This is a genomic window from Streptomyces sp. AgN23, from assembly GCF_001598115.1.
In the GTDB taxonomy this organism is placed as follows: domain Bacteria; phylum Actinomycetota; class Actinomycetes; order Streptomycetales; family Streptomycetaceae; genus Streptomyces; species Streptomyces antimycoticus.
The window spans coordinates 9,345,004-9,401,138 of record NZ_CP007153.1; the positions used below are offsets into that span (position 1 = coordinate 9,345,004).

The window sequence follows — 56,135 nt, forward strand, 5'->3', positions numbered from 1 at the left end:
CGGGCATGCATAACCTCCCAGGCGGTTCGACGGTGAGCCGTCAGCCGCGCCGCCCGCCGCGCCCGCCGGAGCGCGAACGCGGACGGAGTGCGGCGGCCGCGAGGACCGCGGGCGCGGTGAGCAGCAGGGTGAAGGTGACCAGGGAGGTGCCGCTGTCGGGCTTCTCGCGCGGGGGCTTCTGATACGCGTGCACCTCGACGGCACGGGTCCTGGTCGGTGTGGGAACCGGCGTGGGGGGTGAGGCCGGAGGCTTGGTACGCGGGGGCGGGGGCGGCAGCGGAAGCGCGGGCTCGGGTGTGGGCCCCGGCGTGGGAAGCCGCGGAGAGGGCGTGGGGGAGGGGACTCGCGGCGTCCGGGTGGGCGTGGGAGTCGGACTCGGGGTCCGCGTGGGCGTGGGCGTAGGGGTCGGCGTGGCGGACGGGCTGGGGGTGGGCGTCGGGGTCGGTGTCGGCGTCGGGGTGGGCGTGGGAGTCGGCGTGGGCGTCGGGGTCGGCGTAGGTGTGGGGGTCGGCGTGGGCTTCGGCTTGTGGCACCAGCCGTAGTGGGCGAAGAAGCCGACCGGGCCCGCCGAGGCGGCGACGCAGACGCACAGGCCCGGACCGATCCGGATCTTCACCCAGACGTGCGGTCCGTGGTCCGGGCCCCTGGTCCCGGACTCGGGCCGGGCGCCGGCCGTCGGCCGTGGGGAGGCGGACGCGGTCGCCGGGCCGTCACCGTCCTGGTCGGCCAGGGCTGTCGCCCCCGCCGAAGCGAGGACGAGGGCAGTGGTCAGGACCCCCGCACGCCATACGCGCTGCCATCGCTTCACGAGGAGATGTTCCGCCGAACGGACGCCCGCCAGCCGTGTGAACACCGGGATTCCCCCGAATAGGGGAATAGACCCGGACATCGGCGCGTGGAGGTTTACCGGAGGACATTCACCTCATGGCGTTCAGCTCTGCCCGCGGCGGCCCCCCGCCCCTGGTCACAGCTCGCCGAAGCTCCCGTGCCGACCCGCGCCCGCCGCGAACCGCGCCGCGCCGTCCAGCCCCTCGGCCAGCGTGGCCTGACCGTGGCGCAGCTCCCGCGCCATGGCCTCGTCCTCCGGCAGCCCCTCCTGTCCCAGGAGCGAGGCCCGGTCCGAGCGCAGACACCTCTGCGGGAAGCCGGCGATCCGGGACGCCAGCCGCTCCGCCTCCGCGCGCGCCCGTCCCGGCGGTACGAGGCGGTTGGCGAGCCCGATGGCGTACGCCTCGTCGGCCGGCACCGGCCGCCCCGTCAGCACCAGGTCCATCGCCCGGCTCGCGCCGATCAGCCGTGGCAGCCGTACCGTTCCGCCGTCGATCAGCGGGACGCCCCAGCGGCGGCAGAACACCCCGAAGACCGCGTCCTCCTCGGCGACGCGCAGATCGCACCAGAGCGCCAACTCCAGCCCGCCCGCCACGGCGTGGCCGCTGATCGCCGCGATCACCGGCTTGGACAGCCGCAGCCGGGTGGGTCCCATCGGGCCGTCGCCGTCCTCGGCCACCCGATTGCCGCGCGCTGTGCCGACCGCCTTCAGGTCGGCGCCGGAGCAGAAGGTGCCGCCCTCGCCCCACAGCACCGCGACCCGCGCCTCCGGGTCGGCGTCGAAGGCGCGGAAGGCGTCGGCCAGCGCCGTGGCGGTCGTGCCGTCGACGGCGTTGCGTACCTCGGGGCGGGAGAGCACGACCGTGGTGACCGGCCCTTCCCGCTCTGTGCGAACCGTAAGGGCCGCACCGGCCGCGTCCACGGCGTTCCCCGCGTCCTCCGTGGGCGTCACCGCGTGTCCTTCGGGCGGGCGCGCTCCAGGATCGGGCCGGTGTCCGTACCGGGCGGCAGGGTGCCGAAGGCATGCCCCCAGTCCCCGTCGAGCCGCGAGGCGCAGAACGCGTCGGCGACCGCCGGGTGGCTGTACCGCACCAGCAGACTGCCCTGCAGCACCAGCGTCATCTGCTCGGCCAGCCGGCGCGCCAGCAACTGTGCCCGCTCGGGGTCGGCGAGCTGCGGCAGCAGCCCGCGCAGCCGGTCCACGGCCGCGTCCAGCCGCGCGTCGGCCCCGGCCGCGGTGCCGACCTCGGCCAGGAACGCCTCCAGCGCACCTGACTCCCGGCTCAGCGCGCGCAGCACATCGAGCGCCGCGACATTCCCCGAGCCCTCCCAGATCGACAGCAGGGGCGCCTCGCGATAGAGGCGCGGCATGCCGGACTCCTCCACATAGCCGTTGCCGCCCAGGCACTCCAGGGCCTCGGCGGCGTGGGTGGAGCCGCGCTTGCACACCCAGTACTTGCTCACCGCGAGCCCCAGCCTGCGCAGCGCCGCCTCGCCCTCGTCCCCGGCCTCCGCACGGTCCAGGGCGGTCGCGAGCCGCATCGCGAGCGTCGTGGCCGCCTCCGACTCCACCGCCAGATCGGCGAGCACATTGCGCATCAGCGGCTGGTCGACCAGCTCGGTGCCGAACGCCCGGCGGTGCTCGGCGTGGTGCAGCGCCTGCCGCAGCCCGGCCCGCATGCCCGCCGCCGAGCCGATGACACAGTCCAGCCGGGTGACGTTGACCATCTCCACGATGGTCCGCACCCCGCGGCCCGGTTCGCCGACCCGCCAGGCCATGGCGGACTCGTACTCGATCTCGGCCGACGCGTTCGAGCGGTTGCCCAGCTTGTTCTTGAGCCGCATCAGCCGCAGCGGGTTGCGGCTGCCGTCCGGCAGCACCCGGGGCACCAGGAAGCAGGTGAGCCCCTCCTCCGTCTGGGCCAGCGTCAGGAAGACATCGCTCATCGGCGCGGAGGTGAACCACTTGTGGCCGGTGAGGACGTAGTTACCGGCACCGTCCGGTACGGCCCGGGTGGTGTTGGCGCGGACGTCCGAGCCGCCTTGCTTCTCCGTCATCGACATGCCCGCGATCAGGCCCCGCTTGGCGAGCGGCGGCCGCAGTCCGAAGTCGTAGGTGCGGGCGGCCAGCAGCGGTTCGTACCCGGCGGCGAGTTCCGGTTCCGCGCGCAGCGCCGGGACCGCGGCGTACGTCATGGAGATCGGGCAGCCATGGCCGGGCTCGGCCTGCGCGAAGGCGTAGAACTTGGCCGCGCGCACCAGATGGGCGCCGGGGCGGCTCTCGCTCCACGCCGCCGCGTGCTGGCCGCTCTGCACGGCGACGTCCATCAGCCGGTGGTAGGCGGGGTGGTACTCGACCTCGTCGATGCGATGGCCGTAGCGGTCATGGGTGTGCAGCACCGGGGAGTGCTCCTCGGCCATCCGCGCCCAGTCCTGGACCTCCGCGGAACCGGCCCGCGCGCCCAGGTCCCGCACCTCCGACTCGCCCCAGCCGCCGCCGTCCCGCCGCAGGGCCTCCAGCAGGGCTGGGTCGTCCGCCGTGCTGAAGCCGACGAGCGGCGGGGCCTGGTTGAGGACCTCGTGCGTAGCGCTCATGGCAGACATCTCCTCGTTCGCGGCGGTCTCCCGGGGCCGGGGGCCGATGGGGCGGCGACCTTACACTTCCATCATGCGCGATTAATAACTGTAATGGATAGGGTTTCGCGTAACCATGGACGACACCGGCACCGGCACCGACACCGGAACGCTCACCCTGCGGCCGCTGACCGCGCGCTCGATCGTGCTCAGCACCCTGCTGGGCCATCACCCGCCCCAGCTGCCCGCCCGCGCGCTGGTACGCGTCGGCGCGCTCTTCGGCACCGCCGAGGGCACCATCCGGGTCGCGCTCACCCGTATGGTCGCGGCCGGTGACCTGGAGCAGAGCGACGGCGCCTACCGGCTCACCGACCGCCTGCTGGCCCGCCAGGCGCGGCAGGACGAGAGCCGCGCCCCCCGCACCCGGCGCTGGGACGGCGGCTGGGAGATCGCGATCGTCACCTCCGACCGGCGCGAGGCGGCCGAGCGTGCCGCCCTCCGCCAGGCCATGGCCGCCCTGCGCCTGGCCGAACTGCGCGAGGGCACCTGGCTGCGCCCCGCCAATCTCGTCCACCCGCGCCCGGACGTCGCCGCCGAGCAGTGCGGCTGGTTCACAGGCGCGCCGGAGGGCGATCCGGCCGAACTCGCCGCGCGCCTATGGGACCTGGACGGCTGGGCCCGCCAGGCCAGGCTGCTCGGCGCGGCGCTGGACGAGGCGGAGGAACCGGCCGAGCGGTTCACCGTCGCCGCCGCGGCCCTCCGGCACCTCCTCGCCGACCCTGTCCTCCCCGCGCGGCTGCTGCCGGAGGACTGGCCGGGTGCCGAGCTACGGCGTCGCTATGACGGATTCGAACGGGACTTTCGGGCGTGGCTGCCGCGGTATGCGGGTGGCGGCTGACCGGGGCGGTGGGTCCGTCGGGGGTGTACGGGGTGGGTCCGTCGGGGTGTACGGGGCGGGGGCGGTTCGGGCTGTGCGGCTCGGTCGGGTGCCGGTTTCGTTTCGCGCCTTCGGCGCAATTGAGCAGCGGCGGCGGGAGTGGGGGCGCGGCGCCGTCGCCGGGTGGCGGGTCCATGGGTGTTGGGCGCCGGTGGCGGCTCCCCTGGCCAGGAGCTGGAGTCGGTGCCGGACAGCCGGGGGGTTGGGGTACCCCTCTCAAAAACGTTTGACAAATTAGTTGCTTCAGATCAAGCGTTTTTTCGAGGGGTACCCCAACCCCCTGCCAGCTCGGCGGATGGCGACCGGAGGATCCGCTCCCGGCAGCCCGGCAGCCCGGCAGCCCGGCGGTCCCGCAGTCCGGCAACGGCCTCAGCCCCGGGCGCAGGCGCCGCCACCGGCGCTCGCCCCCACCGACGCGGCGCCCGGCGGCGGCGCCCCGCCCCCCATCCCCTGCCCCGCTGCTCAATTGCGCCGAAGGCGCGAGACGAAACCCGCACTCAACAGAGCCGAGTAGCCCACGGCGGGTACGGTCCGGATGGGTTCCGGGGGCGGTGCAGTCCGTAGGGCGCCCCCGTCGCGCCCTCCATATCGCCCCTCGGCTATGCCGACTCGCGAATCACCAACTCCGTGGGCAACACCAGCGCCGGTTCGATCGTCTCCCCGGCCGTCAGGCGCAGCAGCTGACGGGCCAGCCGGCGGCCGATGCCGCCGATCGGCTGGCGCACGGTGGTCAGCGGGGGTTCGGTGTAGCGCGCGGGCTCGATGTCGTCGAAGCCGACCACCGCCACGTCGTCGGGCACCCGTCGGCCGGACTGGCGCAGTGCGCGCAGCACCCCGATCGCCATCAGGTCGGAGGCCACGAACACCGCGTTCAGCCGCGGCTCCCGGTCCAGCAGCTCCCGTATCGCGACCGCCCCGGACTCCTGGGTGAAGTCACCGAACGCAACGTACGCCTCCCGCCGCGCCGCGGACAGCGCCGTCCGGTAGCCGGAGAGCCGGTCGATCCCGGCGACCATGTCCTGGGGGCCCGCGACCGTGGCGATACGGGTGCGCCCGGAGCGGACCAGGTGCTCCACGGCCAGCGCCGCGCCCGCCGCGTTGTCCACCCCCACGTACGGCGGCGAGGCCGGGCTCAGTACCCGCTCGTTGCAGACCACGGGGATGCCCATGCGGGCCAGTGCGGCCGGGAGCGGATCGGCGCCGTGCATCGAGGCGACCATGACCCCGTCGACGTGGCGGGCCAGGGCGAAGCGCTCGATGCGGTCACGGCTGGCGGGGGAGCGGGCCATCATCAGCACCAACTGCTTGTCCGCGGACTCCAGCTCCTGGCTCACCCCGCGCACCACGCCCGGGAAGAACCGGTCGTCGGAGAAGACCCGGCCCGGCTCCTCGGGGAGCACCAGTGCGAAGGAGTCGGTGCGCTGGGTGACCAGGCTGCGGGCCGCCTGGTTGGGGATGTAGCCCAGCTCCTGGATGGCGTCCAGCACCGCCTCTCGGCTCTCCTCGGCAACCTTGGTGGAGCCGTTGACGACACGGGAGACCGTGGCGCGCGAGACTCCCGCGCGCCGCGCCACGCTCTCCAGGGTGGGCCGGGCTCGGTGCATCCGCGCATACCTCGCTGTGTGCTCACTGATGGTCGGTACAGCATGGATCAAGACCGGTCAGGGCGCGAGAACGCGGGCACGGCACATCGACGGAGAACCCCCGGTCGGAGCGCAGGGCGCGTGCCTTACGGATCCCCGGCGACGCCCATGGGCGCCGGCTCGAGGAGACGGTGGCCGCGCTCACCGAGCGCGAGGCGTTCGGCCGGTCGCCGAGCCCTGGGAGGTGGCCACCGTCATCGTCTTCCTGGCCAGCGGCTGCTCGTCGTACATGACCGGCGAGAAGGTGTCCGTGAGCGGTCAGCACGCATGAGGCGAGAATGAGAACGTGCCGAATTCCACCAGGACCCGCGCTTCCACCGGAAACAGTGCGAAGAAGAGCGAGAAGAAGACGACCGTGAGCCCGTCCGCCGAGCGACGGCGCGAACTGCTCTCGACCGCGGCGGAGGTCTTCGCCGCCCAGGGGTACAACGCGACCACCGTCCGCCGGATCGCGGACGAGGCGGGGATGCTCGCCGGCAGCCTCTACTACCACTTCGACTCCAAGGAGTCGATGGTCGACGAGATCCTCTCCACCTTCCTGGACGAGCTCTGGGCCGGATACGAGGCGGTGCTCGGCGCCGGACTCGGCCCCCGGGAGACCGTCGAGGCACTCGTCACCGAGTCCTTCCGGGAGATCGACCGGCACCGCGCCGCCGTCGCGATCTACCAGAAGGAGTCCAAGCACCTGGCCGCCCAGCCGCGCTTCGGCTATCTCACCGAGTCGCAGCTGAGGTTTGAGCGGGCGTGGCTGGGCGCGCTGGAGCGCGGAGTGGCCGAGGGGGTCTTCCGCGCCGACCTCGACATCCGGCTGGCGTACCGCTTTCTGCGCGACACCGTATGGGTCGCCGCCTCGTGGTACCGGCCGGGCGGACAGCACAGCCCCGAGGAGATCGCCCGCCAGTACCTGTCGATGGTGCTGGACGGCATCACTCCCCGAGAACGGCAAGAGCAACAAGAACGGCGAGAACGACCGTAAGGCCGTCATGGCCTGAGGGGTTTCAACGAGCTGACATGCCCGAGGCATACATCGTCGAAGCGGTGAGGACGCCGGTGGGGCGGCGGAAGGGCGGGCTCTCCTCCGTCCCCCCCCCCGCTGACCTCGGCGCGCACGTCCTGCGCACGCTGATGGAGCGCTCGGGCGCCGATCCGGCCGCCGTCGAGGACGTCGTCTTCGGCTGGCCGACGTCACGATGGTCGAGCGGCTGTAAGGGACCCGACCGCTGACGAGGACTCCCGACCGGACGCCCTCCCGTGGCGGCCGTGTCCGGCCCCACGGATGATGGTGCTGCTCCGAGGGCCCGACCGAAGCCGGGAGGACAGCGGCATGGCGTGCGGATCGACCAAGCTCTGGAACGGCGAGGCCACCTGGTTCTGTTGTGGCAACGCCTGGGGTCCGTGCGCCTCGGCAGGCGGCGGCGCGTGCGGCACCTGTCGCTCCAGCGCCCTGCAGGCGGCCTGGCCCAACGCCTCCAAGGCGTGCTGGGACATCACCCGGCCGGACCTGTGCGGCGAGGACATACCCCGGCGCGGCTGCGGCTCCGTGATGAAGGTGCGCCATGACTGCTCGGGCGCGAGCGTCTGCGTCACCGTCAGCGACTGCGGCCCGCGCACCCGTAGCTTCTGCTCCGAGTCCACCTGCTGCGACGGGGTCTGCCGCACCAATCGCGTCATCGACCTCACCCCCGCCGCCTTCTCCGCCATCGGCAGCCTGAGCTCCGGCACTCTGCCGGTCTCCATCTTCGAATGAGGCGGGCCCGGCCATGAGCGCGTACCGAACCGGCGACCCCCTCGACCGCCGTCGCTTCCTCACCGCCGCCGCCCTCCGCGGCGCAACCGTCATCGGCACGGGAGCCCTGACCACGGGAGCCCTGAGCACGGGAGTCCTCGGCACCGGAGTCATCGGGGCGACCGCCCTGGGCGCCGTGGACGCCGACGCCGCCTTCGCCGCGCCCATCCGCCCCCTGGACCCCGCGGTCGCCGAGAGCGCCTTCGCCGAGGGGCGGATCACCGCGATCAACCAGGACGTCCTGGAGGTCGCGGGCTCCTACGGCGACCACTCCCGGGTGCGGGTCACGAACGCCACCAGTGTCTGGAAGGCCCGGGCCACCACCGCGGCCGACATCGAGACCGGCGACGGGCTCTACGCCCGCGGCCTCCCCCTGCCCGACGGCACCCTCGCCGCCGACGCGGTGTGGGTCAACATCGTGAACCTCCACGCCACCATCCGCGGTATCGAGAAGACCCGGCTGCATCTCGCCCACGGGCAGCACGAGATCGTCGGCAACCTCATGGCGCAGACCACCAGCGCCTCGTACGGCGACGCCTCGCCCACCGCCGATCTGTCCCGGCTCACCATCGGGCAGAGCGCTCAGGTCCTGGGCGCGTGGCGGCCGTCCGACGGTTCCGTGGACCTCGTCCGGGTCGCGGTCGCGCCCGGCGCGGGGAGGCGGCGGTGAGCGCCCTGGTCTGCGCCCTGGTCCCGCTGGTGCTCGCCGGGGTGCTCGGACCGGCCGGGGCGGGCAAGCTGTTCGGCCGGGGCACCGCCCGGCAGGCGCCTCGTACCGCGCTCGCACGGCTGCTGCGCGACGGCGGCCGGGCCGCGCTCGTCCTCCGCGCCCTCGGCGCGGTCGAACTCCTCCTCGCCGCCGCGCTGCTGGCGCCACCCGCGACCCCGCTCCCGGGAGCGGCGGCCGCCCTCCTCGGCGCGGCCTTCCTCGGCTATCTCGGCTATGCCCGCACCGCCGCGCCCGGCTCCTCCTGCGGCTGTACGGCACGGCAGGACGCCCCCCTCACCTGGCGCGCCTTCGCCCGCGCCGCCGTGGTTCTCGCGGGCGGGGTCGTGGCGGCTCTGGCCCAGCAGCCCTGGTGGACCGCGGCGGCCCGCCGTCCGGCCGCGGCGCTGTGCCTGGTCCTGGCCGCGGCGGCGGTTCTGACGGCCCTGTCCGCCGATCCGGACCGCCGCTGGCGGATGCCGCTGCGCCGACTGCGACTGCGGATCGCCGGACACCCGCTCGCCGCGACCGGAAACCGCCTGGCCGTGACCGGAAACCGCCTCGCGGCGACCGGACATCCGCTCGGCGCGACCGGAACCCCGGCGGCGGTCCCGGTCGCCGCGACCGTCGAACTGCTGGAGCGCTCGCGCGCCTGGCAGAGCGCCTCCCGCGTGGTGCGCTCCGCGCTGCTGGACCACTGGGACGACGGCGGCTGGCGCATCCTCCAGTTCGCCGGAGTGCACGGCGGCGGCACGGCCGCGAGGCCCGTTCTGGTGCTGTTCGCGGTGGACGCCGCGGCCAGCCTGGACACGGTGCGCGAGCCCGCCGTCCGGGTCAGCGTCATCGACGCGGACAGCGGGGCCCCGGTCATGGCCACGGCGTGAGAGGCCGGCGCTCGGCGGGTAATCTGGATCAAACGAAAACCTCCTGGACAAAACGATCGATCCGCGGGGCGTCCAGCGCAGATGGGTGCCGAGGCGTACAAGGCATGGATGGACAAGCCCGACCGACACCCGTACCGACCGACACCCCTGCCGAGGGGGGCCCGTGGCGCGCGCGCCGCCCGGCGCGCGTTCCCGCCTGCCGGGGGCTGAGCCGGTGGCGCCGGTAGGGGAGTGGGTGTATGTCCGAGCATCGGTCCGCGTCCGGTTCCCGGGGGCCCAGATGGTGGCGGCGGCTGGAGGACGCGTTCCACCGGTCCGCGATCGGACGCGGATGGCGGCGGGGCAGTGATTTCGAGCTGCTGCACCGTGCGATGGGCTTCGCCGCCCTGGGCTTTCTCACCCTGGTGCCCCTGCTGATCGTGGTCGCGGCGGCCGATCCGGTGAACCGGCTCGGATTCGCCCAGTGGCTGGCCGAGGGCCTCGGGCTCTCCCCGACCTCACGGGACGAGGTGCAGGAGCTGTTCTCCCCGCCCAAGCAGGCGCTGGAGTCCACCACCGCCTTCGGTCTGGCCACACTGGCCGTCTTCAGCCTGCGCTTCGGCACGGTGCTGCAGGTCGGCTACGAGAAGGTGTGGGAGCTTCCGGCCGGCCGCTGGCACACCGCCTGGCGCCATCTGGTGTGGTTCGTGGTGCTGATCTGCTATCTGCTGCTCTCCGCCCATCTGGAGCCCGGCATCTCGCGGGTGCTGGTGGCGGTGCTGGGCACGGTGCTGTTCTTCTGGTGGTCGCAGCGGCTGCTGCTCGGCGGGCGGATCGGCTGGGGCGCCCTGCTGCCCGGCGCGCTGGCCACCGGCGTCGGGCTGCTGGGGCTGCGGGTCTTCTCCCAGCTGGTGTTCTCCCCGCTGATCGCCTCCAACGCCGTCTCCTACGGTCCGGTCGGCACCGTCCTGGTCGTCCAGTCCTGGCTGGTCGGCGTCGGATATGTGGTCTTCGGCGGCGCGCTGCTGGGCCGGGTGCTGTACGAGGAGTATCTGCGGATGGTGGCCTGGCGCCGCAAGCGGCGGCGCGACCGGGCCAAGGCGGCCCCACCGGCGGACTGACGCCCCCGCCGACGATCACGCGGGCGTGGCCCGCGGCCCTGGTGCGACGCGTTCCCGCCGGTGACCGCTTCCATGATCGTCAAGCCCGGGGGCGGACCCGAAACGCCGTCGCCTCGGGCCGGGCGCGCCTGGCATGCTGGCGGTGTGAACGGACCCGAGATTCACCTCAGCCTCGCTCCTGAACTGCGATTCTTCGCCGTCCAGGAGCGGCGCCGACCCTGGACGGCCGTGGTCACCGACGGCGCCTCCACCCTCGGCCATGTCGTCGAGTCGCTCGGGGTCCCGCTCACCGAGGTCGGCCGGCTGGTGGTGAACGGCGAGGAGACCGGCGTCTCGCATCTGCCGAGCGCGGGGGAGACCGTGGAGGTCCATCCGGTCGTCCGCCCGCAGCGGGTGCCGGGCGCGCCGCTGCGCTTTCTGCTCGATGTGCACCTGGGCACGCTCGCGCGCCGACTGCGGCTGCTGGGCGTGGACGCCGCGTACGAGAGCGAGGACATCGGCGACCCTGAGCTGGCCGCGCGCTCCGCCGCCCAGCGCCGGGTGCTGCTCTCCCGCGACCGGGGGCTGCTGCGCCGCCGTGAGCTGTGGGCCGGGGCGTATGTCTACAGCGACCGCCCGGATGAGCAACTGCGGGACGTCCTCGGCCGGTTCACCCCGAGCCTGGCGCCCTGGACCCGCTGCACCGCCTGCAACGGCCCGCTGGAGGACGCCGACAAGGAGTCGGTCCGGGAGCTGCTCCAGCACGGCACCCGGCGCACGTATGAGGTCTTCGCCCGCTGCACGGTCTGCGAGCGGGTCTACTGGCGCGGCGCCCACCACGCCCGGCTGGAGGCCATCGTGTCCGGGGCGATGAGCGAGTTCGGCGACGCCCGGGCCGCCCTGTCCTGAGCCGGGCCGGCCTGTCCTGAGTCGGGCCGCCCTGTCCTGCGCCGAGCCGCCGGACAGGGCGCCTGGTCCGGGACGCACGCTCAGGACACGTCGTCCTGGAGGGCCTCCGGAATCGTGGTGTGGAAGGCCGGATGGTCGTGCAGCCGCCGCACATAGGCGCGCAGCTGCTCATGGCGGGAGACCCGCTGGGCCGCGTCGGCGTCCAGGTGGAGCCGGTGCTCGGTGTCGAGCTGGACGAGGGCCACCCACAGGTCCACATCGGCGGCGGTCAGCTCGTCGCCCAGTGCGTACGGTGCGACAGCCAGCCTGCGGTCGAGCCGGCCGAGGGCGGTCAGCAGCCGCTCCAGCGAGACGTCCCGGCACTGCGCCTCGTGCGCCGTCCAGGCCTGCCACGCGGCGTGGGTGATGTCCTCGTCGAGGAGTTCCCGGAGGGCGTCGATGTCCGTGGCGCGGGGCGCCGGGCGCAGCCGGGGACGCCCCGGTCCGCCATGGTTGCTCAGCTGGCCGGCGAGGTCGCGCAGGATGTCGGGCGTGTGGTTGCTGACGACACGCCCGGTCCAGCCGTCGCAGAGGGCAGGCGCGTCCACCGGTCCGCCGTAGCGGTGCCAGGTGGCCTCGTAGGCCCCGCGCAGTGCGGCGAACGCTTCGGGGGTGTCGTCCGGGGGGCCGACGAGGGTGGTGGCGACGGTGTCCCGCAGCCCGAGCAGATCGAGGGTGATCGAGACGCGCAGCGAGAGCGGACAGCTCGCGGAGAGGTAGAGCCGATACCGATGCGGCACCGGATAGAAGCCACCGGCGAGGTCGACGCCGATGCGGCTGCGGAAGCGGTGCGGCGCAGCGGGCGGGGCGATCCGGGGGCCGGGCGGGCAGGGGTCGGGATCGAGAAGAGCGGCAGGACCTGAACTGATCGGAAACGTCTCGGACATGGCTCTCCAAGGCAAGGACGGAGCCCCGGCCCGCCGGTCTGGGCGGCGCCGATGGCGCGACGGAAGGGAAGCCAGCGTGGCGCGTTCGCCGGGAGGGTGCCGGGAGATCCCCGACCCCGGCGCGCTGGGCCGCGCTCGGTGACCGCGTCGATTCAGACGGCTGGACTGGCGGCGCTGCAGATGCGCAGCAGGTCGATGTGGAGACGCCTGGTCAGGAGGTGAAGACGGCGGAGCGGGGACCACGGCCGGGGACGCCGACGGGCGCCGTCCCCGTCGCTGTCGGTCCTGGGCATCTCACCGATCCCATCATCGGGGGCTCGCGAGGCAGCGAGACCGCGCTTGTCCCGTCCACGCCGACGGAACCTGGTCGTCACCCGGGGGCACCCCGTCGCGGGAGAAGGGTTGCCTGTCAGCGAGCCGGGGCCGATGACCCATCTGAGCGGGGGTTCCGCACGGTGGGCGCTGACAATCGTGACCGTCCCTGACAGTGTCGTCGCGCTCCGCGAGGGCGTCAACCCATGCCGAAGTGGCCAACACGGGCCGACGGCACGGTGGATGCCCGCTCAGGGGAACGGCCGCCGCGTGCCGCCGATGGCGCGCTCGATGAGGACCATGGCCGCGTCGTCCGCCAGCCGTCCCTCGGCATGCCGGACCAGGGCGTGGCGCAGCCGGTCCAGGTACTCGCCCGGGGTGGCGCCGTCCAGCGTCTCCATGGTCCGGTGCAGCGGGAAGAACTCGTTGTAGTGGTTGCGGGCCTCGACCACGCCGTCGGTGTGCAGCAACAGCCGGTCACCGGGGAGGAACGGAAAGGTCTCGGCGCGGATCGGGGGAGGGCCGAGGAACTCCTCCAGGCCGAGCGGCGGCAGCGGGCGCGCCGGGTCCAGGGAGCGCACCTTGCGCTCGCGCATCACCAGGGGCGGCGGATGGCCGCGGTTGATCAGCTCGACCAGCGACTCGTCCGACACCTGGGCGAGGAGGACGGTGACGAACTGCTCCTCCAGCTCCTGCGGGTCCTGGAGCTGGGAGCGGTCCAGCAGCTCGTACTCGCGCGCCAGCGCGGCCGCACAGCGGTGCATCACCTCGGACAGGTCCTGCTCGTAGTGCACCGCCTCCCGGAAGGCGCCCACCACGGCCGCGGCGGACCGCACCGCGGCCAGCCCCTTTCCCCGCACATCGCCGACGATCAGCCGCACTCCGTAGCGGGTGCACATCGCCTCGTAGAGGTCCCCGCCGATCTGCGCTCCGCGCTCGGCCGCCATATAGACGCTGGCGGTGTTCACGGCACCGATCCGGGCGGGCAGTGGCCGTAGCACCACGTTCTGGGAGACCTCGGCGATCCGGCGGATATGGGCCAGCTCGCGGTCCCGGCGCACCCGCACCGCGCTGGTCGCCACGCTCGCCACCGCCACCACCAGCAGGGCCAGCAGATTCGCGTACACCACCTCGGTGCCCCACACGCCGTTGTGGGTGGCGGTGATCGCGCTCACCGCGGTGGCCGCCAGCGCCACACCGCCGGTGCCGAACGGCCCCATGGTCACCGCCGCCAGCGCCGGCGCCGGGGAGAGCAGGGGGCCGGTGTAGAGGGTGTGCGCGGGGGAGAGCTCAATGCTGAGCACCGCCGCCAGGACCAGGAACGGCAGACACCGTATGACCGCGAACAGCGTATGGCTGCGACCGCTCGCCCCCGGGGCGAAGCGCATGAATCGCATAACTTGGACTTTATCTGATGAAAGCCCCCAAGGGGGTGGTTCTCCGTAACGCGCGACGGAGGCCCCGGGCGTAGCCTGACGCTATGCCCGAGCTACCGGATGTCGAGGGGTTCCGGCGAACGCTGGCCTCCTGCGCCCAGGGCCACCGCGTCGAGCGGGCGGAGGTGGCCGATGCGGGGGTGCTGCACGGGGTGACCGCGCGGCGGCTGAAGCGCGATCTCAAGGGCCGCCGCTTCGCCGCACCGCGCCGCCACGGCAAGTGGCTGATCGCCCCCACCGACGGGCCCACGGTCGTGGTGCACTTCGGCATGACCGGGCGGCTGGTCTGCGGGGCGGAATCCGAACCGGCCGGCCGGTTCGAGCGCGTCGCCTTCGACCTCGACGACGGCCACCGCCTCGGCTACGAGGACCAGCGCAAACTTCAGGGCATCTGGCTCGCCGCCACCGACGCCGACGTCGACCGGATCCTCGGCGATCAGGGCCCGGACGCCCTCTCCCTGAGCCGGGCCGATCTCGACCGGCTGCTGGCGGGGCGGCGCGGACGCGTCAAGGCCACCCTGACCGACCAGACCGTGATCGCCGGGCTCGGCAACCTGCTCGGCGACGAGATCCTGTGGCGGGCCCGGATCCACCCGCGGCGGCCGGCCAACGCGCTGGCCGACGACGAGCGCGAACGGCTCCACACCGCGATACGCGAGGTGCTGCGCGCCTCGGTGCGGGCGGAGCGGGTGCCGGACGACCCGGACTGGCTCACCGGACAGCGCGACGACCCGGACCCGCACTGCCCCCGCTGCGGCCATCCGCTGCGCCGCGGCCGGATCGCGGGGCGGACCAGCCTGTGGTGCCCCCACTGCCAGCGGGACGGCGACTGACGTGTCTCCGCTTCGGCCCGTGGCCCGCTCGGCGCCCTCGCGTCCGCCCGATCAGGACACCCACGCCTTGTAGGACATCACGTCGCCCGCCTTCAGCCTGTACTCCGGATCGTCCCGGGTGACGGTCTCCTCGACGTCCAGCACGCTGCCGTCGTCCGGATCGAGGACGATCAGCTTCCGCATCCCGGCGGAAGCGGGGGTGAACCGGAACGCCTGCCCCTCCCGGCCGAGCCGGTCGATGACCTTGCCCGCCGGGCGCAGCCCCTCGATCCGGGACAGCAGGGTGACGATGTCCGCCCGCTGGCGCGGACCGGGAGTCCACACCGCGAGAAACGACTCGATGGCCGAGATCAGCTCCGCCGGGTCGCGGTCCGCGCCCGGGGACCAGACGGCGAGATAGGCGCGCAGCTCCGGGGCCCCGGCCGGAGGATCCTCGAAGTAGCTCTCGTTGGCGCCGTTGATACCGGCCGGATACTTCTCATCGCGCAGCACCTTGCCGTCGTGGACCGCGCGTGGCGGCGTACCGTCGGTGATCACCGGGCGGTCCGGGTGGCGCGGATCGACGGCCACTTCCAGGAGCGAACCGCTGCCGTCCGCGTTCCAACGGCTCAGGGACTCCTGCGGAAGAGTCACCGCGTCCTTCCCCGACTCCATGCTCAGCGACCAGGTCCGCAGATGGCTGCCGCGCCGGCTCCTCTCGGAGGAGTCCTCGGCCGCGGCCCGTGCCCGCCGGAGGATCTCGGCGAGCGGCACATCCGCACGGGAGGCATGTGCCACCAGTGGTCTGGGCGCGGCCACGGCGGGGGAGGAGCCGGTGCCCGAGACGGTCAGCGCGAGGGCGAGGATCGTCGCGGCCGCCACGGCCTCCAGGCTCCAGACCGCGCGCCGGACGGTACGGCGCCCCTGGTCCCGGGACGGCAGCCGCCGCAGCAGCAGCTCGGCGCGCGCGTCCAGCGGCCGGTCCCGCCAGGGGCCGGTGTCGGCGGACACGGGGTCGGCCTCGCGGAGCAGATCCAGTTCGTCGGTCATGCGTGTCCACCCTTGTGGGCCTTGTCGGCCCTGTCAGCCCAGTCGGCCATGTCGCTCTTGCCGCTCGTGCACCCCAGCGAGACCCGGTCGTCCCGGCGCAGGGTCTCTATCTGCTCCCGCAGCCGCCGCCGAGCCCGGTGCAGCCGCATCGCCGCGGCGGACCGGCCGCACCCCAGCACGGTGCTGAGCTCCTCGACGGTCAGCTCCTCCCACGCCGTCAGCCGCAGCACTTCCTGGTCGGCCTCGGCGAGCCGGGCCAGCGCCTCCAGCACCCAGGAACCCGGCCGCTCCGTGTCCGGGCTCGCCACGGTGCGCCCACCGCGCGTCACCTCGTGGTGCCCCAGCTTGGCCAGCAGCCTGCGGTAACGGCCCTTGCCGCGCACGGTGTTGGCCAGACAGTGCCGGGCCACCCCGTACAGCCACGGCAGCGGTGACTCGGGCAGTTCGGCCCGGCGCCGCCAGGCCACCGCGAAGACCTCGGCGACCACCTCCTCGACCTCCCACGCCTGGTCGTCCAGCCGCCGTGCCACAAAACGGCTGACCGCCCAGTAATGCTCACGGTAGGCGGCGTCGAAGGCGTCGTCGGTGCTCATGATCCGAAGGTGTCCGGCACACCTCGGATCATCACACCCCGGAGCGAGAAATAGGCAACAGCTCGCGCGGTGACGGTTCGAGGGGTGCCGGACACCTAGCGGTCATGAGGAACAACACCGTTGCCGCGGCGGCGCCGGCCGCCCCGCCGTCGCGCCGCCCCGGCCCAGGGTCCACGGCCGTCAGCTGGCTGACCACCACCGATCACAAGACGATCGGCACGCTCTACCTGATCACCTCGTTCGCCTTCTTCTGCATCGGCGGGGTGATGGCGCTGCTGATGCGCGCCGAGCTGGCCCGGCCGGGTTTGCAGATCATGTCGAACGAGCAGTTCAACCAAGCGTTCACGATGCATGGCACGATCATGCTGCTGATGTTCGCCACCCCGCTGTTCGCGGGGTTCGCCAACTGGATCATGCCGCTGCAGATCGGTGCGCCCGATGTGGCGTTCCCGCGGCTGAACATGTTCGCGTACTGGCTGTATCTCTTCGGCTCGCTGATCGCGGTGGGCGGGTTCCTGACCCCGCAGGGCGCGGCCGACTTCGGCTGGTTCGCCTACTCCCCGCTGTCGGACGCGGTGCGCTCGCCGGGGGCGGGCGCGGACATGTGGATCATGGGTCTGGCCCTCTCCGGCTTCGGTACCATCCTCGGCTCGGTCAACTTCATCACCACGATCATCTGCATGCGCGCTCCGGGCATGACGATGTTCCGCATGCCGATCTTCACCTGGAACGTGCTGCTGACCGGTGTACTGGTGCTGCTGGCCTTCCCGGTGCTGGCCGCCGCGCTGTTCGCCCTGGAGGCGGACCGCCAATTCGGCGCGCATGTCTTCGACGCGGCCAATGGCGGGGCGCTGCTCTGGCAGCATCTCTTCTGGTTCTTCGGCCATCCGGAGGTCTATATCATCGCCCTGCCGTTCTTCGGCATCATCTCCGAGGTCATTCCGGTCTTCTCCCGGAAGCCGATGTTCGGCTATATCTCGCTCATCGCGGCGACGATTTCCATCGCGGGCCTTTCGGTCACCGTCTGGGCACATCACATGTATGTCACCGGCGGTGTGCTGCTGCCGTTCTTCTCCTTCATGACGTTCCTGATCGCGGTGCCCACCGGTATCAAGTTCTTCAACTGGATCGGCACGATGTGGAAGGGGTCGCTGAGCTTCGAGACGCCGATGCTCTGGGCGATCGGATTCCTCATCACCTTCGTCTTCGGCGGCCTGACCGGCGTGATCCTGGCCTCGCCGCCGATGGACTTCCATGTCTCGGACACCTACTTCGTGGTGGCCCACTTCCACTACGTCATCTTCGGGACCGTGGTCTTCGCGATGTTCGCCGGATTCCACTTCTGGTGGCCCAAGTTCACCGGCAAGATGCTCGACGAGCGGCTGGGAAAGATCACCTTCTGGACCCTCTTCCTCGGCTTCCACGGCACGTTCCTGGTGCAGCACTGGCTGGGCGCCGAGGGAATGCTCCGCAGAATTCCCGACTACCTGGCGGCCGACGGCTTCACCACCCTGAACACCATCTCGACCATCAGCTCCTTCGTCCTCGGCCTGTCGTTCCTGCCGTTCCTCTACAACGTCTGGAAGACTGCCAAGTACGGCGAGAAGGTCGTCACCGACGACCCCTGGGGATATGGCCGTTCCCTGGAATGGGCGACCTCCTGCCCGCCGCCGCGCCATAACTTCGTCAGCCTGCCGAAGATCCGTTCCGAATCCCCCGCGTTCGATCTGCACCATCCCGATGTCGGCCAGAAGGAGAGTGTGGCGTGAGTATGGCCAGAGCCGCCGAGCCCCCCGGTATCGCCGCCGGAATCAACCAGATCGAGGGCTATCTGCTGCTGCAGACGGAGCGGGACGCGGCCCGGGAGCGGGCCCGCCGCCTCACCGCGCGGCTCGACTGGCTGACCTCCGCCCAGCGGGCGGAGGTCGAGCGGCTCTACCTCCAGGACCAGCTGGCCGTCACCGAGGAGACCCTGCGCAAGGTGGTGCGGCGCTGCGAGGAGCTGCGGGCGGAGTACCAGGAGGTCTACCGCACGCTGCGGCGCCGGCTGCTCCTGGTCTGCCTCCTCGGGGCCGCGACCCTGACCGGCGGCTTCGCCGCCGCCCTCACCGTCTGGTAAGCCCCTTCTGGGCCGGGTTCGGAATCGCCCCGGATTCGGGGCCGAAGTCGAACCAGGCCGCGGGCGCATGGCGCAGCGCCTGGTCGGTGTAGTCGCTCCAGAGCTCGGCGACCCGCTGGGCACTGGCGTTCTTCAGCCGGATCTGCTTCCGCTTCTCGGCGTCCTCGCCGAAGAGGGCGACCGCGGTGACCAGGTCCGGGGTGTAACCGACGTACCAGGCCGCCCTCTTGTCGTCGGAGACCCCGCCCTTGCCCGCCGAGGTCCGCCTGACGGCGCGTACCGCGTCCTTGCCGCCGTCCATGATGAGACTCCGGGTGATCTGCTGGGCCGCCGCCGGGGCGATCGCCTGATCGCCCACCGCCTCCGGCGGCCCGGCCGTCTCGTCGCCGCGCCGTGCGGACTTCACGATGCTCGGGGTGACCCGCTTGCCCTGGTGGTTGAACGAGGCGTAGACACCGGCCATCTTCAGCGGGCTCGAACCCATCAGCCCCAGCCCGACCGACTCCTTGGTGTCGAAGCCCCCGTCGGTGTCCATGCCGAGGGCCCGGGCGGTGCGCTTGATCTCGGACAGTCCGCCGGCGGCGGGTCCGTTGCGCATCTTGGCGTCCATGAAGGCGGCATCGGTGACCGGCTGGAAGGCGGAGCCCACCTGGTAGTCGCCGCGGGTCGCGTTGGACAGATAGTGCCGGGTGTAGTCCCGGCCGCCGTAGAGCGCGAGGATCCGCCCGTTCTTCGGGTCCATCGAGACCGCGCCGCCCTGGGTGGCGGCGGCGTCCGCGCGGGTCTGCTTCTCCTCGGCGGAACCGGCCGCCCGCGGCTTCCCCTTGGCGGAGCCGTCGAGGCCCTGCCGCATCGTCTTCTCCAGCGCCCGCTGTTTGGCCGGGTCGACGTTGAGGGTGATGGTCCAGCCGCCCGCGGCGAGTTCCTGTTCGCTGACGCCCGAGGCGATCAGCTCATTGCGGGCCGCGTCCACCAGATAGCCGGCCTGGCCGCCGAGACCGGGGGCGGGCTTGGGGTCGACCGGCACGGGGAAGCGCATGTGCTCGCGCTCCGTGGGGTCCAGCCAGTGCATGTCGGCCATGTTGTCCAGCACGTAGTTCCAGCGCCGGGTGACCAGGCGCTTGGCCTTCGGGCTCGCGACGGCCCAGTCGTACTGGCTGGGGGCCTGCACCAGCGCCGCCAGATACGCGCCCTGCTCGACCGTGAGGTCGTCGACGTCCTTGTCGTAGTACGCGCGGGCGGCGGCCTGGATCCCGTAGGCCACGCGGCCGAAGTAGCTGGTGTTCAGATACCCCGCGAGGATGTCCTCCTTGGAGTTGCGCTGGTCGACCTTGAGGGAGATCACCAGCTCCTTGATCTTGCGGCTGGCGGTCTGTTCCTGGCTCAGGTAGTAGTTCTTGACGTACTGCTGGGTGATGGTCGACCCGCCCTGGGTGCCCTTGCCGGCCACGGTGTTGACCAGCCCTCGCAGAATGCCCATCGGGTCCACGCCCGGGTCCTTGTAGAAGGACTTGTTCTCCGCCGCGACGAACGCGTGCTGCACGCCCGTGGGGATCCGGTCGAGGGTGACCATCTCGCGGTTGATCTCACCGGTGCGGGCGAGGATCGTGCCGTCGCCGTACTTGTAGACGTTGCTCTGCGCCTTCGCCTGGGCGTTGGCCTTGGGAACGTCGATGGAGTAGTAGAGCACGGTGAACGCCCCGATCAGCAGGGCGCACAGGCCGGCCACATAGGCGATCAGCTTCCGCCAGGTGAGGAACCGCCGGATGCCGGTCCGCTTCGGCTTTCCGCGTCTCCTCGCGCCGCGCTGTCGGCCAGGGGGTCTGGTGTCCCGCGGCGCCTGCTCCGAGTCCGGGGTGAACCGTTCGCGTAGTGCCGTGAGGGGACCTGCCATGCCGATTGCTCCTCTGTCGATCCCGGCCGCGAGGATTCGCGGGGGTCGGCGCACATCCTCCTCAGCGAAGATCTTCGAAACGGCAACGGGCGATCTCGGCCGGGGCTCGGCCGCTTCTCGACTTCCGCTCGATGGTGTATCAGCCGTGTATCGGTCCGGGCTCGGGTCGCTCGGGCAGGCGCAGCGTGGCGATCGCGCCGCCGTCCGGTGCGTTGCCGAACCGCAGCGTGGCGCCGATGACCTGAGCCTGTCCCGCCGCGATGGTCAGCCCGAGACCGTGGCCCCGGCCCCGTTCCCGGACTCCGGTGCGGAACCGCTGCGGGCCCTTCTCCAGCAGATCGTCCGGATAGCCGGTGCCATGGTCGCGGACGGTTACGGTCCGGCCGTCCGCCGCCACCGTCACCTCGACCGGTTCGCGGCCGTGGCGATGGGCGTTGACCACGAGATTGGTGACGATGCGGGTCAGCCGGCGGGGGTCGGTCCACACCTTCGGGCCGTCCGTGGGGTCCCGCGGCTCGCCGTCCTTCGCCCCGTCGGTGCGCAGGTGTGCCGACAGCCCGGTGCCGGCGATGGCCTCGTCGAGCACGGGCCCCAGGGGGCAGGGGGACAGATCGGCCTCCTCGGCGCCCGCGTCCAGCCGGGAGATCTCCAGCAGATCCTCGACCAGTGTGCTCAACACCCGCACCCGGTCGCGCACATACCCGGCCGCCTCCCCCGGCGGGAGCAGCTCGGCGGCGGTGACCAGGCCCATCAGCGGGGTACGCAGCTCATGCGCCACATCGGCGGTGAACCGCTGCTCGTCGAGCAGCCGCTCCTGCAGCGCGGCGGCCATCGAGTCCACGGCCCCGGAGATCTCGGCGATCTCGTCGTGCGGGCGGGCGGCGGCGGAGATCCGGGCGTCCAGGTCCCCGGCCGCGATCCGCCGCGCGGTGGCCGCCGCGAGCCGCAGCCGCCGGCTCATCCGCTCGGCGGTCAGCACGCCCAGGGGCAGCACCACGGCGGTGGTCATCAGCCCGGCCAGGATGATGTTGGTGTCCAGCGCGCCGATGTTGCGCATCGCGGTGCTCATGTCGACGCGTACGGACAGGATCTGGCCGTCGGCGGGCCGGGCCGCCCACATCGCGGGCCCGTCCGGGCCGGTGGTGTACTCGGTCCCCTGATGGCCCTTCTTCACCAGCCGCCGCAGCCCCGGGGGCAGCCCGGGTGCGTCCATCACCGCCCCGGAGCCCTGGACGCCGCCGGTGCGGGCGTAGCTGAGCGCGGCACGGTCGAGCGTGGTCCGCGCCCCGTCGCGCGCCTGGGACAGTTCGCGGTCGCGTGAGGCGTGGTGCACCAGTACCCCCACCGCGGCCGCCGCGGCACAGGTCGCGGCCGCCACCAGGGCCACGATCCGCCATCTCAGCGTCATCTCAGCGCCGCAGCTTGTATCCGAAGCCGCGGACCGTCTCGATCCGTTCGGCGCCTATCTTCGCCCGCAGCCGCTGCACATGGAGGTCGACCACCCGGGTGTCGCCCTGCCACGCGTGGTCCCAGACCCGGCTGAGCAGCGTACGGCGCTCCAGCACCACACCGGGCGAGCCGGCGAACTCCAGCAGCATCCGCAGTTCGGTGGGGGTCAGGGCGAGCGGCTCTCCCGCGCGGCGCACCTCCATGCCGAGGGTGTCGATGGTCAGATCGCCGAAGACGAGGGTGTCCAGCCCGGCCGCGCCGTACGGCTCCACGGCCCCGTTCCGCGTCTCGGCGTGCGGGGCGCGGGCCGCGGGGGTGAAGGAGGCGCGGCGCAGCAGCGAGCGGATACGGGCCACCAGGACCGCGCTCTCGCATGGCTTGATCACATAGTCGTCGGCACCCGCTTCGAGACCGGAGACGACGTCGAGGGTATCCCCGCGCGCGGACATCATCAGGATCGGCGCCAGGCTGAACTCGCGGACCCTGCGGCACAGTCCGATGCCGTCCAGCTCGGGCAGCATCACATCCAGGAGGAGCAGATCGGGCTGCTTCTCACGGAAAATCTCCAGCCCGGTGAGACCGTCGCCCGCGGTGGACACCGTGAAGCCGTAGCGCTCCAGGGCCATCCGCACCGTATTGCGGATCACCTCGTCGTCCTCGACGAGCAGCAGATGCGCCTCGGTCGGGGAGCCGGTGCCCGGGGCGGGGCCGGGTGGGAGGAAGCCGGTGGTCATCGCGTCGCCCTCTTCTCCGTACGGGGGCCCGGGGCCGCCGTGACGGCGCCGTCCGGCAGTGGTTCCGGTACGGCCTCCAGTGGTTCCGGTACGGCCTCGGGGTCGGCCCCCGGCTCGGTCGCCCGGGCGCCCGCGCCGTTCTCGGGCGTCACGGCCGCCATGACGCGGCCGTTCCAGCGGAAGCGCGTGGTGACCCGGCCGTCCTCGCCGGTTGCGCTGATCAGCAGATCGCGGCCGAAGGTTTCGCCGGTGAGACCCGGCGGGCCCCAGTAGATCAGCACGGGGCGGACCGTGCGGCCCGAGGCCGTGTAGACCTGAAGCAGCGTCCGATCGAGTCTCGGCAGATCGACCGCCACCACCTGTTCGTCCTTGCCGTCGCCGGTCAGATCGCGGTGGACGGCGCTCCGCAGCGGGCAGTCGCCACTGCCCGGGCACACGGAGATCTCCTTCTGCACCAGCGCCGGCACGTTGGGGTCGTTGAGCAGCAGGGCCTGCGCGGAGACGGCGGTCAGTCCGCCCGAGGGCAGCCGGAGTCTGCTCACCGGCAGATAGCGGTCGAAGTCCGGCTTCTGACGGGGCGACGACGCGGCCGAGGGAGTGTAGTGGGGCCACAGCGGAACCGCGCTGGCCGGTGCCGACAGCGAGGGCGCCGCGCCGTCGTCCCGCACCCCGGACTGGGCCGCGCACCCCGCGGCGGTCACGATGGCGCACGCGGCCGCCACGGCGGACAGCAGGCCGTGTGGCAGCCGGGGACGGGGGCGTTGTCGCGCGGTGCGCGACGCGTGGGGGAGTGAACGCATGGCCGTCCCAGAGTACTGAGCGGCGGAGGCGTCCCACGCCGGGCCCGTGAGTACCGGCCGGTAGGGGCGGGGTGGCCGAAACCGACAGGCCCGGGGCGGCACCGCCCCGGGCCTGTCGGAGTGACGTGGTGTCACATGCTCGGCCTCATTTGATGAATTCCGGACGCACCCGGGCCGGCCAGGTGCCCACGGTCAGCATGCCCGCCGCGTAGGCGCGCGAGACCAAGGCGGCCCGGTTGGGTGCCTTCATCTTCCGCAGCATCGATCCCACGTGGTATTCGACGCCCTGTCTGCTCAAGTAGAGCTTGGCGGCCATCTGCACGGTCGACGCGCCGGTGGCCACTCCCTCGAGTATCCGGGCCTCCAGCGGCGAGAGCAGCTTCTGGCCGGTGGCGGCGGGTGGCTCCTCGGGTCGGCCGTCATCCGGTTTGACCATCACGACGATGGCCGAGAGCCGGTCGGAACGGCCCTGGATGGCCGTGCCGGTCAGTTTGCCCGAGAACACCTGGCCGCGTGAGTGGCAGCCGAGGACGCGCTCGGTGAAGCGGGTGCGCCTGCCGTCGTGCAGCCGCGAGAAGTGTTCCCGCAGGACGGGGGAGGTGCTGGGGTGCAGCAGGTCGAACAGGCTACGGCCGCACAACTCAGCAGAGGATGCGCCGAAATGTCGGCAGAAGTCCTCGTCCCCGGCCATCACACGGAGGTCGGGGGCGAGCGTGGCCATTCCGGTGGCGTGCCGCGAGGCGGCGGCGGGCACTGCCTGTCCGGGCACTCGAGGGGCACTCTGAGCACTGTGGGGGAGGGCCAAGAGGAGTCACCGCTTTCAGTCGGTTCGTGACGGAGTGGTCAGTCCGTCTCGGGTGAACCCCCAGGTGACGGAGGGTCGGCGCACAGCGGGCCACGCAATGCGCCGGACCCCAGGGGGAATTCAGTGACGGGTGTTAGATCCGCTTCCTGGTGTATACCAACGCTACAGTGACTGTGGGGTGCCCGTTTCCAACAGAGTTGTGCCCGCTTTCTGCCCGCTTTGCGGACGGAACCGGCGGGAGGCGGGAGCCGCTGGTAGGAGCGCTACGCCGCGGCCTTGGCCGACTTGCGCGTCTTGGCGCGACTGTTGGAACGGCTGCTCTTCGAACGGCCCTCGGCGCGGCCCTCGGTGCGGCCCTCGGTGCGGCCTTCGGTGCCCCTCTCGGCCGGCGGGGCCATGATGCCGCCCTTGCGCAGCACCGCATAACCTACCCCGATGCCGACGGCCACCGGCCATTCGATGACCTCCACGGCACCCAGCGCGCCGAGCCCCACGTACAGCGGGAGTCCGCCCTTGGCGGGCAGCACCCGGCGGGCCATCTCGACCGGCTTCAGCGCCACCCTGGCCGCGCCCCCGGTCGCACGGGTGGTGGCGTGGCCGACCGTGTCGAAGGTCTCCTTCGTGGCGTGACCCACGGTGTCGAGGGTGCCCCTGGTGGCGTGCCCGACGGTGTCGAGCGTCTCCTTCGTCGCGTGACCCATGGTGTCGAGCGTGGGCACCGTGAGGGTCAGGCTGCGCCGGCCGTTGCTGCGCGACGTCTCCATGGCGCCCTTGGCGGCCTTCGCCGTCCGCTGCCGCTGCGTGGTCTTCGATGGCCTGGTGGTCTTCGTCGCCTTCTTCGTCTGCGAAGACTTCGACGTGGCCGACGTGGCTGCCGCGGTCCGGGGCTTCGTCGACTTGCCGCCGCCGCGCCCCGGTGCCGTCTTCTTCGCGGCTGTCGTGGAGCCGCGCTTGCGTGAAGTAGCGGGAGTGGTCACTGGTCTCACGTCCACACGGTGATGCCGGATTGAATCTTCTTCCTATTTCAGGGTAATAGGGATGGATCGGGCAGGCCGCCCGGGGAGCGGAGGTTCCCTCGATGTCACCGCTGTCACCGCTGTCACCGCTGCGTCTGCCCCTGGCGCCCCTGCGGCTGCTGCCCCTGCCACCCCTGCAGCTCCTCGCGCCCATCAAGGCCGGTGTGGCCGCGGGTATGCGGGATGCCGCCGGAGCCGTCGGGCGGCTGGTCCGGCCCTCCCAGCGGGGGGTCTGGTCCTACCCGGGGCGGTACTACATCGAGGTCCGCGGGGTGCACGGCATCGGGGGCGAGCAGGTGGCCCGCCGGGTGGAACGGGCCCTCGAGGAGCATCCGCGGGTGCGGTGGGCACGGGTCAACGCGCCCTCCGAGCGGGTCGTGGTGGCCGTGGGCAAACCGCCCCCGTCCGAGCAGGACCTGATCGCACGGATCGAGCGCGCGGAGGTCCAGGAGCCCGTCGCGCCCACCGAGGAGTTCGACGAGTGGGCCCCGGAGCCGCGCCACCCGTCCGGCGGTGCGAAGGAGGCCCAGTCGCTGGCCGTCGTGGCGGCGGACGTCGTGGGGCTGAGCGTCGCCACCGCCCTGCGTCTCGCCCCGTGGCTCAAACTGCCGACCGAGGTGGCCGCGACCCTGTCCATCATCCAGAACCACCCCCGCCTGCGGCGGCTGGCCCTGGCCGTCACCCGCGGGCAGCCCACCGAGGCGGCACTGCCGGTGCTGACCGCGCTGGCCCAGGGCGTGGCCACCCGGGGCGGAGGGCTCGCGCTCGACCTCATCCAGCGGATGGCCCTGTGGCGGGAGGCGGAGGCGGAGGGCCGGGCCTGGGCGGCGATGGAGCCACAGCTGGTGCTCGGCCCCCAGGACGTGGTGGCCGAGCCCATCGTGGTCGAGCGGCCCGGAAAGCCCCCCAAGGACACCGTGGAGCGCTTCGCGGAGCGCTCCATGGCCGCAGGGGCCGCGGCCGGCGTCCTCGCGTCCCCGTTCGCCGGTCCGCGCCGCGGATTCGCGGTCGCGTTCTCGTCCGTGCCCAAGGCGCCGGGGGCCGGCCGGGAGGGGTTCGCGACCAGCGTCGGCCAGTTCCTCGCCCTGCGCGGCGTCCTCGCCATGGACCGCAGCAGTCTGCGGCGGCTGGGGCGGGTCGACACCGTGGTGCTGGACGAGGCGGCGCTGCGCGGCGACCGCTACGAGCCCGTCGACCTGGAACTCCTCGGCGGCGCCGACCCCGAGCGGACCGCCGAGCGGCTCTTCGGCCTCTTCGACCCCGAGGAGCCCCTGGAGACCCGCCACGATAACGGATGGGTGCTCGGCTCCCTGGACCGGCTGGAGCTGACGGGCCGCACCGGGCAGCAGACCGCGGCACGGCTCCGCCGCAGGGGCAGCGAGCGGGTGCTCGGCCTGGCCCGGGGACCCAGGCTCCAGGCGGTGGTGGGCCTCGCCCCGCAGACCGTGCCGGGCGCCGAGGCCGTGGCGGCCGCCGCCCGCCGGGCGGGATCGCACATCGTCCTGGCCACCGACCGGCCCCATCCCACGGGCTTCACCTTCGCCGACGCCGTGGTGCCCTCCGGCCGCCGCCTCGTGGCCTCCGTACGCTCCCTGCAGGCCGACGGCGCCGTGGTGCTGCTGCTCTCCGGCAACCGCCGGGCCCTGGGAGCCGCCGACTGCGGCGTCGGCGTGCACCGTGACGGCGAGCCCCCGGCCTGGGGCGCCCATCTGCTCGTCGGCGCCGACCTGGAGTCGGCCGGGCTCATCGTGGACGCCGTGGGCGTGGCCGCGCGGGTCGACCGGGAGAGCGCCCTGCTGTCGGCGGGCGGCAGCGCCGTCGGCGCGGTGGCCGCCCTCCAGGCAGCCCCGAACCAGACCACCGCCCGCGCGGCGGCGGCGGGCACCACCGCGGGGACCCTGGCCTTCGCCCTGGGCCACTGGCGGGCGCGCCAGCTCCTCGCCCGGCCCATGGACCCGCCGGTGACCACCATCCCCTGGCATCTGATGCCCGTTCCCCGGGTGCTGGAGCGCCTGGACGCCGACCCCGACGGCCTCACCCCGGAGGAGGCGACCGCCCGCACCGCGCTGGGGCCGCGCCGTGGCGAGCCCACCCGCACCACCCTGCCCGCCGCGTTCATCGAGGAGCTGGCCAACCCCCTGACCCCGGTCCTCGCCGCCGGGGCCGCCCTGGCCGCCGCCGTGGGCTCGCGCACCGACGCCGCGCTGGTGGCCGCCATCACCGGCATCTCCGCCCTCGTCGGCGGATTCCAGCGGGTCAGGACCGAGCGGGCGCTGTCCGAGCTGTTCGCCCGGTCGGCGATCGGCGCCCGGGTCCGCCGGGGCGGTACGGAACGCCTCGTGACCGCCGGGGACCTCGTCCCCGGCGACATCGTCATGCTGGGCCCCGAGGACGTGGTGCCCGCCGACTGCCGGCTGCTCGAGGGCGAGGGACTCGAGGTCGACGAGTCCTCGCTGACCGGCGAATCCCTCCCGGTGAGCAAGGATTCGGCGCCGGTCGTCGGAGCGCACATCACCCAGCGCCGGTCGATGCTCTACGAGGGCACCACCGTCTCCGCGGGGCGCGCCGTGGCCGTCGTCGTGGCCACCGGACCGGCCACCGAGGTCGGCCGGAGCCTGGCCACCGCCCGCCAGGCCGCCCCCGTCACCGGGGTCGAGGCGCGGCTGACCTCGCTCACCCGGTCCAGCGTGCCCATCGCGCTCGGGTCCGCCGCCGCGGTCGCCGGTGCCGGACTGCTGCACGGCCTCCCGCTCACCGAGAACCTCGCCTCCGCCGTCAACCTGGCCGTCGCCTCCGTCCCCGAAGGGCTCCCGTTCCTGGTCAACGCGGCCCAGCTGGCCGCCGCCCGCCGGCTGGCCGACCTCGGCGCCCTGGTCCGCAACCCCCGCACCATCGAGGCGCTCGGCCGCGCCGATGTGCTGTGCTTCGACAAGACCGGAACCCTCACCGAGGGCAACCTCCAGCTCGCGGCCGTCAGCGACAGCGGCGGCCCGCTCCCCGCCGACCGGCTCGACGCGCCCCGTAAGGCGGTGCTCGCCGCCGCCCTGCGCGCGACCCCGCCGGCCCGCCAGGCCGAGCCCATGGCGCACCAGACCGACCGCGCGGTGAGCGTCGGGGCGCGCCGGGCGGGGGTCGGGGTGCGGCGCGGAGCGCCCCGCTGGCGCCGTACCGACGCGCTGCCCTTCGAACCCTCCCGCGCCTACCACGCCACCACCGGGCGCACCGTGCACGGCCCGCTGCTCAGCGTCAAGGGCGCGCCCGAGGGCGTCCTGGACCGGGTCGCCCGGCGGCGCACCCCGGGCACCGGCCAGACCACCGAACTGGACGCGGAGGGCATCAGGAAGCTGGGCGAGACCGCGGAGGAGCTGGCCGGCGCCGGGCGCCGGGTGCTCGCGGTGGCCGAGCGGCGGATGCGGGAGGGCGAGCAGCTGACCGACGAGGCCGTTCGGGACCTGGACTTCCTCGGTTTCATCGCCATCGCCGACCCCGTGCGCACCAGCGCCGCCCCGGCCCTCGCGCGGCTGCGCGAGTCCGGTGTGCAGACCATGATGCTCACCGGCGACCACCCCGCCACCGCGGACGCCATCGCGGCGCCCATCATGGACCTCCCCGAGCCGAAGGTGTGCACCGGTCCGGAGCTGGACGAGATGGACGACGCGGAACTGGACGAGCTGCTGCCGACGGTGGACGTGATCGCCCGGTGCAGCCCGCACCACAAGGTCCGGATCGTCCAGGCGTATCAGCGCCTCGGCCGGGTGGTCGCGATGACCGGGGACGGCGCCAACGACGCCCCCGCGATCCGGCTGGCGGACGTCGGGATCGCCCTGGGGCGGCGCGGCACCCCCGCCGCGACCGCCGCGGCGGACCTGGTCGTCACCGACGACCGCCTGGAGACGATCGTCTCGGCCCTGATGGAGGGGCGCGCCATGTGGGCCTCGGTGCGCGCGGCCCTCGCCATCCTCATCGGCGGCAACTTCGGCGAGGTCACCTTCAGCGTGGCCACCTCCGCCCTGACCGGCACCACACCCCTGAGCGCCCGTCAGATCATGCTGGTCAACCTGCTGACCGACCTCGCGCCCGCGCTCGCCATCGCGGTGCGCGAGCCGACCGGGCACACCGGCGAACGGCTGCTCAAGGAGGGCCCCAGCCGCTCCCTGGGCGCGGCGCTGACCAAGGAGATGCTGCTGCGGGGCGTCATCACGGCCGCCGGGGCCGGACTGGCGTGGACCGGCGCCCGGGTCACCGGCAGAGGCCGCCGGGCCGGTACGGTGGCGCTCGCCGCGCTGGTCGGCACCCAGCTGGCGCAGACCCTGACCACGGGCGGCCTGGACCGGCACGTCCTGATCGCCGGGCTGGGCTCGGCCGCGGTGCTCGCGGCCATCATCCAGACCCCGGGCGTCAGCCAGTTCTTCGACTGCACCCCGCTCGGCCCGGTCGCCTGGGCCATCACCCTGGGGTCCATCACCGCGGCCACCCTCTTCGGCCCCATCCTGGCGCCGCTGCTGCGGCTGGAGACAGCGCCTCCCGAAGCGGATCGAGCGGAGGATGCGGCCGAGAGCGCGGACGCCGCCGACGGGGCGGAGGCGACCCCCGCATCGCGGTGACCACTGAACCTCTTGCGCCACCCGGCCCGAGCGATAGTGTTGAATGTCCCGGTTTGAGATGACGAGGGCGTGTCGGTGTGGAGGAGGGTGTGATGCGGAGCCGAGAGAGGTATGAGCTGATCTTCGTGAACGCGACCGCCCCGGACACCGAGGACGTCGTGGTGGTGCACCGTACGGACAGCAGCGGTCCGGGCGGACACCCCGTCTACGCGGACGACACCGGCATCGTGCGGGCGGAGATCAGCGACCGCGACGAGGTGCGGATGATCGCCAGCGGCGGCCATCAGGTGCACGCCGCCGCGGTCAGTGCCCGCCCGGTGTCCTGAGACACCCGTCCGGTGCCCGATGCGTCTGTCGTCTCCGCAGGTCGGCGCCGTTGTCAGTGGTGCCCGCTACGTTTGCCCCATGGGAGTCCGAAGAGCGATGAGGTGCGGCGATGAGTGATGTAGCGGCGGTGGACGGCGCGACCGGTGTCGAGCTCCAGTTGGAGCCGTACCGCACGCAGCTGACCGGTTACTGCTATCGGATGCTGGGCTCGGCCTTCGAGGCCGAGGACGCCGTCCAGGAGACCATGGTGCGCGCCTGGCGGGGTCTGGACCGCTTCGAGGGCCGCTCCGCGCTGCGGTCCTGGCTCTACCGCATCGCCACCAATGTCTGCCTGGACATGCTCAACGGGAGCAAGCGCCGGGCCCGGCCCATGGATCTGACCTCCGCGGCCACCCCCTTCCCGGCCGCGCTCGCCGAGCAGCCGGAAGCCACCTGGATCGGGCCGGTCCCGGACGGCCAGGTGCTGCCGGACGGGGGAGACCCCGCCGAGGTGGCGGCCCAGCGGGACGCGGTGCGGCTCGCGTTCATCGCCGCGCTGCAGCACCTGGCGCCCCGTCAGCGGGCGGTGCTGATCCTGCGCGAGGTGCTGGCGTGGAAGGCGAGCGAGGTCGCCGAGCTGCTGGGCACCACCGTCGCGTCCGTCAACAGCGCGTTGCAGCGCGCCCGGGCCACCCTCGCCGCGAGCGAGATCAGCGACTCCGACCCGGTCAAGCCGCTGGACGCGGAGCAGCGCGCCCTGCTGGCCCGCTATGTGGACGCCTTCGAGCGCTATGACCTGGACTCCCTCACCGCCCTGCTGCACGAGGACGCCACGCTCTCCATGCCGCCGTACGAGCTGTGGCTGCGCGGCCACGAGGACATCCGCCAGTGGCTGCTGGGCCATGGCATCGGCTGCCGCGGCTCACGTCTGGTCCCGACCGTGGCCAACGGCATGCCCGCCTTCGGCCAGTACCGTCCGAGCGGCACCGGCGGCGGCCATGAGGCCTGGGCGCTTCAGGTCCTCGAGATATCAGGGGGCCGGATCACCGGGCTCAACTCCTTCCTGGACACCGAGCGCCTCTTCCCGCTGTTCGGCCTCCCCACCCAGCTCGAGCCCCAGGGCGTGGCCTGACCCCGGGGGGTGACCCGGCGCCGCAGGGGCGGTCAGGGCCTCGTCCAGCCCCGTCCAGGCGAGCAGCCGCCGCAGTTCGCCGCAGGCGTTGCGGAGCTGGATCCCGCGCCCCAGCCGGCCTGCGGTCAGCCGCAGCCGGGCCAGGGCCTCGAGCACGGCCAGGTCTGGCCGGCCCACCCCGCCCACGTCCACGGCGACCGGCCCCGGCCCGGCCCGGCGCGCCAGCGCGGACAGCCGTTCGCACAGCCGCTCCACCTCGGCGCGGGTGACCGGCCGGTCCAGGACCAGCACGGCCGGGGACGGCGGGGGCGGGGACGGCGTGGGCGGCTTCTCGGACTCGGGACGGGCCAACGTCCACCTCCTGTCGTGGTGTTCATCGGTGAAGACCGCCCGGCTGAGGAAAAGTCATCGGCCGTCGCCCCTCCGGCCGCGCCCCGCGATGCCGTCGCTCCGCGCACGCACAACAGTGGTGCACGGCCGTCAAGGGCCGTGCACCACAGTCCGTTCGCCGCCGGGTGGCGGGGTCAGTTGTTCTGGATGAACTGCTTCGCCAGACCGTCGCCGACCGACACGGCCTTGTCGTGGTTCTCGATCGGGGAGACGGAGGAGTTCTTGAAGACGATGTACGTCACCCCCGATTCGGCGCCGCCGGTCTCCGGGTCGGGGTCGATGCCGAGCGCGTTGGCCGTGGCGTAGGACGCCTCACCGATGATGTTCGTCGGCCCGGTGTCGCCCACCACCGCGTACTGCACCTTGTTGTTGTAGATGACCGCGACCACACCGCCGCCCTTGATGCCGGACTTGGTGTAGTCCCAGGTGGAGCTCGGGCTCGGCACCACGACATACGGCAGCTTGTCGGCGATGAGGGGCTCGCCGTCCGACTGGTGGAAGGCGGTGTCGTCCTGGAACCACGGGTCGGTGTCCTCGTTGCACCGGGAGGTCACCTGGCCATCGCAGTCGATGTCCAGGTCGGCCTTCCAGAAGACCGCCCCATTGGCACCGCAGACCGGGATGTTGGCCGATGTCTCGTCGTCGGTGCGGTACTTGCCGCTGGATATCTGTGAACAGCCCTGCACCTTGGCGAGCAGCTGCGCCGCGGTGACCGTGCCCTCCTTGGTGGACGCGGGGGCCGGTGCGGGGCCCCGGGTGGTGGCATGGGCGCCGGCGGTGACGGAGCCGGCCAGCAGTCCGGCCGCGGCGAGTACGAAAGCGAAACGCTTGCGCATAGGACACCCCTTTGTTAGGAACCTTTCCTAACCTCGTCGGGCATCCTGGCGAGTTGATAAGCTCATGTCAATACGCCCGTCGTACGCCCGGCCGGGGAAGCCGATGCGTGATGCCGCGCGAATCGGCCGCGTTCGGAGCGCCTTCCGGCAGGGCCTCTCAGTGCGTGGCCCGCACCAGCTTCAGCAGCCGGGTCACCTCGCGCGCCACCGCGTCACGCGCGGCCGCCACATACCGGCGCGGGTCGACCACCTCGGGGTGGCCGGCGAGATGGTCGCGGATCGCCCGGGTGAAGGCCACGTTCAGATGGGTGGCGATGTTCACCTTCGTCAGCCCCGCCTCCACGGCCCGGGTCAGATCCGCCTCGGGCACCCCGGAGGAGCCGTGCAGCACCAGCGGTACGGGCACGGCCGCGCGCAGCGCCGCGACCAGCGGCAGATCCACCACCGCGGCCTTGACGACCATGGCGTGCGAGGTGCCCACGGCGACCGCGAGCGCGTCCACCCCCGTGGCCGCCACATAGGCGGCGGCCTCGGCCGGATCGGTCCTGGCGCCCGGTGCGTGGACGCCGTCCTTGCCGCCCACCTCGCCCAACTCGGCCTCCACCCACACCCCGTGGGCATGGCAGTCGGCAGCCACCTCGGCGGTGGCCGCCACATTGCCGTCGTACTCCAGGGCCGAGGCATCGAACATCACCGAGCCGAAGCCGAGGTCCACCGCCTCCCGCACCAGCTCCGGCCCGGTGGCGTGGTCCAGATGCACCGCCACCGGCACCCGGGCCGCGCGGGCCACCTCCACGGTCGCCCGGCCGATGGCGGCCAGGGCGCCGTGATACCGCACCGCGTTCTCGCTGATCTGCAGGATCACCGGCGCGCCCGCCGCCTCGGCCCCGGCCACGATCGCCTGGGCGTGCTCGATCTGGATGACATTGAACGCACCCGCGCCGAGCCCGGCGCGTGCGGCCGTCCCGACGATCTCTCCGGTGGCCACCAGTGGCATCTACCGGCTCCTTCCGCCCGTTTCCGTGTTCCGGCCGTTTCCGTGTTCGTTCGGTTCGCGTGCTTCGTCGGTCCCGCTCAGCCGAGGATCACCGAGCGGGTGAGATGGCGCGGCTCGTCGGGGTCGAGCCCGCGCGTCGCCGCGATCGCGACCGCGAGCCGCTGCACCACGACCAGTTCGGCCAGCGGGTCACGGCCGTAGCCGGCGACCCGGCCGCCGGTGCGGGTGATCTCCTGATCCGCCACATCCGAGGCCCCCTCGCCCAGCCACCACACCACGCTCCGTGGGCCGGTCACGCTGATCGGGCCATGCCGGTACTCCTTGGCCGGATACGCCTCGGTCCACGCCCCCGCCGCCTCGCGCATCTTGAGCGCGGCCTCCTGGGCGACCCCGTAGGTCCAGCCCCGTCCGAGGAAGGTGAACTGCCCGGCGTCCACCAGAGCCCCGGGCAGCGGCTCGGCGAGCGCCGCCTCGCCGTCCGCCTCCAGGTGCTCCAAGGGCGCGCCCAAGTGGGCCCGGAGCAGGGCGAGTTCGCTGGTGGCCCAGCGGGTCTGCACCACCGACCGCTCATCGGCGAAGTCGAGCACGACCGCGGCGTCCGCGGCGCCCACGACCGGGGAGTCGGGGACCGCCGTGATGACGGTGGTGGGCACCCGGCCGCGCACCGCGCCGAGCAGCTCCAGTACCTCGGTCGTGGTGCCGGACCGGGACAGGGCCACCACCCGGTCGTAGGCGCGCCCGGCCGGCATCTCCGACGCGGCGAACGCGTCCGTCTCGCCCTGGCCGGCCGCCTCGCGCAGCGCCGCGTACGACTGGGCGATGAACCACGAGGTGCCGCAGCCGACGACGGCGACCCGCTCACCAGGCCGGGGCAGCGCCGCCGGTACGGGCCCCTCCGGATCCCGGGCCAGGGCGATGGCGCGCCGCCAGCAGTCGGGCTGGCTCGCGATCTCGGCCCCGGTGTGGCGCATGGGACTCCCCTCGTCGCACGGTGACCCGAGCATTTTCATGCGCGGAGTTGTTTCGTACGAGCAGATAATGCGCAGGATCACGCACGAAAGTCCAGAGCCGATGTGCACGGGGTAGGGTGATCGACGTGAAACGGCCCGAGCGCTGGAACGCCCTGCTGGATCTGCTGACCAGGGACGGCAGGATCGATGTGGAGGAGGCGGCCGCCGAACTGGCGGTGTCCGCCGCGACCATCCGGCGCGACCTGGATGAGCTCGCTCAGCAGCAGATGCTGACCCGTACCCGGGGCGGCGCGGTCGCGCAGAACCTCTCGTACGACCTTCCGCTGCGCTACAAGACCGCCAGGCGCGCTTCGGAGAAGCAGCGGATCGCCGCGGCCGCGGCCCGTCTGGCCGAACCGGGCTCGATCGTGGGGCTCAACGGCGGGACGACCACCACCGAGGTCGCCCGCGCCATCTCCCTGCGCGGCGATCTGTCCGCCCCGGGCGGCGGACCGGCCGTCACGGTCGTCACCAACGCTCTGAACATTGCCAGTGAGCTGGCGGTGCGTCCCCAGGTCAAGATCGTGCTCACCGGCGGGGTCGCCCGTCCGCAGTCCTTCGAGCTGATGGGGCCGCTGGCCACCGGGGTGCTGGGCCAGGTGTCGCTGGATCTGGCGATCCTCGGCGTGGACGCGCTGGACACGGTCCAGGGCGCGACCGCCCACCATGAGGGGGAGGCCAGCATCAACCACCTCATGGCCGGCCGGGCGGCCCGGGTGGTGGTCGTGGCGGACAGCTCCAAGCTGGGCCGCCGGGCGTTCGCCCGGATCTGCGCGCTGGAGGAGATCGATGTGCTGATCACGGACACCGGCGCCGGTGCGGAGCTGGTCGCTCCGTACACCGAGGCCGGTGTCCAGGTGATCAGGGCCTGACGCGCGGACGAGCCTGGCGCGCCGGGCGGTCCTGAAGCGCCGGGCGGTCCTGAAGCGCCGGACGGACCCGGAGTGCAGGACGGCCCGAAGTGCAGGACGGGCCCGTAGCGCCGGACGCCTACGCCTACACCTGCGCCTGCGCCTTGGCCGAGGCCAGCAGGGCGGCTACGCGCTCGACGGCGAACGCGTAGCCCTGCACACCGCATCCGGCGATCACCCCGTTGGCCAGCGCGGAGACATAGGAGTGGTGCCGGAACGCCTCCCGCTGGTGGATGTTGGAGATGTGCACCTCCACGATCGGCAGACCGTCGCAGGTCGCCAGGGCGTCGCGCAGCGCGACGGAGGTGTGGGAGTAGCCCGCGGGGTTGATGATGACCGCCCCGTGGTGCTCACGCGCCTCATGGACCCAGTCGATCAGCTGCCCCTCGTGGTTGCTCTGCCGGCAGTCGGTCGTCAGACCGTGCGGGGCGGCTGTCACGGCGACCAGTTTCTCGATGTCGGCCAGGGTGTCCGTGCCGTAGATCTCGGGTTGCCGGCGGCCCAGGAGGTTCAGATTCGGCCCGTTCAGGACCATGATCGTGGAACGGTCGCGCACGGGGGTGGTCGCCATGGCGTGGTGGTCCTTCCTGGGCGGTCGGTACGTCGAGGGCGGTTCACCAAAGACACCGGCCCGCGACGCATCGTAGATCAGGGATATGACACCACGGTCGACGGCACGGTGGAGGTGCCCGACGTGGGAGATCCGGTGTCGTTGATGACGCGTTCGTACTGGCCCTGGCCGCCGAGCGAGACGACCAGCAGATTGTGGAACTTCACCCCCGACGCGTTCGGGGCGGCGAAGCCGTGGTGCTGCACGATGCTCGGGTCGACGTTGTAGTAGCAGTAGCTGCCGAGCCCCCATCCTTCGTGCGTGGTCACCGAGTCGGCCACCTTGTAGGCCGCGTAGCCCTTGATGGAGCCGTTCTGGATGGCAGCCTGGTTCGGGGCGTCGTACGCCTTCTCGTTCTGGAAGAAGATGGTGCGGCCCCGCTGCCCGTACCACTGCACGTCGTACTTGTTGAAGTGCTCCACGAACAGCCCCGTGGCAAGGACGTCGTCGCCGTTGACCCGGACTCCGTAGTCGGCGCGGTTGGTCTCCCAGCCGACCCCGTCACCGTGGTCGGCGCGCCAGACCCAGGTGTGGTCGACGATGGTGTGACGGCTGTTGATCACCATGCTGGTGGTGGCCTTGCCGGGGCCTGCGCCGCCGATGCGGATGAACACGTCCTGGACGGTGGTGGGGTTGGCGGAGTGGTCGGCCGAGGCTCCCGCCGGGCCGACCTCCAGCAGGGTGGCGGAGTTGACCGGCCCGGCGTCGATGAGGAAACCGGCCAGCCGCACCCCGTCCACATCGGCGACCTTCACCGCGGTGGCGCCGTTGTCGGGGATGAGGGTGGCGTAGCCGAGCCCCAGGACGACGGTGTTCGCCCGGTTCACCTGGATCGGCCGGTCGAGGTGGTAGATCCCCGGGGTGAGCAGCAGCTGGAGCCCTTGGGCGAGCGCCTCGTTGAGGGTGGCCGCGGAGACGCCCGGTTTGGCCACGTAGAACTGCGACAGCGGTAGCGAGGTGCCTCTGGGGGTGCCGTTGCCCCAGGTGACCCCGCGGGCGTTGGTCCGCTTCTCGGGCAGGAAGACCCGGTACTCGCCGCCGTCAAGGTACAGGAACGGCTTCTCCCGGGAGACGGGGGTGGTGTCGAGCGTGGTGTAGGGCGGGTTCGGGAAGCTCTGCCCGGGCGCGCCCTCCACACCGGAGAACACCATGTTCCACACGCCGTTGAGCCAACTGCCGATCGCGCTGTCGCGGGTGTACCACTGCTGCTGGGAGTACGGTCCGACCTGGCCGTCGATGCGGCTGTCCGCGATGTAACCGCCGCTCGCCCAGCCGTAGCCGTCGGGGGAGAGGTTGAGCCCGCCGCGGACGTGCATCCGCCGGAAGGGCGCCGCCTGCGCCACCGCCCAGCGGTTGGTGCCGTTGACGGGGACGACCGCGAGGTTCTCCGCCGAACGCCAGAAGTTCTGGGTGGCATTGCCGTTGAACCACCCGGCGTCCACCGTGATATCGCCGTTGATGGTCGTGTCGTCGGGGGACAGACCCAGCCCGGCGATGGAGGTGTAGAAGCCGATCTGGGCATTGAGCCCGCTGTAGGAGCCGGGTTTGAACAGCAGGGCGTAGCGCCCGGTGCCGAACTGCGCCGACTCCTGCTTCTTGAACACCTCGTCCAGCTTGGCCTGGATGCCGGGCGTGGACGGGTCGAAGACGATGACGTTCGGGCCGAGGTCGCCGCCGCCCGGCAGCGCCCGTGGGCTCTTGCTCCGGCCTGTGGGGGCGGCGGACGCGGGGGTGGCGGACGCGGGGGTGGCCAGGCCGGCGAGGGCGGGGGCCGATGCGACGGCGGCCGCGGCGCCGAGCACCGCCCGGCGGCCGACCGGGGAGCGACCGGAGGAAGAGGGCGTGGAGAACGGTGTGGGGGAAGGCGTGGGGGAAGGCGTCATGGGGGCGTCTCTCCTGGTTCAGTAAATGAACGGGATGGAGGTGAGGGAGCGCTCTCTTGCCGTCGCATGCTTCATCCATGTGAACGACTCGTCAAGAGTTGTGACCGCAGTCTGTGGGTGTTGTTGGCTTTTGAACATCAACTGGCCTGGAAAATTCGGTAGTTGGGCGCACTTGGGGCGGATTCACGGTCGTCCGTGTCCATGGATGTTGTGTTCAAGAGGTAAGCGGAGCCGGCGTCTGATCCTTTCTGCTCGACGCCTTGACACCTTTGTGTCCCCGCCCGGACACTCCCGTCTTGGAGAGCGCTCTCCCAGTGTTGTCACGGGCCTGTGACGGCCCGTCATACGGGCGGCCCGGCCCGCACCCACGGCGCCGCGAGTCCCCGCCGTGTACGGCCGCCTGGCCACCTTCACCCTCTCTCCACGTGGCAGGAGTCTCCATGGCACGGAGATCGAAGATCGTTTCAGCAACCCTGATCGCAGGCGCGTTACTGCTGACCTCGCTCGGCCTCGGTGGTATCGCGATGAGCGCCGAAGCGCCCCCGGCCGAGCCCGCGGGCGGCGGTGTCACGGCCGCCCACGCGGGACACGTCATGGCGGCGCCGTCGTCCTCCTCGCCCGAGGACCCGGACGGCGACGGCTACATTCCCGCGAACCCGCCGGTCACCGGCGTCACACCGTCCACGAAGGAGCCGCCACACCGCTACTTCCACGAGTTCCAGGCCAACTGCTCGGTGAGCCACACCAAGCCGGACGACCCCATCGTGTACCCGCAGCAGCCGGGCGCGTCCCATGACCACACCTTCATGGGCAACACCACGACCGACGCGGCCAGCACCACGGCCTCCCTCGACGCCGGCCGCACCACCTGCAAGGCGCCGGGGGACAAGTCGGGTTACTGGATGCCCACACTGTTCAACGCCGACCGGCCGGTGCTGCCCATCGGCCCGCAGACCATCTACTACAAGGCGGGCGTGACCGACTACACCAGTGTGCGGCCGTTCCCCAAGGGGCTGCGTTTCGTGGTGGGCGACCCGATGCAGACCGCCGAGGAGTTCCGCCACCACCCCGGCTTCGTGGAGGGCTGGGAGTGCGGCGACAGCTTCTTCAACATCGAGTTCCCCGAGGACTGCCCGAGCCGGCCGGAGGTCCAGCTCAACATCCGTTTCCAGGCGCCCAGTTGCTGGGACGGCAAGTACCTGGACACGCCCGACCACCGTAGCCATATGGCCTACCCCGTGGTGAACCCCGGCACGAACAACAACGTGTGTCCGGCCGACCACCCGGTGGCGCTGCCGATGGTCGAGTTCAAGATGGCCTTCCCGGTCAACGGTGACCTCTCGCACGCGCGGCTGGCCAGCGGCCCGAGCTGGTCGTTCCACTACGACTTCTTCAACGCCTGGGACGCGCCCACGCTCAAGGCGCTCGTCGATCACTGCGTCGTCGGGGCGCTGCAGTGCGACGCCCGCGGCTACGACCAGACCCACCCCGAGGCCGGAGCGGCCCTGGACGAGAACTACGAGCTGCCGTGAACCACGGCCCGGCCGCGGGTGCGGACGCCACCGCGGCCGGGCCGCCGTACCCCACTTCCCCCGACACACCGAAAGACACCACCATGACCCGGACCCGTACCGCCCCACGCCGTATCGCGGCGCCCCTCACCGCCGGTCTGCTGGCCGTCGGCGCCCTCGCGCTGCCCGGCCGGCCGGCCCACGCCGTCGGAAGCGTCGTCAAGGTCACCGGCTCCCAGGGCGACTGGCGGCTGACCGTGGACGGCCAGCCGTATCAGATCAAGGGCCTGACCTGGGGCCCCGCCATCGCGGACGCCGACCGCTATCTGCCAGATCTGCGGTCGATGGGCGTCAACACCCTCCGCACCTGGGGCACCGACGCCACCAGCAAACCCCTCTTGGACTCCGCGGCCGCCAACGGCATCAAGGTGATCGCAGGTTTCTGGCTGCAGCCCGGTGGCGGCCCGGGCAGCGGCGGCTGTGTGAACTACCGGACGGACACCGCCTACAAGGACCAGATGCTCGCCGAGTTCCCCATGTGGGTCGCCACGTACAAGGACCACCCGGGCGTGCTGATGTGGAACGTCGGCAACGAGTCGGTGCTCGGCCTGCAGAACTGCTACAGCGGCGAAGAGCTGGAGCGGCAGCGCGACGCCTACACCACGTTCGTCAACGACATCGCCAAGAAGATCCATGGTGTCGACCCCGACCACCCGGTCACCTCCACCGACGCATGGACCGGCGCCTGGCCGTACTACCAGAGGAACGCCCCCGACCTGGACCTGTACGCCGTCAACTCCTACAACGCCGTCTGCGACATCAAGGCCACCTGGGAACAGGGCGGTTATACCAAGCCGTACATCGTCACCGAGACCGGCCCCGCGGGGGAATGGGAGGTCCCCGACGACGCCAACGGCGTGCCGGAGGAGCCCACCGACCAGGCCAAGGCCGCGGGCTACACCAAGGCGTGGAACTGCGTCACCGGCCACCGGGGCGTCGCGCTCGGCGCCACGATGTTCCACTACGGCACCGAGGACGACTTCGGCGGCGTCTGGTTCAACCTGCTGCCAGCGGGCCAGAAGCGGCTGTCGTACTACGCGGTGAAGAAGGCGTACGGCGCGGACACCTCGCATGACAACACTCCGCCGGTCATCTCCTCACTTACCGTGGACGGCGACCCCGCCAAGGTGGAGGCGGGCCGCGATCTGACGCTCACGGTCAAGGCCACCGACCCCGACGGTGACGCGCTCTCCTACCAGGTGCTGGGCAGCAGCATGTACCTCGACAAGGACAAGAAACTCACCCCGCTGCCCGCCACCGACCTCGGCGGCGGCCGGCTGAGGGTCACCGCGCCGGACCGCCCCGGCGTGTGGAAGGTCTACGTCAAGGCCACCGACGGCAAGGGCAACGTGGGCATCGAGACCCGCTCGATACGGGTCGTCCCGCCCGCCGTGAACGGCACCGATGTGGCCCTCGGCAAGCCGGCCGCCGCCTCCTCGTACCAGACAGGTGGCGGCGACTGCCCCTGCACCCCCGCCAACGCCGTGGACGGCAAGGCGGACACCCGCTGGGCGGCCGACTGGAGCGATCCGCAGTGGCTCCAGGTGGACCTCGGCACCTCCACCCCCCTCACCCATGTCCAGCTGGTCTGGGAGGCCGCCTACGCCAAGGCGTACACCCTTCAGACCTCAGACGACGGCCAGAGCTGGCGCACCATCCGTGAGGTGACCGACGGCAACGGCGGTGTCGACGACTTCGATGTCTCCGGCACCGGCCGCTACGTCCGTGTCCACGGCACGGCCCGGGGCACCGGATACGGCTACTCGCTCTACGAGTTCGGCGTCTACCACTGATCCATGGCCGGCGGTGAGGTGTCCCCGGCGGTGGCGGGAGAGCGCTCTATGCCCTCGGGGCGCGCTGCCACTAGGGTGCGGGCATGAACCGACACGCCCCGACCTTGGAGGATGTCGCCCGGGAGGCCGGTGTCTCCCGGGCGACGGTGTCCCGGGTCGTCAATGGCGTCCGCAACGTGGATCCGGCCATCCAGGACCAGGTCCGCGTCGCGATCGAGCGCACCGGCTACGCGCCCAACCGGGCGGCCAGATCGCTGGTGACCCGGCGCACCGGGACCGTGGCGCTCGTCGTCTCGGGGGCCGGGGACGGGACCGGGGACACCTCGGAGGAGGAGCAGAACGCCTTCGCCGCACGGGTGTTCGCCGATCCGTTCTTCGGCCGGGTGGTCGGCGGGGTGGTGGGATTCCTGCGGCCGCGCTCGACGCACCCGGTACTGATGTTCGCCGAGTCCCCCGAGGCCAGGCAGGAGGTGCTGCGGTATCTGCGGCAGGGAAACGCGGACGGGGCCCTCGTGGTGTCCACCCACCCCGACGATCCGCTGCCCGCGCTGCTGGCCGAGGCCGGACTGCCCGCCGTGCTCTTCGCCCGGCCCGTGCGCCCGCTCGCGCTGAGCCATGTCGACCTGGCGCACTGGGACGGTGGCCGCCTCGCGGCCGAGCGTCTGCTGGCCCGGGGATGCCGGAAGGTGGCCACCGTGTCGGGGCCGTGGGCGGTGGCGGCGAGTCAGGAGCGGCTCGCCGGGTTCCGCGACACCATGGCCCGCGGCGGCCATCCGTATGTGCCGGTGGCCGAGGGGGGCTTCACGCTGGACAGCGGGGTGGCGGCGATGGCCGAGCTGCTGGCCGAACACCCCGATGTGGAGGGGGTGTTCGCGGCCAACGACCTGATGGCCCAGGGGGTCTGCCAGGTGCTGAGGGAGCGCGGCCGACGGGTGCCCGACGATGTCGCGGTGGTCGGCTTCGACGACTCCGGCGTGGCCGCCACCTGTCGGCCGCCGCTGACCTCGGTGCGTCAGCCGGTGGAGGACATGGCGGCGGCGATGGCCCGGCTGCTCGACGAGCACGTCCGCGGCCTGCGCACCGAGCCGGCCTCGGTCCTCTTCGAACCGGAGCTGGTGGTACGGGAGTCGGCGTAGCCTCTGCGCCGGACGTGCGCGTGGCCCCTGCGTCCGGGCAGTGCGTTTGTCCTCGGCGCGGGACGTGCGTGTAGTCCCTGCGCCCGGACCGGACGTAGCCCTCGCGCCGGGACGTGCCCGTAGCCCTGCGCGGGACGTGCGCGTAGCCCTGGGCCAGCCGTGCCCGTAGCTCTGCGTCCGGACGCACACCCAGCCCTCGCGCCGGGACGTGCCCGTAGCCCTGCGCGGGACGTGCGCGTAGCCCTGGGCCAGCCGTGCCCGTAGCTCTGCGTCCGGACGCACACCCAGCCCTCGCGCCGGGACGTGCCCGTAGCCCTGCGCGGGACGTGCGCGTAGCCCTGGGCCAGCCGTGCCCGTAGCTCTGCGTCCGGACGCACACCCAGCCCTCGCGCCGGGACGTGCCCGTAGCCCTGCGCGGGACGTGCGCGTAGCCCTGGGCCAGCCGTGCCCGTAGCTCTGCGTCCGGACGCACACCCAGCCCTCGCGCCCGGACGCGCCCCTAGCCCTACGCGGGACGCGCCCGTAGCCCTGCCCAAGCCGCGCGCGTACCCCCTGCGTACCCCCGCGCCAGCCTCGGCCCGTACCCCCTACGCCAGCCGTGTGTCCAGCGTGGCGCGCCACGCCGGGGAAGGCTCCGGCGCGGGAGTGGGCGGCAGGCGGCGCCCACCGCGGGCGAAGAACGCGGCGAGCGGCAGGATCGCGGCGCCCACCGTCACCGCGTCCGGCCCCAGCGCCCCCAGGTCGATGCCGACGGTGAGCAGTTCGGCGACCACATTGCTGATGGAGCCTGAACTCAGCCCGGTCGCGGGGGCCAGCGAGAAGCGGCTCATCGGCCCGTCGAGATACCACCGACGCAGCACGGCGGCGCGGTTCTCCCGCCGCAGGTCACGAACGTTACGCCCGTCGTGCGCTGCCACCTGGCCTCCTCAACTCCCGGCTCCGCGCCGCAAGATGCCTGCGCGGGATCTCTTGACGCGACCTTCTCTTGAGGTTTAACTCACGTCCTAAATTAAGCCGTGAGCGGCTTCGGGAGTTGAACGCGGTTGGCGTGCCCGGGCCCTTCTTGGCATTCACCACTCCCGGAAGGGACACCTGGAGCCATGCGCAGGATCCGAGCCGCGGCCATAGGCGCCGTCACCTTGTCACTCGCCCTTGCCGCCTCGGCGTGCGGAGGTGGTTCCTCGACGGACGGCGGCGGCTCCAACGACTCGCCGAAGACGCTCACGTACTGGGCCTCCAACCAGGGCGCCAGCATCACGGTGGACAAGAAGGTCCTGAAGCCCGAACTCGACAAGTTCGAGAAGCAGACCGGGATCAGAGTGAAGCTGGAGGTCATTCCCTGGTCCGAGCTGCTGAACCGGATCCTCACCGCGACCACCTCCGGCCAGGGCCCGGACGTCCTGAACATCGGCAACACCTGGAGCGCCTCGCTGCAGGCATCCGGGGCGCTGCTGCCGTGGGACACCAAGAACTTCGGCGGCATCGGCGGCAAGGACCGCTTCGTGGACTCCGCCCTCGGCTCGACCGGTGCGCAGGGTGAGGACCCGGCCGCGGTACCGCTGTACTCGATGGCGTACGCGCTCTACTACAACAAGAAAATGTTCGCCGACGCGGGCATCTCCAAGCCGCCCGCCACCTGGGACGAGCTGGTCGCCGACGGCAAGAAGCTCTCCAAGGACGGAAAGTGGGGCCTCGGCGCCGAGGGCGCGAACCTCTCGGAGAACATCCACCAGGTCTTCGTCTTCGCCAAGCAGCACGGCGCGGACTTCTTCACCGCCGACGGCAAGCCCGACTTCACCTCCGAGGGTGCGGTCACCGCCATCAAGCAGTACGTCGACCTGATGGCCAAGGACAAGATCATCGCGCCGGGCAACGCCGAGTACGCGCAGAACCAGTCCCTCAGCGACTTCGCCAAGGGGAAGACGGCGATGGTCCTGTGGCAGACCGCCTCCGCCACCCTCGCCTCGCTGGGCATGAAGGACGACGAATGGGGCGTGGCCCCGGCGCCCGTCCGCTCCGGCACCCCCGGCTCCGGCACCTCCGTCAACTCCATGGTCGCCGGTATCAACCTGGCCGTCTTCAAGAACACCGACAACCACGACGGCGCCCTGAAGTTCGTGAAGTTCATGACCAGCGACGCCGAGCAGAAGATCCTCAACAAGGCGTACGGCTCCATCCCGCCGGTCAAGGCCGCCCAGTCCGACCCCGCCTTCAACACCAAGGCGACGGCCGCCCTGCGGGAGACCCTCGCCAAGAGCGCCGCGGCGCTGCCGCAGGTGGCCGACGAGTCGCAGTTCGAGACCTCCGTCGGCACGGCCGTCAAGGAGCTGCTCGCGGACGCCGCCGGCGGACGCCCGGTGACCACCGAGTCGGTGAAGGCCAAGCTGGAGAAGGCCCAGCAGCAGATGCCGGCGAAGTGAGTGCGGACACCTCATGACCACCACGACCGCCACCGCTGAGGCAGACCGGCGGACAGTGCCGGGAAGCACCCCCGGTGCGGCGCGAAACCCGCGCCGTACCGGGCGGATCCGCCGCATCGGACTGCCGTACCTGCTGCTCCTGCCCGCCCTCGTACTCGAGCTCCTGGTCCATCTGGTGCCGATGGTGATCGGCATCCTGATGAGCTTCAAGGCGCTCACCCGGTTCTCCATCCGGGACTGGGGCGCGGCGCCCTGGTCCGGATGGGACAACTACAAGATCTCGGTGGACATCAACGCCCCGGCCGGGGAGGCGCTGCTCCACTCGTTCTGGGTCACCTGCGGCTTCACCGTGCTGTCGGTCGGGCTGTGCTGGCTGCTGGGCACCGCCGCCGCCATCTTCCTGCAGGACACCTTCCGCGGACGGGGGCTGCTGCGCACCCTGTTCCTGGTCCCGTACGCGCTGCCCGTCTACACGGCCGTCATCACCTGGGCCTTCATGTTCCAGCACGACAACGGGCTGGTGAACCATGTCCTCCACGATCAGCTGGGCCTCACCGACAAGCCCTCGTTCTGGCTGATCGGCGACAACAGCTTCATCGCGCTGCTGACCGTGTCGGTGTGGAAGGGCTGGCCGTTCGCGTTCCTCGTCGTCATGGCCGGTCTGCAGAATATCCCCAAGGAGCTCTACGAGGCGGCCGCCCTCGACGGCGCCGGGATGTGGCAGCAGATCCGCCGCATCACCCTGCCCTCGCTGCGCCCGGTCAACCAGGTGCTGGTGCTGGTGCTGTTCCTGTGGACGTTCAACGACTTCAACACCCCGTACGTGCTGTTCGGCAAGGCAGCGCCGGAGGCAGCGGACCTCATCTCCATCCACGTCTACCAGACGACATTCGCCACCTGGAACTTCGGCACCGGCTCTGCCATGTCCGTTCTGCTGTTGCTCTTCCTGCTCGTGGTGACGGGCCTGTACCTCCTGCTGACCTCCCGACGAAGGAAGACGGCCGATGTCTAGCACCGCTCCGGCGCCGCCCCGCCCACCGATGGCCCCTCCCCGCTCACCCATGGCCGCCCCCCGGTCCTTCCTCTGGGCCCGCCGGATCTTCCTCACCCTGCTCACCGGCTTCGTCCTGCTGCCGGTGTACGTCATGGTCTCCAGCTCCCTGAAGCCACTGCAGGACGTCTCCGGGACGTTCCGCTGGCTGCCGAGCGGGCTGACCATCCGCCCCTACATCGACATCTGGTCGACGGTCCCGCTCGCCGACTACTTCGTGAACTCGGTCATCGTGGCGGGCGCCGCGACCGTCTGCTCGGTGGTGATCGCCGTCTTCGCCGCGTACGCGGTCAGCCGGTACCGCTTCCGGGGCAAGCGGGTGTTCACGGTCACCGTGCTGTCCACCCAGATGTTCCCCGGGATCCTCTTCCTGCTGCCGTTGTTCCTCATCTACGTCAACATCGGCAACGCCACCGGCATCGCCCTCTTCGGCTCCCGCGGCGGCCTCATCCTCACCTATCTCACCTTCTCGCTGCCGTTCTCGATCTGGATGCTCATCGGGTACTTCGACTCGGTGCCGCGCGATCTGGACGAGGCGGCGCTGGTGGACGGCTGCGGACCGCTCGGCGCGCTGTTCCGGGTCGTCGTCCCGGCCGCGATCCCCGGCATCGTCGCCGTCGCCGTCTACGCGTTCATGACCGCCTGGGGCGAGGTGCTCTTCGCGTCCGTGATGACCAACGACACCACCCGCACCCTCGCCGTCGGCCTCCAGGGGTACGCCACCCAGACCGAGGTGTACTGGAACCAGGTCATGGCCGCCTCGCTCGTCGTCAGTGTCCCCGTGGTCGCGGGCTTCCTGCTCCTCCAGCGCTATCTCGTCGCCGGACTCACCGCCGGGGCCGTGAAGTGACCGGCCTTCCCACCTCTGAAAGGACGTACGTGTCCGAACTCCTGGACCTCACAGCCTTCCCGCACGACTTCCTGTGGGGCACGGCCACCTCGGCCTACCAGATCGAGGGAGCCGCTGCCGAGGACGGACGGTCGCCCTCGATCTGGGACACCTTCTCGCACACGCCAGGTAAGATCGCGGGCGACGACCACGGCGATGTGGCCTGCGACCACTACCACCGCTGGCGCGCGGACATCGGGCTGATGAAGCGGCTGGGCACCAACGCCTACCGGCTCTCCATCGCCTGGCCCCGGGTGATGCCGGGCGGCGACGGGCCGGTCAACGCCAAGGGCCTGGCCTTCTACGACGAGCTGATCGACGGTCTGCTGGAGGCGGGCATCACCCCGTCCGTCACCCTGTATCACTGGGACCTGCCGCAGGTGCTCCAGGACCGGGGCGGCTGGCCCGTGCGCGACACCGCGGAACACTTCGCCGCGTACGCCTCCGTGGTGGCCGACCGCCTCGGCGACCGCGTGCACCACTGGACCACCCTCAACGAGCCGCTCTGCTCGGCCTGGATCGGCCACCTCGAGGGTGTGATGGCGCCCGGGCTCACCGATCTGACCGCGGCCGTCCGCGCCTCGTACCATCTGCTGCTCGGCCACGGCCTCGCCGCCCAGGCGATCCGGGCCGCCGCACCGGGCGCCGAGCTCGGCATCGTCAACAACCTCAACACCGTCGAGGCCGCCGGCGACAGGCCCGAGGACCAGGCGGCCGCGCGCCGCATGGACGGCCACACCAACCGCTGGTGGCTGGACCCGGTCCACGGCCGCGGCTTCCCCGCGGACATGCGCGAGGTATACGGCGTCGAACTGCCGGAGCGCCCCGGCGACCTGGAGACCATCGCCGCACCCCTGGACTGGCTGGGCCTGAACTACTACTTCCCGGCCACTGTCACCGACGACCCCACCGGCCCGGCCCCCCACGCCCGCGCCGTCCGCCGCCCGGACGTACCCCGCACGGGCATGGACTGGGAGATCGACGCCACCGGTATCGAAACCCTCCTGCTGCGCCTGACCGGCGAATACGGCGCCCGCAAGCTGTACGTCACCGAGAATGGCTGCGCGTACCCCGACGTCGTACGCCCGGACGGCACCATCGACGACCCCGAGCGCCAGGACTACCTCGTCCAGCACCTCGCGGCCTGCGCCTCGGCGGCCCGCAAGGGCGCCCCGCTGGCCGGCTACTTCGCATGGTCGCTGCTCGACAACTTCGAGTGGGCCTACGGATACGACAAGCGCTTCGGCCTCGTCCACGTCGACTACGGCACGCAGACCCGCACCATCAAGGGGTCCGGCCACCGCTACGCGGAGATCATCCGCGACCACCGGGGCCGGGCCCGCCGCGCGGCGTAGGGGGCGTCCAACGGGCCTCGACACCCGCGGCGGGTCTGTCCCCTCCCCGCCCCTTCCCGACACCTGACGATATGCGGCTCCGCCGCACGGCAGTGCTCCGCCCCTGGTAACGCAGTCCGGCTCCTCGGCGTTTGAGGAGTGGGGTCCAGGGGCGGAGCCCCTGGTATCGGGAAGCGACGGCGGCTGGCCCGCCAACCTCAAGGAGGACCGGACCCGCGGGTTCAGCGACTGGAACGCGCGGGCGGCGGTCGCGCCGACCAGTGGCACACCTATGCGGTGGAGTGGACACCCACCGTGTTGCGCTTCTTCGCCGACGACCGGGTGGTCCAGGAGACCACCCGCAACAAGCTCGAATCCACCCGAGGCCAGTGGGTCTTCGGCCACAACCTGTACGTCATCCTGAACCTCGCCCTGGGCGGGGCGTATCCGGCCGGGTGGAACAAGGTCACCACCCCGTACTGGGGCCTGCCGCAGTCCAGTGTCGACCGGATCGCGGCGGGGGAGTGCAGGCGGAGGTGGACTGGGTGCGCGTCGAACAGAAGGGCTGAGCGCTGCATTATGGGACGTCGACGGGCGGTCACCGTGACCGCCCGTCGACGGAAGCGGCAGCGGAAGAAGGAGGAGCGTCCATGCGGGTGGCGTTGCACTCGGTTCTCAAGGAGGGCCAGGAGTCCGGTTATGAGCAGGTGCACGCCACGGTCCCGGAGGACCTGCTGGAGGCGCTGCGACGGGCCGGGATCACCAACTGGCGGATCTGGCGCAGTGGACGCCATCTCTTCCACCTCGTGGACTGCGAGGACTTCGCGGCCGCGATGGCGGCGCTGGACAAGGATCCGGCCAATCAGCGCTGGCAGGAGTTCATCGGCGCCTATGTCGACCACTTCGAGGACACCGGCGGTTCCCCCGCCGAGGCGGAGCGGATGGCGCTCGGCGAGGTGTGGGAGCTGAGCGCCCAGGCGGAGGCCGCCGAGCGCGGATAGAGGGTTCCCTGGCTGCGTGGTGTCCGGCGGATCTGTCCCCTCCCCGCCCCTTCCCGACACCTGACGATATGCGGCTCCGCCGCGTGGGGGCCCGGCCCCGGCCCCCGCCGGGGCTCCGCCCCCGGACCCCGCTCCTCAAACGCCGGAGGGGCTGGATGGCGCTGGCGTCAAGACGACGGCCGAACCGGCGGAGCCTACCCATCCGAATCGTTCGGCGCAGCGATTCATCAGACCTTGAGTACGGGTGAGAACGGGGCGAACGCGTCCGCGTACGACGTGGTGGCCCCGCGCGGGGGCGTGGCGGAACGCGGCAAGCGCTCCGCACACGCCTGCCGCGCATCCCCGACTGGAGGTCAGTGAGTTGAGCCACCGACGTGTGAACAAGCGGACCCTCGCCATTTCCGGAGCCGCCGTCGCCGCGCTCGGAGCAGCGGCCATTCTGCTGCCCAACGCGCATGCGAACCCGGACGAGACGTCGGGCGCCAAGACCTTCTCGTCCCCGGGCGCGGTGAAGCTCGCGAGGAGCCTCGCCGCGGACCTCGGTGACAACGGTGCGGGCTGGTACTACGACAACGCCAACCGCCGGCTGGTCATGAATGTGATGGACGAGGACTCCGCCGAGAGTGTCCGGGCCAAGGGCGCCGTGGCGAAGGTCGTGTCCAACAGCATGGAGGACCTCAAGGCCGCCACCAAGGCGCTGAGCAGCGACGCCTCGGTGCCCGGCACCGCCTGGTCCATCGACCCGGTCACCAACAAGGTCCAGGTGACCGCCGACCGGACGGTGACCGGCGCCAAGTGGGCCACGCTGACCAAGGCCACGGACCAGATGGAGGGCACGGTCAGCGTCAAGCGCAGCCAGGGCGAGTTCAAGAAGTTCGACGGCGAGGAGGCGGCCCAGCCCGGCGACAATGGCGGCGAGGGCGCGGGGGACGCCGCGGGTGACGCCGGTGCCGGGGACGCCGCCGGCGAGGAGCAGGGCGCGGGTGGTGCCGGGGACGCCGGTGGTGCGGGCGACGCGGGCGGTGGTGACGCCGCGGCCGGAGGGCTCGACGGCGGCGATGCCATCTTCGGCGGTGGCGCCCGCTGTTCGCTGGGCTTCAACGTCAACGTCGACGGCGCGCCGGGCTTCCTGACCGCCGGCCACTGTGGCAACGCATCCCAGACCTGGACCTCGGACGAGGCCGGCGCCCAGCAGGTGGGCACCGTGCAGGACTCCCAGTTCCCCGAGAGCGACTTCGCGCTGGTGATGTACGACGACGCCACCACCCAGGCGTCCAGCACGGTCGACCTCCAGAACGGCAGCACCCAGGAGATCGGGCGCGCCGTCGAGGCGAGCGTGGGCCTGAAGGTGCAGCGCTCCGGCTCCACGACCGGTGTCACCGACGGCACGGTCACCGGCCTCAACGCCACGGTGAACTACGGCAACGGCGACATCGTCAACGGCCTCATCCAGACCGATGTGTGCGCCGAGCCCGGCGACAGCGGTGGCGCGATGTTCGCCGAGGACGCGGCGGTCGGGCTGACGTCCGGCGGCAGTGGCGACTGCACCCAGGGCGGCGAGACGTTCTTCCAGCCGGTGACCGGCGCGCTGGAGGCTACCGGTGCGGTCATCGGCGCAGGCGACGGCGGCGCCGGTGGCGGTGGCGGTGCGGGCGGTGCTGGTGGCGCCGGTGATGCTGCGGGCGGTGCTGGCGGCGCGGCCGGTGGTGCCGGTGACGCAGCCGGTGCGGGCAACGCCGGAGCGGGTGACGCGGGTGACGCGGGCAATGCGGGGGCCGGTGATGCGGGGGCCGCCGCCGGGACCGGTGACACCGGCAGCGAGGCGAGCCAGGGTCTCAACTGATCTGATCCGGACCACCCCATGACCGGAGGCCCCGGGCGCCCTCCTGCCCCAGTGCCCGGGGCCTCCACTTCCTTCCACCACTGATGGCCCCTGACGGAATCCCTGACGGAATCCCTGACGGAATCCCGCGGTGCTCAGGAGGGATCCGGATCCGGGCCGGAGACCGGAAGCCCGGCCACCTCCGCCGCGGCGCTCAGCACCTCGCGCAGCATGGCCGGGGTGAGTCGTCCGGTGAAGGTGTTCTGCTGGCTCACGTGGTAGCAGCCGAAGAGGGTGAGCGGCGCCCCGCCGTCGGCCGCCCGCAGTACGCTTCGCGCGCCGTGCCCGAACACGGGCCGCGGCCGGGGCACGGACCATCCGGCTGCCTCCAGCACGGGCATCACGGCCTGCCAGCCGAACGCGCCGAGCACCACGGCGGACCGTACGGTCGGCCGCAGCAGCCGCAGCTCACGGGCCAGCCACGGGCGGCAGGTGTCGCGCTCCCCGGGGGTGGGACGGTTGGCGGGCGGGGCGCAGTGCACCGGCGAGGTGATCCTGACCCCGCGCAGCTCCAGGCCGTCGCCGCGGTGGGTGGCGGTGCGTCGGTTGGCCAGCCCCAGGTCGTACAGCGCCGAGTACAGGAAGTCGCCGGCGCGGTCGCCGGTGAACATCCGGCCGGTGCGATTTCCACCGTGGGCGGCCGGTGCGAGGCCCACGATCGCCACTGAGGCGTCCGGTGGTCCGAAGCCGGGCACCGGCCGCCCCCAGTAGTCCCAGTCGGCGTAGGCCCGGCGCTTGGTGCGCGCGGTCTCCTCCCGCCACTCGACCAGCCGGGGGCAGGCACGGCAGTCGATGAGTGCTTCGTCCAGCTCGGCGAGGGTTTCGGCGCCGGGGGCCCGACGGCCGGGGTAGGAGCGCGCGGGTTCGGAAGTGGTCATGTAGAAGGCTGCTGCCCCTTGTCCTTGCGCAGAAAACGCCGCAATCGGGTCAGCGGCCAGGTGTTGATGATGTCGTCCGGGGTGAGCCAGCCTCGCTGCGCCACGCCCACCCCGTACCGCATGTTGTCCAGATCCCGGGTCGAGTGGGCGTCGCTGTCCAGGGCGAACACCACTCCGTACGACTTCGCCCGCAGGATGTGCTCGTCCGACAGATCGAGCCGGTCCGGATGCGCGTTGATCTCCAGCGCGGTGCCGGTGCGGGCGCAGGCGGCGAACACCTCGTCCAAGTCGGCGTCGATACCGGGCCGTTTGCCGATCAGCCGGGTCGTCGGATGGCCGATGACATGGACGTACGGGTTCTCGCAGGCCCTCACCAGCCGCCGGGTCATGGCCTTGCGGTCCATGCTGAACTGGGTGTGCACCGAGGCCACGCACACATCGAAGTCCTCGAGGAACTCGGGCGGCCAGTCCACGTCTCCGTCCGTGTCGATGTTCAGCTCCACACCGTGCAGCAGCCGGGTCTTCCCGCGTCCGCGCCCCCGGTCGAGCTCGCGCACCCGCTCCCGCTGGGCCAGCATCTTCTCCTCGGTCATCTGCTGCATGTACAGCTTGGGCGCGTGATCGGTGATGGCGTAGTAGGCGTATCCGCGCCGCTCCGCCTTGGTGATCATGTTCTCCAGCGGTTCCAGCCCATCGGTGAGGTTGGTGTGGGTGTGCAGATCGCCCCGTAGGTCCGACTCGGTGACCAGCTTGGGGAGTTGGCCTTCGAGGGCGGCCTTGATCTCGCCCCGGTCCTCGCGCAGCGTCGGCGGGATCCAGTCCATGCCGAGCCGGGCGTAGACATCCTCCTCGCTGCGTGAGGCGATGCTCTTGCCGCTCTTGGTCTCGAAGAGGCCGTACTCGGAGAGTTTGAGGCCATGGCGCACCGCGATCGCGCGGATGCGGATGTTGTGCGCCTTCGAGCCGGTGAAATAGAGCAGCCCCGCACCCCATGAGTCCAGCGGCAGGACCCGCAGATCCACCTGCAGCCCCTTCGTGGTGCGGATCGATGTCTTCTTCCGGCCGTGTGCGATCACCTCGGCGGTGAGCGGAAGCCCGGTGAACGCCTCCATGAACGGGCCGGAATCCTCCGCCGCGACCAGGATGTCCACATCGCCCACGGTCTCCCTCATCCGGCGCAGCGAGCCGGCGTACGCACACCGCCGGCAGCCGCGCACCGTGGACAGGGCGGCGACGATGTCATCGGCCACGCCCATGGCCTCGTCGAGCGGGATGCGGTTGCCCGCGGCGCGCATCAGCGCGATGCCGTGGAGGATGTTCTCCTCCGACTTCGGTCCGAAGCCCTTGAGATCGCGCAGCTGGTGCTCCTCGATCGCCTGGGCCAGCTGGTCGATCGAGGAGATCTGCAGCTCCTCGTAGAGGATCATGGCCTTCTTCGGCCCCAGCGCCGGGATAGCGGTCAGCTCCCGCACCCCGGCCGGGATCGCGGCGCGCGCCTCCTCGACCGCGGGCATGGTCCCGGTGTGCAGATACTCGACCACCTTGTCGGCGATCGACCGGCCCACATTGGGGATGGCCCGCAGCGCCTTCGCGTCGAACTGCGAGATGTCGGCCGCATGGCCACCGATCGCCCGGGCCGCCTTCTCATACGCACGCGCCCGGTACGCGTCCCCGCCCGTGATCAGGAGGAGATCGGCGTACTCGCGCAGGAGGGCTTCGACCTCCTCATTGGAGCGAGCCATGCCAGCGATTCTAGTCGTCTCTGGCGAACCCGGTCAGGTGGAGGGATGCTGGGGTCAGGAGCGAAACGGCGATCCGCGGAATTCGGGTCGGCCGGTTTCTGCCGTGTGTGTCCCCGGGTTTGGGGGAGGTCATGGACGTTGGATTCCTGAAGCCGCTGTTCGATCGCCCCGGTCCATGGGCGGGTGTGTACATGGACACCTCCCGCACCACGGAGGACGCGCCCAGACGGCGCACGCTGCGGGAGCGGTTCGTGGCGGATCAGCTGGCCGAGCAGGGCGCCGACCGCGCCACCTGTGACGCGGTGATCGAGCGGCTGGCAGGTGAGCAGGTGGCCAGGGCGTCCGCGGGGCGGGCGCTGTTCGCGGCGGATGGCGAGGTGGTGCTCGACCTGCCGCTGGCCACGTCCCCGATCGATGTGGTGACGTCCTGGTCGATGCTGCCGCGGGTGGCGCCACTGGCCGCGTTCCGTGGCGAGTGGCCGGCCTGTCTGGTGGCCTTCGTCGACCAGGCGGGCGCCGATCTGGAGCTGCGGGACGACACCGGCAGCCGCCCGGCGGGCCGCGCCGCGGGGCGGAGAGCGCATGGCCGGGGCCACCGGTCGGTGCCCGCCGACCGCCACGAGTGGCACTACCGCAACCGGGTCGGGAACACCTGGGAGCAGACCGCCGATCGCGTGGCCGACGAGCTGGTGCGGCAGTGGTCGGACGGCGACGCCGAGCTGCTGATCCTGGCCGGTGATCCGCGCGAGCGCCGGGCCGTACGCGACCGGCTGCCCGAGCCGCTGCGGGCCACGACGGAGGAGATGCGCCACGGCAGCAGGGCCTCCGGCTGCTCCGAGCTGCTGAACGCGGAGATCGACCATGTCCGGGCGGAGCACGCCCGCGCCCATCTGGAGTCGGTCCTCGATCTCTTCCGCGCCGGTCGGGGCCGCCCCGGCGGGCCGGGCCCGGGCGGGCACGACGGCGACGGACCGCCGAGCAGCCGGGCGGCGGAGGGGGTGCCCGCGGTTGTGGCGGCCATGCGCAGCCATCAGGCGGCAACGCTGCTGCTGGGGACCGCGGGGGGCGATATGCGCCATGAGGTGTGGATCGGCCCCGATGCCGATCAGGTGGCCGTACAGCGCTCCCAGGCGCGTGCCATGGGCGTCAGAACACCCGAGCCCGCCCGCGCGGACGACGCCCTGATTCGGTCCGCGGCGGTGGCCGACACCGAGGTGCTGGTGGTCCCCGAGGGACTCCAGGGACCGGCCGGGGGCCTGGGCGCGGTGTTGCGCTGGCACGCTTGAACGAGGGCGCGGGGCCAGGCACGGCGCGTCAGCGCTCCGCGCGGGCTGCTCGGTGCCGGCCGTGACGGACGATTGCGCCGCGCCCGGCCGCGCCGTGTCGGCTTGCTCTGCGCCTGGCCGGGGCACATCGCCGTCGGCCGTGCCGTGGTGCCCGTGACGACCGTGCCGCGCCGGCTGCTCCGTGCCTGGTGGTCCGGCCGTGCGTGCTGGGCGTCGACCGTGCCGCGCTGGCTACTCCGTGCCTGGTGGTCCGGCCGTGCGTGCTGGGCGTCGACCGTGCCGCGCTGGCTGCTCCGTGCCTGGTGGTCCGGCCGTGCCGGGCGTCGACCGCGCCGCGCATCACCGCGCCGCGCATGCCGCGCATCACCGCGCCGCGCGTGACCGCCGCGCATCACCGCGGCTCCGCACCCCACCGCGCTATCCGCCGGAAGGGGCATTCTCGGCGGGCCTGGTTGACATGCCTCCCTCAGCTCTCTACCGTCCCTAGGCTGTTAGGAAACCTACTTAACCAATGCTCTGCCTGCCCTCAGGGAGACATCCGTGGTCCTCCTTCCGGCACCATCCCGGCGGCGGGCGCGAGCCCGCGTCCGACGCGCCCTGACCGCCTCGCTCGCCGTCGGCGGCCTCCTCCTCACCGTCTCCCTGACCACGGGCGCCGCGCCCCCGCGCCCCGGCACGGCTACGGGCGCCCCGGCCCCGGTGACCCGGGTGGGCGGGGCCCCGGGCACCGCGACTCCGCTCACCGGCTTCGCCACGCAGTCCTCGGCCAAGGTGTCGGACACCCCCGCGGCCGTCTCCACCCCCGGCTACCCCACGTCCGGCTGGCACCCGGTGGGGCCCCGGTCGACGGTGCTCTCCGGGCTGCTCAAGGCCGGCACGTACCCGGATCCGTTCTACTCGACCAACCTCAAGAAGATCCCGGCCGCCGACTTCGCCGTCCCGTGGTGGTACCGAAGCGACTTCACCGTGGCCGACCCCTCCCGCCGCACCTATCTGGACGTCAGCGGTGTGGTGTCCGCCGCCGATGTGTATGTCAACGGGACCCAGGTCGCCACCAAGGACCGGATCGCCGGCGCGTACACCCGCCATGAGCTGGACGTCACCGACCTGGTCAAGGCGGGCACCAACACCGTGGCGTTCCGCGTCCAGCCCAACGATCCGCGCAAGAACCTCACGACGGG

General features: G+C 72.0%; 50 protein-coding genes, 4 pseudogenes and 1 riboswitch (2 of these 55 only partly in view). Of the genes and pseudogenes, 30 read left to right on the forward strand and 24 right to left on the reverse strand.

Annotated features, from left to right (window positions below; translation table 11 throughout):
- Positions 1–7: the 5' portion of a DUF4239 domain-containing protein gene (locus tag AS97_RS40455; RefSeq protein WP_086710937.1), read on the reverse strand. The gene continues 764 nt to the left of window position 1, outside the view; 7 of the gene's 771 nt are visible here — the first part of the coding sequence; it begins with the start codon at positions 5–7; the stop codon falls past the left edge of the window.
- Between the two features lie 33 nt (positions 8–40).
- Positions 41–193 carry a hypothetical protein gene (locus AS97_RS40460; RefSeq protein WP_156107818.1) on the reverse strand — a complete coding sequence of 51 codons (153 nt, stop codon included), beginning with the start codon at positions 191–193 and terminating at the stop codon, positions 41–43.
- 136 nt (positions 194–329) lie between these two features.
- Here AS97_RS40460 and AS97_RS48765 point away from each other — a divergent pair, with 136 nt between their 5' ends.
- Positions 330–542 (forward strand): hypothetical protein, encoded by a 213-nt coding sequence (locus tag AS97_RS48765; RefSeq protein WP_210566629.1) that lies wholly within the window; start codon positions 330–332, stop codon positions 540–542.
- 422 nt (positions 543–964) lie between these two features.
- Here AS97_RS48765 and AS97_RS40470 read toward each other — a convergent pair whose 3' ends face one another.
- The gene (locus AS97_RS40470; RefSeq protein WP_201724642.1) at positions 965–1,780 is read right to left on the reverse strand and encodes a crotonase/enoyl-CoA hydratase family protein; all 816 of its coding nucleotides are present in this window, start codon (positions 1,778–1,780) and stop codon (positions 965–967) included.
- On the reverse strand, positions 1,777–3,423 hold the full coding sequence (locus tag AS97_RS40475; protein WP_086709769.1) for an acyl-CoA dehydrogenase family protein: 1,647 nt from the start codon (positions 3,421–3,423) through the stop codon (positions 1,777–1,779). The genes AS97_RS40470 and AS97_RS40475 overlap by 4 nt, the downstream gene beginning before the upstream one ends.
- A 115-nt stretch (positions 3,424–3,538) precedes the next feature.
- Between AS97_RS40475 and AS97_RS40480 the strand changes: the two genes are divergently transcribed.
- Entirely contained in the window at positions 3,539–4,300 is a 762-nt protein-coding gene (locus AS97_RS40480; RefSeq protein ID WP_210566630.1) for a PaaX family transcriptional regulator C-terminal domain-containing protein, read from the forward strand.
- A 638-nt stretch (positions 4,301–4,938) separates the two neighbouring features.
- Here AS97_RS40480 and AS97_RS40485 read toward each other — a convergent pair.
- On the reverse strand, positions 4,939–5,943 hold the full coding sequence (locus AS97_RS40485) for a LacI family DNA-binding transcriptional regulator (protein WP_210566631.1): 1,005 nt from the start codon (positions 5,941–5,943) through the stop codon (positions 4,939–4,941).
- 179 nt (positions 5,944–6,122) lie between these two features.
- Here AS97_RS40485 and AS97_RS48020 point away from each other — a divergent pair.
- The 8 genes and pseudogenes from AS97_RS48020 to AS97_RS40520 all read left to right on the forward strand — a co-directional run.
- Positions 6,123–6,253, forward strand: a pseudogene (locus AS97_RS48020) (SDR family oxidoreductase); the annotation flags it as partial.
- 84 nt (positions 6,254–6,337) lie between these two features.
- A complete protein-coding gene (locus AS97_RS40490; RefSeq protein ID WP_210567392.1) occupies positions 6,338–6,958 on the forward strand; it encodes a TetR/AcrR family transcriptional regulator in 621 nt (206 codons plus the stop codon).
- A 35-nt stretch (positions 6,959–6,993) separates the two neighbouring features.
- A pseudogene (locus AS97_RS40495) lies at positions 6,994–7,158 on the forward strand (acetyl-CoA C-acetyltransferase); the annotation flags it as partial.
- Between the two features lie 148 nt (positions 7,159–7,306).
- Positions 7,307–7,729 carry a septal ring lytic transglycosylase RlpA family protein gene (locus tag AS97_RS40500; protein ID WP_059144671.1) on the forward strand — a complete coding sequence of 141 codons (423 nt, stop codon included), beginning with the start codon at positions 7,307–7,309 and terminating at the stop codon, positions 7,727–7,729.
- A 13-nt stretch (positions 7,730–7,742) separates the two neighbouring features.
- A complete protein-coding gene (locus AS97_RS40505; RefSeq protein ID WP_059144567.1) occupies positions 7,743–8,438 on the forward strand; it encodes a hypothetical protein in 696 nt (231 codons plus the stop codon).
- Positions 8,435–9,358, forward strand: a complete 924-nt coding sequence (locus AS97_RS40510; protein ID WP_210566632.1) for a MauE/DoxX family redox-associated membrane protein — start codon at positions 8,435–8,437, stop codon at positions 9,356–9,358. Before AS97_RS40505 ends, AS97_RS40510 begins: the two co-directional genes overlap by 4 nt.
- A 239-nt stretch (positions 9,359–9,597) precedes the next feature.
- On the forward strand, positions 9,598–10,458 hold the full coding sequence (locus tag AS97_RS40515; protein WP_210566633.1) for a ribonuclease BN: 861 nt from the start codon (positions 9,598–9,600) through the stop codon (positions 10,456–10,458).
- Between the two features lie 144 nt (positions 10,459–10,602).
- The gene (locus AS97_RS40520; protein WP_125758532.1) at positions 10,603–11,346 is read left to right on the forward strand and encodes a Mut7-C RNAse domain-containing protein; all 744 of its coding nucleotides are present in this window, start codon (positions 10,603–10,605) and stop codon (positions 11,344–11,346) included.
- Positions 11,347–11,426: 80 nt separating this feature from the next.
- Here AS97_RS40520 and AS97_RS40525 read toward each other — a convergent pair whose 3' ends face one another.
- Positions 11,427–12,272, reverse strand: a complete 846-nt coding sequence (locus tag AS97_RS40525; RefSeq protein ID WP_210566634.1) for a glutathione S-transferase C-terminal domain-containing protein — start codon at positions 12,270–12,272, stop codon at positions 11,427–11,429.
- 330 nt (positions 12,273–12,602) lie between these two features.
- Positions 12,603–12,749: riboswitch (SAM riboswitch) on the reverse strand.
- 86 nt (positions 12,750–12,835) lie between these two features.
- Entirely contained in the window at positions 12,836–13,981 is a 1,146-nt protein-coding gene (locus AS97_RS40530; RefSeq protein WP_059144572.1) for a PP2C family protein-serine/threonine phosphatase, read from the reverse strand.
- An 83-nt stretch (positions 13,982–14,064) separates the two neighbouring features.
- Here AS97_RS40530 and AS97_RS40535 point away from each other — a divergent pair, with 83 nt between their 5' ends.
- The gene (locus AS97_RS40535; RefSeq protein WP_125758535.1) at positions 14,065–14,853 is read left to right on the forward strand and encodes a DNA-formamidopyrimidine glycosylase family protein; all 789 of its coding nucleotides are present in this window, start codon (positions 14,065–14,067) and stop codon (positions 14,851–14,853) included.
- A gap of 51 nt (positions 14,854–14,904) precedes the next feature.
- On the opposite strand, the gene AS97_RS40540 is transcribed toward AS97_RS40535, so the two are convergent.
- Both AS97_RS40540 and AS97_RS40545 read right to left on the reverse strand, forming a co-directional pair.
- Complete coding sequence (locus AS97_RS40540) at positions 14,905–15,882, reverse strand: CU044_5270 family protein (RefSeq protein ID WP_086706748.1); 978 nt, start codon at positions 15,880–15,882, stop codon at positions 14,905–14,907.
- The gene (locus AS97_RS40545) at positions 15,879–16,475 is read right to left on the reverse strand and encodes a sigma-70 family RNA polymerase sigma factor (RefSeq protein ID WP_210566635.1); all 597 of its coding nucleotides are present in this window, start codon (positions 16,473–16,475) and stop codon (positions 15,879–15,881) included. The genes AS97_RS40540 and AS97_RS40545 overlap by 4 nt, the downstream gene beginning before the upstream one ends.
- A 104-nt stretch (positions 16,476–16,579) precedes the next feature.
- Between AS97_RS40545 and ctaD the strand changes: the two genes are divergently transcribed.
- Complete coding sequence (gene ctaD / locus AS97_RS40550) at positions 16,580–18,244, forward strand: cytochrome c oxidase subunit I (RefSeq protein ID WP_125758538.1); 1,665 nt, start codon at positions 16,580–16,582, stop codon at positions 18,242–18,244.
- 2 nt (positions 18,245–18,246) lie between these two features.
- A complete protein-coding gene (locus AS97_RS40555; RefSeq protein WP_063804884.1) occupies positions 18,247–18,594 on the forward strand; it encodes a hypothetical protein in 348 nt (115 codons plus the stop codon).
- Here AS97_RS40555 and AS97_RS40560 read toward each other — a convergent pair.
- From AS97_RS40560 to AS97_RS40585, 6 genes are all read right to left on the reverse strand, one after another.
- Positions 18,581–20,488 carry a transglycosylase domain-containing protein gene (locus AS97_RS40560; RefSeq protein ID WP_210566636.1) on the reverse strand — a complete coding sequence of 636 codons (1,908 nt, stop codon included), beginning with the start codon at positions 20,486–20,488 and terminating at the stop codon, positions 18,581–18,583. The genes AS97_RS40555 and AS97_RS40560 overlap by 14 nt on opposite strands.
- 139 nt (positions 20,489–20,627) lie before the next feature.
- Positions 20,628–21,896, reverse strand: coding sequence for a HAMP domain-containing sensor histidine kinase (locus AS97_RS40565; RefSeq protein WP_086706751.1), 1,269 nt, complete (start codon positions 21,894–21,896; stop codon positions 20,628–20,630).
- 1 nt (position 21,897) lies between these two features.
- Positions 21,898–22,671 carry a two-component system response regulator CseB gene (cseB, locus tag AS97_RS40570; RefSeq protein ID WP_197049106.1) on the reverse strand — a complete coding sequence of 258 codons (774 nt, stop codon included), beginning with the start codon at positions 22,669–22,671 and terminating at the stop codon, positions 21,898–21,900.
- Positions 22,668–23,471: a hypothetical protein gene (locus tag AS97_RS40575; protein WP_125758540.1), complete on the reverse strand. Its 804-nt coding sequence runs from the start codon at positions 23,469–23,471 to the stop codon at positions 22,668–22,670. Before AS97_RS40575 ends, cseB begins: the two co-directional genes overlap by 4 nt.
- Before the next feature lie 145 nt (positions 23,472–23,616).
- Positions 23,617–24,240 (reverse strand): LuxR C-terminal-related transcriptional regulator, encoded by a 624-nt coding sequence (locus AS97_RS40580; RefSeq protein WP_236669647.1) that lies wholly within the window; start codon positions 24,238–24,240, stop codon positions 23,617–23,619.
- A gap of 299 nt (positions 24,241–24,539) precedes the next feature.
- Positions 24,540–24,977, reverse strand: a complete 438-nt coding sequence (locus AS97_RS40585) for a hypothetical protein (RefSeq protein ID WP_210566637.1) — start codon at positions 24,975–24,977, stop codon at positions 24,540–24,542.
- A 10-nt stretch (positions 24,978–24,987) separates the two neighbouring features.
- Here AS97_RS40585 and AS97_RS40590 point away from each other — a divergent pair, with 10 nt between their 5' ends.
- The 4 genes from AS97_RS40590 (at position 24,988) to AS97_RS40605 (ending at position 31,334) form a co-directional block, all read left to right on the forward strand.
- The gene (locus tag AS97_RS40590; RefSeq protein ID WP_161500355.1) at positions 24,988–25,275 is read left to right on the forward strand and encodes a hypothetical protein; all 288 of its coding nucleotides are present in this window, start codon (positions 24,988–24,990) and stop codon (positions 25,273–25,275) included.
- Between the two features lie 79 nt (positions 25,276–25,354).
- Positions 25,355–29,896 (forward strand): HAD-IC family P-type ATPase, encoded by a 4,542-nt coding sequence (locus AS97_RS40595; protein WP_210566638.1) that lies wholly within the window; start codon positions 25,355–25,357, stop codon positions 29,894–29,896.
- 92 nt (positions 29,897–29,988) lie between these two features.
- The gene (locus tag AS97_RS40600) at positions 29,989–30,222 is read left to right on the forward strand and encodes a DUF6296 family protein (protein ID WP_059144584.1); all 234 of its coding nucleotides are present in this window, start codon (positions 29,989–29,991) and stop codon (positions 30,220–30,222) included.
- Positions 30,223–30,332: 110 nt separating this feature from the next.
- Positions 30,333–31,334 (forward strand): sigma-70 family RNA polymerase sigma factor, encoded by a 1,002-nt coding sequence (locus tag AS97_RS40605; RefSeq protein WP_086706756.1) that lies wholly within the window; start codon positions 30,333–30,335, stop codon positions 31,332–31,334.
- Here the strand turns inward: AS97_RS40605 and AS97_RS40610 are convergent.
- The 4 genes from AS97_RS40610 to AS97_RS40625 all read right to left on the reverse strand — a co-directional run bounded on the left by AS97_RS40610 (position 31,233) and on the right by AS97_RS40625 (position 34,528).
- The gene (locus AS97_RS40610) at positions 31,233–31,685 is read right to left on the reverse strand and encodes an STAS domain-containing protein (protein WP_210566639.1); all 453 of its coding nucleotides are present in this window, start codon (positions 31,683–31,685) and stop codon (positions 31,233–31,235) included. The two genes, AS97_RS40605 and AS97_RS40610, sit on opposite strands and share 102 nt — an antisense overlap.
- Before the next feature lie 173 nt (positions 31,686–31,858).
- The gene (locus AS97_RS40615; RefSeq protein ID WP_059144587.1) at positions 31,859–32,560 is read right to left on the reverse strand and encodes a glycoside hydrolase family 75 protein; all 702 of its coding nucleotides are present in this window, start codon (positions 32,558–32,560) and stop codon (positions 31,859–31,861) included.
- A 157-nt stretch (positions 32,561–32,717) separates the two neighbouring features.
- Positions 32,718–33,557 (reverse strand): class II fructose-bisphosphate aldolase, encoded by an 840-nt coding sequence (locus AS97_RS40620; RefSeq protein ID WP_059144588.1) that lies wholly within the window; start codon positions 33,555–33,557, stop codon positions 32,718–32,720.
- Between the two features lie 77 nt (positions 33,558–33,634).
- Positions 33,635–34,528 (reverse strand): SIS domain-containing protein, encoded by an 894-nt coding sequence (locus AS97_RS40625; protein ID WP_210566640.1) that lies wholly within the window; start codon positions 34,526–34,528, stop codon positions 33,635–33,637.
- 125 nt (positions 34,529–34,653) lie between these two features.
- On the opposite strand from AS97_RS40625, the gene AS97_RS40630 reads away from it, so the two are divergent.
- Positions 34,654–35,439, forward strand: coding sequence for a DeoR/GlpR family DNA-binding transcription regulator (locus AS97_RS40630; RefSeq protein ID WP_059144674.1), 786 nt, complete (start codon positions 34,654–34,656; stop codon positions 35,437–35,439).
- A 124-nt stretch (positions 35,440–35,563) separates the two neighbouring features.
- On the opposite strand, the gene aroQ is transcribed toward AS97_RS40630, so the two are convergent.
- Positions 35,564–36,049 (reverse strand): type II 3-dehydroquinate dehydratase, encoded by a 486-nt coding sequence (gene aroQ / locus AS97_RS40635; RefSeq protein ID WP_210566641.1) that lies wholly within the window; start codon positions 36,047–36,049, stop codon positions 35,564–35,566.
- Positions 36,050–36,126: 77 nt separating this feature from the next.
- Complete coding sequence (locus AS97_RS40640; RefSeq protein WP_210566642.1) at positions 36,127–37,971, reverse strand: coagulation factor 5/8 type domain-containing protein; 1,845 nt, start codon at positions 37,969–37,971, stop codon at positions 36,127–36,129.
- Between the two features lie 440 nt (positions 37,972–38,411).
- On the opposite strand from AS97_RS40640, the gene AS97_RS40645 reads away from it, so the two are divergent.
- From AS97_RS40645 to AS97_RS40655, 3 genes are all read left to right on the forward strand, one after another.
- Positions 38,412–39,503, forward strand: coding sequence for a DUF1996 domain-containing protein (locus AS97_RS40645; protein ID WP_059144592.1), 1,092 nt, complete (start codon positions 38,412–38,414; stop codon positions 39,501–39,503).
- A gap of 83 nt (positions 39,504–39,586) precedes the next feature.
- A complete protein-coding gene (locus AS97_RS40650) occupies positions 39,587–41,335 on the forward strand; it encodes a discoidin domain-containing protein (protein WP_210566643.1) in 1,749 nt (582 codons plus the stop codon).
- A gap of 83 nt (positions 41,336–41,418) precedes the next feature.
- The gene (locus AS97_RS40655) at positions 41,419–42,471 is read left to right on the forward strand and encodes a LacI family DNA-binding transcriptional regulator (RefSeq protein WP_210566644.1); all 1,053 of its coding nucleotides are present in this window, start codon (positions 41,419–41,421) and stop codon (positions 42,469–42,471) included.
- Between the two features lie 743 nt (positions 42,472–43,214).
- Here AS97_RS40655 and AS97_RS40660 read toward each other — a convergent pair.
- Positions 43,215–43,388: pseudogene (locus AS97_RS40660) on the reverse strand (sugar kinase); the annotation flags it as partial.
- Between the two features lie 183 nt (positions 43,389–43,571).
- On the opposite strand from AS97_RS40660, the gene AS97_RS40665 reads away from it, so the two are divergent.
- The 7 genes and pseudogenes from AS97_RS40665 (at position 43,572) to AS97_RS40695 (ending at position 51,009) form a co-directional block, all read left to right on the forward strand.
- Complete coding sequence (locus tag AS97_RS40665) at positions 43,572–44,891, forward strand: sugar ABC transporter substrate-binding protein (RefSeq protein WP_210566645.1); 1,320 nt, start codon at positions 43,572–43,574, stop codon at positions 44,889–44,891.
- A gap of 13 nt (positions 44,892–44,904) precedes the next feature.
- Positions 44,905–45,903 (forward strand): sugar ABC transporter permease, encoded by a 999-nt coding sequence (locus AS97_RS40670; protein WP_125761288.1) that lies wholly within the window; start codon positions 44,905–44,907, stop codon positions 45,901–45,903.
- Positions 45,904–45,931: 28 nt separating this feature from the next.
- Positions 45,932–46,792 carry a carbohydrate ABC transporter permease gene (locus AS97_RS40675; RefSeq protein ID WP_079059413.1) on the forward strand — a complete coding sequence of 287 codons (861 nt, stop codon included), beginning with the start codon at positions 45,932–45,934 and terminating at the stop codon, positions 46,790–46,792.
- Between the two features lie 29 nt (positions 46,793–46,821).
- Positions 46,822–48,186, forward strand: a complete 1,365-nt coding sequence (locus AS97_RS40680) for a GH1 family beta-glucosidase (RefSeq protein ID WP_210566646.1) — start codon at positions 46,822–46,824, stop codon at positions 48,184–48,186.
- Positions 48,187–48,426: 240 nt separating this feature from the next.
- Positions 48,427–48,734 (forward strand): annotated as a pseudogene (locus AS97_RS40685) (family 16 glycosylhydrolase); the annotation flags it as partial.
- An 81-nt stretch (positions 48,735–48,815) separates the two neighbouring features.
- Entirely contained in the window at positions 48,816–49,166 is a 351-nt protein-coding gene (locus AS97_RS40690) for an L-rhamnose mutarotase (RefSeq protein ID WP_125762195.1), read from the forward strand.
- A 361-nt stretch (positions 49,167–49,527) separates the two neighbouring features.
- On the forward strand, positions 49,528–51,009 hold the full coding sequence (locus AS97_RS40695; RefSeq protein ID WP_210566647.1) for a S1 family peptidase: 1,482 nt from the start codon (positions 49,528–49,530) through the stop codon (positions 51,007–51,009).
- 134 nt (positions 51,010–51,143) lie between these two features.
- Here the strand turns inward: AS97_RS40695 and AS97_RS40700 are convergent, their stop codons facing one another.
- Positions 51,144–51,926 (reverse strand): uracil-DNA glycosylase, encoded by a 783-nt coding sequence (locus AS97_RS40700; protein ID WP_210566648.1) that lies wholly within the window; start codon positions 51,924–51,926, stop codon positions 51,144–51,146.
- Entirely contained in the window at positions 51,923–53,668 is a 1,746-nt protein-coding gene (gene polX / locus AS97_RS40705) for a DNA polymerase/3'-5' exonuclease PolX (RefSeq protein WP_210566649.1), read from the reverse strand. Before polX ends, AS97_RS40700 begins: the two co-directional genes overlap by 4 nt.
- A gap of 131 nt (positions 53,669–53,799) precedes the next feature.
- Between polX and AS97_RS40710 the strand changes: the two genes are divergently transcribed.
- Positions 53,800–54,954 (forward strand): Vms1/Ankzf1 family peptidyl-tRNA hydrolase, encoded by a 1,155-nt coding sequence (locus AS97_RS40710; protein ID WP_125760043.1) that lies wholly within the window; start codon positions 53,800–53,802, stop codon positions 54,952–54,954.
- Positions 54,955–55,494: 540 nt separating this feature from the next.
- Positions 55,495–56,135 carry the 5' end (the start) of an exo-beta-D-glucosaminidase gene (locus tag AS97_RS40715; RefSeq protein ID WP_210566650.1) on the forward strand. It continues 2,125 nt past the right edge of the window, so the window shows 641 of its 2,766 coding nt (coding positions 1–641); the start codon lies at positions 55,495–55,497; its stop codon lies beyond the right edge, outside the window.

Excerpts from the sequence above, each read along its gene's own strand:
- AS97_RS40475 (WP_086709769.1), bottom strand. The coding sequence starts at position 3,423 with ATGAGCGCTACGCACGAGGTCCTCAACCAGGCCCCGCCGCTCGTCGGC.
- AS97_RS40480 (WP_210566630.1), top strand. The coding sequence starts at position 3,539 with ATGGACGACACCGGCACCGGCACCGACACCGGAACGCTCACCCTGCGG.
- AS97_RS40485 (WP_210566631.1), bottom strand. The coding sequence starts at position 5,943 with ATGCACCGAGCCCGGCCCACCCTGGAGAGCGTGGCGCGGCGCGCGGGA.
- AS97_RS40500 (WP_059144671.1), top strand. The coding sequence starts at position 7,307 with ATGGCGTGCGGATCGACCAAGCTCTGGAACGGCGAGGCCACCTGGTTC.
- AS97_RS40505 (WP_059144567.1), top strand. The coding sequence starts at position 7,743 with ATGAGCGCGTACCGAACCGGCGACCCCCTCGACCGCCGTCGCTTCCTC.
- AS97_RS40515 (WP_210566633.1), top strand. The coding sequence starts at position 9,598 with ATGTCCGAGCATCGGTCCGCGTCCGGTTCCCGGGGGCCCAGATGGTGG.
- AS97_RS40525 (WP_210566634.1), bottom strand. The coding sequence starts at position 12,272 with ATGTCCGAGACGTTTCCGATCAGTTCAGGTCCTGCCGCTCTTCTCGAT.
- AS97_RS40530 (WP_059144572.1), bottom strand. The coding sequence starts at position 13,981 with ATGCGATTCATGCGCTTCGCCCCGGGGGCGAGCGGTCGCAGCCATACG.
- AS97_RS40535 (WP_125758535.1), top strand. The coding sequence starts at position 14,065 with ATGCCCGAGCTACCGGATGTCGAGGGGTTCCGGCGAACGCTGGCCTCC.
- AS97_RS40540 (WP_086706748.1), bottom strand. The coding sequence starts at position 15,882 with ATGACCGACGAACTGGATCTGCTCCGCGAGGCCGACCCCGTGTCCGCC.
- AS97_RS40545 (WP_210566635.1), bottom strand. The coding sequence starts at position 16,475 with ATGAGCACCGACGACGCCTTCGACGCCGCCTACCGTGAGCATTACTGG.
- ctaD (WP_125758538.1), top strand. The coding sequence starts at position 16,580 with ATGAGGAACAACACCGTTGCCGCGGCGGCGCCGGCCGCCCCGCCGTCG.
- AS97_RS40555 (WP_063804884.1), top strand. The coding sequence starts at position 18,247 with ATGGCCAGAGCCGCCGAGCCCCCCGGTATCGCCGCCGGAATCAACCAG.
- AS97_RS40560 (WP_210566636.1), bottom strand. The coding sequence starts at position 20,488 with ATGGCAGGTCCCCTCACGGCACTACGCGAACGGTTCACCCCGGACTCG.
- AS97_RS40565 (WP_086706751.1), bottom strand. The coding sequence starts at position 21,896 with ATGACGCTGAGATGGCGGATCGTGGCCCTGGTGGCGGCCGCGACCTGT.
- cseB (WP_197049106.1), bottom strand. The coding sequence starts at position 22,671 with ATGACCACCGGCTTCCTCCCACCCGGCCCCGCCCCGGGCACCGGCTCC.
- AS97_RS40575 (WP_125758540.1), bottom strand. The coding sequence starts at position 23,471 with ATGCGTTCACTCCCCCACGCGTCGCGCACCGCGCGACAACGCCCCCGT.
- AS97_RS40585 (WP_210566637.1), bottom strand. The coding sequence starts at position 24,977 with ATGGGTCACGCGACGAAGGAGACGCTCGACACCGTCGGGCACGCCACC.
- AS97_RS40595 (WP_210566638.1), top strand. The coding sequence starts at position 25,355 with ATGTCACCGCTGTCACCGCTGTCACCGCTGCGTCTGCCCCTGGCGCCC.
- AS97_RS40600 (WP_059144584.1), top strand. The coding sequence starts at position 29,989 with ATGCGGAGCCGAGAGAGGTATGAGCTGATCTTCGTGAACGCGACCGCC.
- AS97_RS40605 (WP_086706756.1), top strand. The coding sequence starts at position 30,333 with ATGAGTGATGTAGCGGCGGTGGACGGCGCGACCGGTGTCGAGCTCCAG.
- AS97_RS40615 (WP_059144587.1), bottom strand. The coding sequence starts at position 32,560 with ATGCGCAAGCGTTTCGCTTTCGTACTCGCCGCGGCCGGACTGCTGGCC.
- AS97_RS40620 (WP_059144588.1), bottom strand. The coding sequence starts at position 33,557 with ATGCCACTGGTGGCCACCGGAGAGATCGTCGGGACGGCCGCACGCGCC.
- AS97_RS40625 (WP_210566640.1), bottom strand. The coding sequence starts at position 34,528 with ATGCGCCACACCGGGGCCGAGATCGCGAGCCAGCCCGACTGCTGGCGG.
- aroQ (WP_210566641.1), bottom strand. The coding sequence starts at position 36,049 with ATGGCGACCACCCCCGTGCGCGACCGTTCCACGATCATGGTCCTGAAC.
- AS97_RS40640 (WP_210566642.1), bottom strand. The coding sequence starts at position 37,971 with ATGACGCCTTCCCCCACGCCTTCCCCCACACCGTTCTCCACGCCCTCT.
- AS97_RS40645 (WP_059144592.1), top strand. The coding sequence starts at position 38,412 with ATGGCACGGAGATCGAAGATCGTTTCAGCAACCCTGATCGCAGGCGCG.
- AS97_RS40650 (WP_210566643.1), top strand. The coding sequence starts at position 39,587 with ATGACCCGGACCCGTACCGCCCCACGCCGTATCGCGGCGCCCCTCACC.
- AS97_RS40655 (WP_210566644.1), top strand. The coding sequence starts at position 41,419 with ATGAACCGACACGCCCCGACCTTGGAGGATGTCGCCCGGGAGGCCGGT.
- AS97_RS40665 (WP_210566645.1), top strand. The coding sequence starts at position 43,572 with ATGCGCAGGATCCGAGCCGCGGCCATAGGCGCCGTCACCTTGTCACTC.
- AS97_RS40670 (WP_125761288.1), top strand. The coding sequence starts at position 44,905 with ATGACCACCACGACCGCCACCGCTGAGGCAGACCGGCGGACAGTGCCG.
- AS97_RS40675 (WP_079059413.1), top strand. The coding sequence starts at position 45,932 with ATGGCCCCTCCCCGCTCACCCATGGCCGCCCCCCGGTCCTTCCTCTGG.
- AS97_RS40690 (WP_125762195.1), top strand. The coding sequence starts at position 48,816 with ATGCGGGTGGCGTTGCACTCGGTTCTCAAGGAGGGCCAGGAGTCCGGT.
- AS97_RS40700 (WP_210566648.1), bottom strand. The coding sequence starts at position 51,926 with ATGACCACTTCCGAACCCGCGCGCTCCTACCCCGGCCGTCGGGCCCCC.
- polX (WP_210566649.1), bottom strand. The coding sequence starts at position 53,668 with ATGGCTCGCTCCAATGAGGAGGTCGAAGCCCTCCTGCGCGAGTACGCC.
- AS97_RS40710 (WP_125760043.1), top strand. The coding sequence starts at position 53,800 with ATGGACGTTGGATTCCTGAAGCCGCTGTTCGATCGCCCCGGTCCATGG.